The sequence below is a fragment of the Pseudomonas sp. Sample_16 genome, assembly GCF_004307665.1.
GTDB lineage: Bacteria > Pseudomonadota > Gammaproteobacteria > Pseudomonadales > Pseudomonadaceae > Aquipseudomonas.
Genome location: NZ_RCOB01000029.1, coordinates 115,344 through 171,439, shown reverse-complemented (window position 1 = coordinate 171,439; position 56,096 = coordinate 115,344). Strand labels below are relative to the sequence as shown.

Genomic DNA, 56,096 nt, shown 5'->3' with positions numbered 1-56,096 from the left:
GGCCATACGCTCGGCGAGCTGGACATGCTGCTGCGTGACCGCGACGGTGTGCATCACCTGGAACTGGCGATCAAGCTGTATCTGGGCCCTCAATCAGGTGATGGATGCGACACCGCGCAATGGCTTGGCCCCGGCTGTCACGATCGACTGGACCGCAAGCTGGCGCACCTGAGCCAGCATCAACTGCCGATATCCGCACGTCCCGAGAGCCGCGAAGTGCTGGCAGCGCTGGATATCCGCCAGTTCACCGCGCATTTGTGGCTGGGCGGCTATTTGCTCTATCCATGGCCGGGGCACGCGGCAGCACCGAGCGGTGCACATCCACAACATTTGCGCGGTCGTTGGTTGCATCAAAAGGATTGGCAGGATTTTGTCGAGCAAAGTCCGCCGGGGCGCTGGCAACCCCTGCCCCGCCACGCTTGGCTGGCGCCGGCGCACTACTCGGCGGAACACACCTGGAACGTCGAGCAATTGAACGCCTGGCTGTGCGACCTCGACCCGCTGGCGCCGGCACAATTGCTGGTGCGATTGACCGAAAATGCCCATGGCGACTGGGAAGAAGCCGAGCGATTGTTCCTCGTGTCGGACCTTTGGCCGAATGTGCCCGGCCAAGGCTGATCCGAATCTTGTGCGAACTTTTGAACCAGCCTTTCAACAATCTAAATGGACAACCGCAAAGCCAGCGCCGCCAACGTCACCAACAACACCGGCACCGTCAGCACGATCCCGACCTTGAAGTAATACCCCCAGCCGATCCGGATGTTTTTGCGTTCCAGCACATGCAGCCAAAGCAAGGTTGCCAGACTGCCTATCGGGGTGATTTTCGGCCCCAGGTCACTGCCGATGACGTTGGCGTAGATCATCGCTTCCTTGACCACCCCGCTCGCCTGGCTGGCATCGATGGATAGCAGTCCGATCAACACCGTCGGCAAATTGTTCATGATCGAGGACAACAACGCGGTCAACACCCCCGTACCCATTGCCGCGCCCCAGACACCGTACTCGGCAAAGCCATTGAGCCAGCCCGCCAGATAGCCTGTGAGTCCGGCGTTGCGCAGGCCGTAGACCACCAGATACATGCCAAGCGAGAAAATCACGATGTGCCAAGGCGCTTCCTTCAGCACTTTGCGCGTGGAAATCTTGTGACCACGGGCGGCAATCGCCCACAGCAAGGCCGCGCACACGGCCGAAATGGCACTGATGGGAATGCCCAGCGGTTCCAGCGCGAAGCAGCCGAGCAGCAGAATCACCAGCACCGCCCAGCCGGCGTAGAACGTCGCCTTGTCATGGATCGCCGACGCCGGATGTTCCAATTGCTCAGGGTCATAGTTTTTGGGGATGTCGCGGCGGAAAAACCACATCAATACCGCCAAGGTGGCCGCGACACTGACCAGGTTGACCGGGATCATCACCGCCGCGTACCGGTTGAAACCGATGTTGAAGAAGTCAGCGGAAACGATGTTCACCAGGTTCGACACCACCAGCGGCAGGCTGGCCGTATCGGCAATGAAGCCGGCGCCCATGACGAACGCCAGCGTCGCCGCCGGAGAAAAACGCAATGCCAACAGCATGGAAATCACAATGGGCGTGAGGATCAGCGCCGCGCCGTCATTGGCGAACAACGCCGACACCAATGCCCCGAGCAACACCATGTAGGCAAACAACTGGCGCCCACTACCCCTTCCCCAACGGGCCACATGCAGCGCTGCCCAGGCAAAAAATCCGGCCTCGTCCAGCAACAAACTGATGATGATCAGTGCGACAAAGGTTCCGGTGGCGTTCCAGATGATTTGCCACACCAATGGAATGTCGCTCAGGTGCACAACGCCGAACATCAAAGCCAGCACCGCCCCCAGCACCGCGCTCCAACCGACGCCGAGCCCTTTGGGTTGCCAGATCACCAGTGTGATCGTCAGCAGGAAAATCAGTGACGCTACAAGCATGCGCAGCTGCCTTTAAAGAATGGAGAAATAATCAGCAGCAACGAACCGGTCGGTCTGTCATCGCCTGCAGACGTGCCACATCGGCGGCAAGCCAATCAGCATTGGCCGCCAACGCTTCTTGCAGCATCGTGGCGACCCAAGGTGCAAGTTGCGGGTTCAATCGGTAATAAACCCATTGCCCCTGCCGTCGATCCGTCAGCAAGCCATTGCTGCGCAATTGCGCCAGGTGACGGGAAATTTTCGGTTGGCTGAGGTCAAGCGCAGCCGTCAGCTCGCATACGCACAGTTCGCCTTCACGAGCGATCAGCAAGGCAACACGACTGCGAGTGTCATCGGCCAAGGCCTTGAAAACATCGACGGGACTGCGGAAGTCGGACATGAAAACACGCCTCTGTGCGAACGAGGCGTGAATATATGGAATTTCGAATATTCAGTAAAGCACTGCCTGGAAAAGCACATCCGGCACTCCGTCACCCGGAGCGCCAGAAGCGGCAATCACAGCTTTTTGTGTTGCTCGACCCACTGCCCATAGGCATTGATGAAACTCTGCAGGAACGGCTTGACCGACTCCGACAGTTTGCCGGCCTCATCAAACGCCGAGCCAGCGCCGCCCAGATAGGCCTCGGGTTGCTGCATCAGCGGCACATTGAGAAACACCATGGACTGGCGCAGGTGATGATTGGCGCCGAAACCGCCAATCGCGCCCGGCGAGGCGCTGATCACCGCGCCTGGTTTGCCGCTCCAGGCACTCTTGCCATACGGGCGCGAACCCACGTCGATCGCATTTTTCATCGGGGCCGGCACAGAACGGTTGTATTCAGGAGTAACGAACAACACCGCGTCGGATGAGCTCACTTGTTGTCGGAAAGTGCTGTAGGCTGCCGGCGGTGTATCAACATCGATATCCTCGTTGTAAAGCGGTAGATCGCCAATTTCAACGATAGTGAGCTTCAGATTCGCCGGCGCCAGATCGGCCAGGGCGAGCGCGATCTTGCGGTTGATCGATGCTTTGCGCAGGCTGCCGACGATAACGGCGACGTTATAGACACTACTCATGGAAGATTCTCGATTGTCCGTGGGGGAGCCTGTAGTTATAGATGATCGGACGATGTTTCAACCAGTAAACACAGGTATATCTGCGTCCTGATTATTTTTTTCGAGCAGGAAAACTTACCGTGCTCGACGGCGGTCTACAAAGCCGTCAATCAAGTGTTTTATCTCCAGAGGTTCTAAGCAGATGGCAGCAGTACTCGTCGGTCAGTTCCATGCAAGAGACGCGGAAGGCCGTATTTATTCGGTACACGAGTTTCAGGAGTCCACCCCGTCCGCAGACGGTTCCGGGCCTGCAACCACGTACAAACTGGCCATTGGCGATCGGGTCAACAAAGTTGATGACAATGAGTTCATGCTGGTGCAAACGGGCGTCACTCTCACCCGTGAGCCGGCAACCTGCGTCGCGTCATAACTCGATGTTATGAGCAGAAGTCATATGCGCGGACTTGGGTTAGGATTCAGTGACTGACTCCTCACCTGCTGAACATGGACTTCACGCATGCGCTTACGCCATATCGAAGTGATCCAGGCGCTCCTTCAGACCGGTCACACAGGCACCGCCGCCGAATGGTTGCAGTTGCCGGTGGCCGAGGTCGAAGGTATTTTGCGCGACGCAGAGGGCCAGTTGGGTTTCATGCTGTTCTCCAGCGTGCGCGGGCGGTTGCAGGCTACGCGCGAAGCACGGGAGCTCCAGGTAGAAATTGCCCGCGTCTACGATGCGCTTGAACCGGTGCAACGCCTGGCCAATAGCCTCAAACAATACCTGGCACCGCCGTTACGCATCATCTGCACCCCGCCCCTCGCCCAACAATTGTTGCCACAAAGCATCGCGGCCTTGCGCCGACGCCTGCCCGACGCACCTTGCACCCTCCTGAGCCAGCCCACCCGGGACATCGTCAAAAGCCTTTTGCTGCGCGAAAGCGACCTGGGCCTGAGCCTGCATGACCCGGATCGCGCAGAAATCGATTGCCAGGTGATTGCCCAAGGCAAGCTGCAATTGCTGGCTCCCCATGGCTGGCTGCAACCGAAGCAAAAGTACATCTCCCTGCAAGACCTGGCTGGCCAGGCGATGGTCGGTCTCGAAGGCCATGACCCGCTGAGCCCCGCTCTGGAAAACAAACTGCATGGCTTGCGTCCGGCACCGGTGATCCAGACCCGGGTTCAGACCCACCAGATGATGCGCAGCATGGTCGAGGCCGGTGAAGGCCTGGCCATTGTCGACCCCTTTACCGCCCTCGGTGCCAAATCGGCCGGGCTCGATGTATGCCCACTGGCACCTGCCGTACCGATCAGCGTCTACGCATTGACCTTGAAGAACGGCGAGCCATCCCCCGCCGTCCAGACCTTGTTGACCATCATTACGGAACAAGCCGCGGCGATGCTGACGAACTGATCGGGTTTTCCAGCGGGTTATCGAACAATCGATACCAGAACAGCGCGACCTCGGCAGTATTGGGGTCAATGCCGCGATAGCGCAGGTGGTCGATGCCGCCAATCACATAGCCACAACGCTCGTACAAGCGGCAGGCACCGAGGTTGTTGTTCTGGGTTTCGAGCATGATGCCCGGCAGTTTCTTCTTGCGACTCCAGAACTGCGCCACATCCAGCAACGCCTTGGCCACCCCATGGCGCCGCGCCGGAGCGTGCACCGCCAGTTCGTCGATATGGGCAAAACCGTTCCAATTGGTGCTGATCACCAAGTGCCCTACCGGCTCGTCATCCAGGAATGCCATGAAAATCGCACTGTCCGGTGCATCGCGAAAACTGCTGAATTCCTCGGGATCGATGCCATAGCATTTACGATAAGGGGTAATGGGGGTGACTCGCCATTGCTCGACCGGCTGCCCTATTTCAGGCGCTCCGTAGGCGGCAACCTCAAAACTGAAATCGCTGCCCCAGATGTAGGCAGCAAAACCTTCGTCGGCGACGCGCACCGACAGCCCTGGATGATTAGGATTCATGACCGGCTGCATACTGGGAAAGGTCCTCATTCCTTGATGCAATCGACGGTGTAGTGCCGCCCATTGCCCTCGTCTTCATGTTGCAATCCGTGCACATCTGCAACGAACCCCGGAAAATTGCTATCGAACGTGCGAGCAAACGCCAGGTAGTCAATGATTGAGCGGGTCGCTCCGGTAAAACGCTCCCCTGGCATGATCAACGGAATGCCCGGGGGATACGGCACCAGCATCACGGCAGCGATTCGCCCATCCAGCGCATCGATCGATACGGCTTCGACTTCGCCACGTACCAAATGATCATAGGCGTCAGCCGGCTTCATGGCGATTTCCGGCATGACCGTGTACATGCGCTTGAGGTGTTTGGCCGTGGCATTGCTGCGATAACAGGCATGCAACTGATCGCACAGGTCACGCAGCCCCATGCCCTGATAGCGCGTGACATGTTGCTGTGCCACGCACGGCAGACAGCTGGCCAGACTGACGTTGGCGTCATAGCTGCGCTTGAACTCCAGCAATTCGGTGAGCAACGTGCTCCATTTGCCCTTGGTGATACCCATGGAAAACAGCACCAGGAACGAATACAACCCGGTCTTTTCCACCACCAGCCCACGCTCCCAAAGGAATTTGCTGACAACCGCTGCGGGAATCCCACGTTCACTGAGCGCACCACCGGCGGTCAACCCCGGCATCACCAGGGTGACCTTGATCGGATCGAGCAACACGTAATCGTCGGTCACGCCGCCAAAGCCGTGCCAGTCAGCGTCCGGTTGCAGCAACCAGTCTTCGGTGACCACGCGGTTGATGCCTTCAGCCGAAGGTGGCTGCCAGATGGAAAACCACCAGTCATCCGCCGCGATGTGTTGACGCAAGTTGGCCAGGGCGCGGCGAAAGCTCAAGGCCTCATCGAACATCTCCTGTAACAGCGAACGACCGGCCGGCCCCTCCATCATGGCCGAAGCGACATCGAGCGAGGCGATGATGCCGTATTGCGGCGAGGTCGAGATGTGCATCATGAACGCTTCGTTGAAACGGTCTCGGTCCAGTTGCCTGGCACCGCCGTCCTGCACGTGAATCATCGACGCCTGGCTGAACGCCGCCAGCAGCTTGTGGGTGGAATGGGTCGTGAACACTAACGGGCTGTCCTGTCCACGGGAGGTGCCCATGCCATAACGCCCGCTGAAAAACTCATGAAACGCCGCGTAGGCATACCAGGCTTCGTCGAAGTGCAATACCTCGACGCTGTTGCCCAGTTGCTGCTTGATCAGCTCGGCGTTGTAGCAGAGGCCGTCGTACGTCGAGTTGGTGACTACCGCGAGCTTGACCTTGGGCGCCCGGCCCTTGGACAACGGGCTGGCGTCGATCTTGGCCTGAATCGCTTCGGGACTGAATTCGCTCAAGGGAATCGGACCGATGATCCCCAGTTCGTTACGCTCCGGGCACAGGTACAACGGGATGGCGCCAGTCATGATGATCGAATGCAACACCGATTTATGGCAATTGCGGTCCACCAACACCAGGTCATCGCGGGCGACCATCGAATGCCAGACGATCTTGTTGGCGGTGGACGTGCCATTGATGACGAAGAACGTATGATCGGCGCCAAAATTGCGCGCCGCCCGGGCCTCGGCTTCGGCCAGTGGGCCAGTGTGGTCCAGTAAAGAGCCAAGTTCTGGCACCGACACCGACAGATCCGAGCGCAGGGTGTTTTCCCCAAAAAACTGATGAAACGCCTGCCCCACCGGACTCTTGTGGTACGCCACGCCACCACCGTGTCCGGGGGTGTGCCACGAATAGTTGGAATCGGCGGTGTGTTGCACCAAGGCTTTGAAGAACGGCGGCAGCAACCCATCCAGATATTTGCGTGCGGCCCGCGCCACTTGCCTTGCGAGAAACGGCACCGTGTCTTCGAACAGATAGAGAATGCCGCGCAACTGATTCAGCTCGGCCATCGCGTCGGCGGGTGCGTTTTCCAGAGTCACTTGCTCGCCGAGGGCGAAAATCGGTAGATCGGGCGCACGCACTCGCGCCAATCCGATCAGTTCGGCCATATTCTGTAACAAATGCGAGTGAGCGCTGGCGTCCTCCGCCGCGATCAACATGCATGAGAGGCCGTGATGGGTGGATGCGACCAAGCGTCCTTCGGTGTAGTCCATCGCCGAAACGATACTGAAACCTTCCTGTTCCAGCTCCCGGGCGATTCCACGCACACGGTCGCCGGCAACGGTGTCGGCCTTTATGTCGCGATGGACGATCAGGACCGGGAATTTCAAATCTTTATACATGGGGCTCAGTGTCCTGAGGCGGCAGGCCAGAGCCTGCCAATCACCTCAGGGTAGAGGGTCGCAGCCGATGTGGCGAGTGCGTTGCACTGAAGCGGTACCGGCGCCGCACTATTTTGTAGCGAAAATTTTTTTTGTAGGGGCAAGGCTTGCCTGCGATAGCGATCTTTTAAACGCTATCGCGAGCAAGCTTCGCTCCTACAGATGACCGCAGATAGATGACCGTAGACAGATGAGCGCATGCAGATGAGCGCACATCAGGCCTGCGCTTGCGCCTCAGCCAATTGCAACCACAACGCCGGAGCGCCCGCGGATTTGCTGATGATTTCCAGGCGCGCTGCGTGCTGGGCCAATTCTTCTTCACTGGCGCGAATGATGCGGGCTGGCGTGCGACCAGCCGGCAAACGGCGGATCTCCGTGGCGGAGTTGTCAGCCCCCTCACCGGAACCATTGCCGTCGGAGGCATTGCCGGCCAGCGACAGGCTGGTCTGGCCGCCCGTCATGGTCAGGTAGACGTCAGCAAGAATTTCGGAGTCGAGCAAGGCGCCGTGAAGTTCACGACCGGAGTTGTCGACGCCATAGCGTTTGCACAGGGCATCGAGGCTGTTGCGCTGCCCGGGGTGACGTTCCCGGGCCATCATCAGCGTATCGAGGATCGTACAGTGCTGCGTGATGTCCGCACGATCGTGCTGGCCCATCAGAGCGAATTCGTTGTTGATGAAGCCAACGTCGAACGCCGCGTTATGGATGATCAGCTGCGCGCCCTTGATGAACTCAAAGAATTCTTCGGCCACTTCAGCGAAACGCGGTTTGCCTACCAAAAATTCGTTGGTGATGCCGTGGACGCCAATGGCGCCCTCGTCACTTTCGCGGTCTGGTTGCAGGTAAACGTGAAAATGCCGGCCGGTCAGGCGCCGACCGATCAACTCGACACAACCAATTTCGATAATCCGGTGGCCGTCGGTCACCGGCATGCCGGTGGTTTCGGTATCGAGTACAACGGATCTGGTGGCCATCAGTGCTCAGCTCTCAATCGGTCAATCGTGCAAAAGCGGCGATGTTAACACGCTCGCTGGGGTCTTTGATTGATCGTTCCCACGCTCTGCGTGGGAATGCCTCAAGGGACGCTCCGCGTTCCAATGGGACGCAGAGCGTCCCGGGCTGCATTCCCACGCAGAGCATGGGAACGATCAGCAGGCACACATTCAGTCTTGTTTGTAACCGCGCACTTCATCCACGCCGCGGTTGGCCAGTTGGTCAGCGCGCTCGTTGCCGTGATGGCCAATGTGCCCGCGCACCCACTTCCAGGTGACGTTGTGACGGTTGACCTGTTCGTCGAGCAGTTTCCACAGGTCGGCATTCTTCACGGGTTCTTTCGCTGCAGTTTTCCAGCCGCGTTTTTTCCAGTTGGCCATCCACTCGTTGATGCCTTTCATGACGTACTGGGAGTCGGTCACCAGCAGCACATCGCATGAACGCTTGAGTTCTTCCAGGCCGCGAATCGCGCCCATCAACTCCATGCGATTGTTGGTGGTGTTGGCTTCGCCTCCCCAGAGTTCCTTTTCAACGCCCTTGCACACCAGCAACGCACCCCAGCCGCCAGGGCCAGGGTTGCCTTTGCAGGCGCCATCGGTGAAGAGTTCTACGCTATCGCTCATGCAATCTATCCAGAAAATGCGGTGGCTCGCCGATCGTTGATCGACAACGCCCGAGACCGGGGCAACCCGGTCGGAAAATGATATGAGGTATTACGGCTCGATATTGCGACGATTGACCTTGGCCATCGGCAGCGGAATCAACTTGCCCATTGTTTCGCGGCGTTCCTGACGCAGCGGCCGCAGGCCTACGACGATCTTGCGCGCCACCAATAAATAGAAGCCGCCGCCAGACAACTGCCAGTCGCCGGCCTTGCGTTCCCAGCCAGCCAGACGGGTCTGCCAGGCAGGTGAAGCCAGCGGCGGACGATAGCACCCGAAGCGGCGTTTCTCCAGCGCGAAGCCCAGCAGGTTCAACCAGTCAGCCACCCGTGACGGAGAAATGCAGCGAGCCTTGCCCAACCCGTCATGGGCAAACACATGACGCAAGCCCCAACTGCTCCAGGGATTGATACCGATGATCAACAGGTGCCCGCCAGGCCGCACACTGCTCGCGGCTTCACGCAGCAACCCATGGGGCGACAGGCAGAAATCCAGCCCGTGCTGCAACACCACCACATCGGCCGCATGTTCACTGAGTGGCCAGGCCTGCTCTTCGCAGACGATCTCGACACCCGGCAAGGGCGCACCCAAGCGCACATTGCGCTGCACCTGAGGTGCAGAAGGCGGCGTCTGCGCCGAGGGGCCGTAATGCACCAGGTAGCCACCGAAGAAGCGCCCGAGTTCGTCTTCGAGCATGCGCCGTTCTTCGTCCAGCAAAAATTGCCCGATGGGGCCGGACAGCCATTCACGGGCCGTGCTGATCAGCGCCAGCCAGTCAGGATCAGCTTGAGCGAACGCTTTATCGGTCATTGCATTCTCCAACGCGCCAGGAAGTTCTAAGATGCGCCATTGTTTCCAGCTTGGCGAATCCGACGATGATACAGATCACTGCCCTGCCCGCCTTCACCGACAACTACATATGGTTGTTACAAGACACTGCCACCCGCCACTGCGCGGTGGTCGATCCAGGGGACGCAGCCCCGGTGCAAGCCTGGCTCGCGGCCAATCCGGGTTGGGCCTTGACTGATATTCTGATCACTCACCATCATCATGACCATGTCGGCGGCGTCGAGCAGCTGAAGAAAGCGACGGACGCGAAGGTCTATGGTCCGGCCAGCGAAAAAATCCCGGCGCGGGACGTCGCGCTGAAGAACGACGACCGGATTACCGTACTGGGCCATGATTTTGATGTCATCGCCGTACCCGGTCATACCCTGGGCCACATTGCCTATTATCACAGCGGTCTGCTGTTCTGTGGCGATACCCTGTTCGCTGCCGGTTGCGGGCGATTGTTCGAAGGCACGCCGCAACAGATGTACGCCTCGCTGTCGCGTCTGGCCGCCCTACCCGAGGACACCCGCGTCTACTGCACCCACGAATACACCCTGAGCAATCTGCGCTTCGCCGCTGCTGTCGAACCGGGCAATCCAGACACCCTTGAACGCCTGGCTAGCGTCACTCGACAACGAGAAGCCGGGGTCATCACACTGCCTTCCACGGTGGCCCTGGAAAAGCGCACTAATCCGTTTTTGCGCACCGGCGAAACATCCGTTAAAGAAAAAGCGGACGAACGGACCGGCACCGATAACTCTCGGCCCGATATGGTTTTTGCTGCGCTCAGGGCGTGGAAAGACACGTTCTAAACAGCTTGCACGATGGTCCAAAAACGCTGAATGGTTGACCGCAGGGGGTCCGCTTTCTAGAATCGCCCGACATTTTTGCCCGGAACTTACTTCCAGCCAATGTCGTCATCCATACGTAAGTCCATCAATTCAGACGCATTGACCCGCTTGGCTCAAGCCATAGCGGTGGCTGTGTCCGCCACGTTGGCGGGCTGTTCCAGCCACGCTCCGCAGCCTGAAGCGACACATACGCCGAACGTGGCGGCCCGCGCCAAGCAGAAGCCCATCTGGCTCAGCGAAAAGCCGAGCCCGCAGATCCCGCAGGACGTCTGGGAGCGCATGCGCCAGGGCTTTCAGTTGCAGGACAACGTCGGCGTGAACCCGCGCATCGAACAACAGCGCCTGTGGTTCGCCAGCAATCCGTCCTTCCTCGAAAACGCCGGGGAACGCGGCAGCCTCTATATTCACTACATCGTCGAACGCCTGGAAGAACGCAACATGCCGCTGGAACTGGCGCTGCTGCCGGTGATTGAAAGCGCCTACAACCCGATGGCCTATTCCCGCGCCAATGCGGTGGGCCTGTGGCAATTCATCCCGTCCACCGGGCGTTACTTCAATCTGCGCCAGACCCGTTTCTATGATGGCCGTCGCGACATCACCGCTTCGACCACCGCCGCGATGGATTACCTGACCCGCCTGCACGACATGTTCAACGGCGACTGGCTGTTGGCGCTGGCCGCCTACAATGCCGGTGAAGGCACGGTCAGCCGTGCCATCGAGCGCAATGAAAAGCTCGGCCTGCCAACCGACTACTGGAACCTGCCGCTGCCGGCAGAAACCCAGGCCTATGTGCCGAAGCTGCTGGCCCTGTCGCAAGTGGTGCTGGCACCGGAAGCCTACGGGGTGAACCTCAACCCGATCGCCAACGAACCGTACTTCCAGGTCGTCGAAATCAACCAGCGCATGGACCTTTCCAAGGTCGCCGCAGTGGCCAACATCGACGAAGACGAACTGTTCCAGCTCAACCCGGCCTTCAAGCAACGCACCACCATCGACGGCCCGCAGCATTTGCTGGTGCCGACGTCCAAGGCGCAATTGCTGACCACCAGCCTGCAGACGATGCGTCCGGAAGAGCTGATCAGCAAGAAACCGCTCAAACCGGTCTTCGAAGGCTCGGACAGCACGGCAGTGGCCAGCGCCAAACGCAGTTACCGGGTCAAGCGCGGCGACAATCTGGGCTCCATCGCCAAGGCCAACAACGTCGACGTCAAGGACCTTCAACGCTGGAACAAACTGTCCGGCAAGAACCTCAAGCCCGGCCAGACCCTGGTCATGCAGGACACCAGCAAGCGCAGCGCCGGGCGCATCAACACCGTCGTCGCGGCCAATGCCAAGACCAAAAGCCCGGACAAAAAACCGCAGTCGAAGTACAAGGTTCAGCAAGGCGATTCGCTGTACATCGTGGCCAAGCGCTTCAATGTTGAAATGCAGCACCTCAAGCGCTGGAACCCACGTGTCGGCCAAGCATTGAAGCCAGGTCAGATGCTGACGGTTTCCAATCCGCACTAAAAAACGAGCCCCTGATTATCAGGGGCTTTTTTATCTTTGCAGCATCGAAAGGCTTTGTGGCGAGGGAGCTCGCCCCCGTTGGGCTGCGCAGCAGCCCCAAACCCTGATCCCTGGATACTTCTGACATACCGCGTGCACTGGATTTACGACGGCTTCGCCGCCGAGCGGGAGCAAGCTCCCTCGCCACGGGATTGGCGCAGGCAGAACTGTCTTGCCAGTAATTAAGAGCGCATTAACCCCCCGTCTTTTTCCTGTCCATACAAGCTGTTACTGTACGGGCCACAAAGCCCAAGCCGCTGGATCGGATTTCTTATTTGAAGCGTCCCCTGCTCCCGCTCCTGATCAGCCTGGCCTTGAGCTCCACCGCAAGCGCGACGATCAGCGAAAGCCATGGTTATGCGCAGTTCGGCACGCTCAAGTATCCGGCCCGATTCACCCACTTCGACTGGGTCAACCCGCAAGCGCCCAAGGGCGGTACGTTGCGGGTAATGGCGTTTGGCACGTTTGATACGCTCAACCCTTACACTTTCAAAGGCACCAGCCCGGTCGCCACGCCGAACTTCCTTCAATACGGCATCAACGAGTTGAACGAACCGCTGATGGTCGGCACCGGCCAGTACGCACCGTCCGGCGACGAGCCCACCTCAAGCTATGGCCTGATCGCGCAATCGGTCGAGTACAGTGAAGACCGCAGCTGGGTGGTGTTCAACCTGCGTCCGCAAGCACGCTTCCACGATGGCACGCCCATCACCGCCTATGACGTAGCGTTCTCCTACCGCTTGCTGCTCAAGGAAGGTCACCCGCAATACCGCACCAATCTTCAGGAAGTATTGCGGGTCGACATCCTCAATCCTCAGCGCATTCGCTTCGTATTCAAGCGCGCCGGCAATCCATTGCTGATCCTGCGCCTTGGCGAGTTGCCCGTGCTGCCGCAGCATTACTGGAAAAACCGCGACTTCAAGGCCACGACCTTCGAACCACCGCTGGGCAGCGGGCCGTATCGCGTCACCTCGGTGACGCCGGGGCGACAAATCGTTTTCGAACGGGTCAAGGACTATTGGGGCAAGGACCTGCCGGTCAACCGCGGCAAGTACAATGTCGACCGTATGGAAGTCGAATTCTATCGCGACAGCGACGTGGCGTTCGAAGCGTTCAAGGCCGGCGAGTTCGACATCTATATCGAACACCAGGCCAAGAATTGGGCCACTGGGTACAACTTTCCGGCAATCCGTCGTGGCGAAGTGATCAAGGCACAGATTGCGCACCAGATCCCCACCCAGACCCAAGGCTTGTTCATGAACAGCCGGCGCCCGACGTTTGCTGAACCCCGGGTTCGGGAAGCGCTGGGTCTGATGTTCGACTTCGAATGGACCAACCGCACGCTGTTCAGCGACGCTTACAAACGCGCCACGAGCTACTACCCCAACAGCGAGTTTTCCGCCACCGGCCTGCCGGTCGGCCATGAATGGCTAATGCTCAAGCCGTACCGCGAGCAACTGCCCGCCCGATTGCTCAGCGAACCGTTCAGCCTGCCGCAGACCCAGGGTCGCGGCATTCCCCGGGAAACCATGCGCAAGGCCCTGAGCCTGCTCGCCGAAGCCGGCTGGAAGCTCAATGGTCAGCGCTTGCAGAACGCCGCCGGGCAGCCGCTGCGCCTGGAGATCCTGCTGGTCAACCCGAACCTGGAACGCATTCTCCAGCCTTACGTCGAAAATCTCGCCAGCATCGGCATTGATGCGCGCTTGCGCACGGTGGATCGCGCCCAATACAAACAGCGCCTCGACCAGTTCGACTTCGACATGATTCTGATGACCCTCAACCAGACCCTCAGCCCCGGCCTGGAACAGTGGCAGTACTTCCATTCCAGCCAGGTCGCGGTCAAGGGCAGCAAGAACTACGCCGGTATCGCCAACCCGGTGATCGATCATCTGCTCGAGCAATTGCTCGCGGCCAAGAGCCGCGACGAACAAGTCGCCGCCGGCAAAGCCCTCGACCGGGTGCTGCTGTGGCAGCACTACATCATTCCCAACTGGTACCTCAATTATCACCGCCTGGCGTACCGCAACCGGTTCGCCTTCGTCACCACGCCGCCCTACACCCTGGGCTTGAGCGCGTGGTGGCTGAAATCTTCGGAGAAAGATCGATGAAAGCCATCAGCGCCCTGCTCTTGCAGGCCAGCGCCCTGTTGTTCGCCGGGCTGGCCAGCGCCGCCCCGCAACATGCCCTGACCCTGTACAACGAACCGCCGAAATACCCGGCCGATTTCAAACACTTTGACTACGTCAATCCGGATGCTCCCAAGGGCGGCAAATTTCGCCAGGCCGGGTTCGGCGGCTTTGACAGCCTCAACCCGTTCATCAGCAAAGGCGTGTCGGCCAACGACATCGACCTGATCTACGACACCCTGGCCAAGCAGAGCCTTGACGAGCCCTTCACCGAGTACGGCCTGATCGCGGCCAGGATAGAGAAGGCTCCGGACAACGACTGGGTGCGCTTCTATCTGCGGCCCGAAGCGCGCTTCCACGACGGCCATCCGGTGCGTGCCGAAGACGTCGTGTTCAGCTTCCAGACGCTGATCAAGGATGGCGCGCCGATGTACCGCGGCTACTACAACGACGTCGCCGATGTGGTTGCCGAAGACCCGCTGACCGTGCTGTTCAAATTCAAGCACAGCAACAATCGCGAACTGCCATTGATCCTCGGCCAGTTGCCGGTGCTGCCCAAGCATTGGTGGGCCACCCGCGACTTCAACAAAGGCAACCTCGAAGTGCCGCTGGGCAGCGGTCCGTACAAAGTCAGCGAGGTGAAGGCCGGACGTTCGGTGCGCTATGAGCGGGTCAAGGATTATTGGGGCAAGGACCTGCCGGTGAATCGCGGCTTCTACAATTTCGATGTCATGACCACCGACTATTACCGTGACAACACCGTGGCGCTCGAAGCGCTCAAGGCCGGGCAGTTCGATTACTGGCTGGAAATGACCGCGAAGAACTGGGCCAACGCCTACAACATTGCGGCTGTCACCGAGGGTCGCTTGATCAAGGAACAGATCCCCAACGGCAACCCCACCGGCATGCAAGGCTTCGTCTTCAACTTGCGCCGACCGGTGTTCCAGGACGTGCGTGTGCGCCAGGCCCTGACGCTGTTGCTGGACTTCGAATGGACCAACAAGCAACTGTTCAACGGGGCCTACGCGCGTACTCGCAGTTATTTCGAGAACTCGGAAATGGCCGCCACCGGCCTGCCGGACGCTGATCAACTGGCGATCCTCGATCCGTTTCGCGGCAAGATTCCCGAGCAGGTGTTCAGTGAAGCGTTCCAGAACCCTGTCACCGACGGCAGCGGCATGATCCGCACCCAGCAACGCAAGGCCTATCAACTGCTGCAAGAAGCCGGCTGGCGCATCGTCGATGACAAAATGGTCGACGCCAGCGGCAAACCGGTGAGCATTGAATTCCTGTTGGCACAGACCGAGTTCGAACGGGTTTTGCTGCCGTTCAAACGCAACCTCAGCGACCTGGGCATCGAGCTGGTGATTCGCCGGGTCGACGTCTCACAGTACGTCAACCGCGTGCGCTCGCGGGATTTCGACATGGTCGTCGGCAGCTTCCCGCAGTCCAACTCGCCGGGCAACGAACAGCGTGAGTTCTGGATGACCGCAGCTGCCGACAAACCTGGCAGCCGCAACTCCATGGGCCTGAAAGATCCAGTGGTGGATCAGTTGGTGGAGCAATTGATCAACGCCGATTCGCGCAAAAGCCTGGTGGCCCATGCCCGGGCACTGGACCGAGTGCTGCAATGGGGCTATTACGTCATTCCCAACTGGCACATCAAAACCTGGCGCGTGGCGTACTGGAATCACATTGGTCACCCGAAGGTCTCGCCCAAATACGACATCGGCATCAATACCTGGTGGATCAAGCCCGATGCCAAACCGGCCATAGAAATCGAAACCAAATTGCAAGCCGACCCTGCAGGCATGGAGTAATCAGATGCTGGCGTATATTTTTCGGCGACTGCTGCTGATCATTCCGACCCTGTTCGGCATTTTGCTGATCAACTTCGTGATCATCCAGGCCGCCCCCGGCGGGCCGGTGGAACAGATGATCGCCAAGCTCGAAGGCTTCGAAGGCGCTACCAGCCGTATTGCCGGCGGCGGTGCCGAGGTGTCGGTGGCCGGGTCTGCCTATCGCGGTGCCCAGGGCCTGGACCCGGCGCTGATCAAGGAAATCGAGCACATGTACGGCTTCGACAAATCGGCGCCGGAACGCTTGTGGATCATGGTCAAGAACTACGCATCACTGGATTTCGGCGACAGCTTTTTCCGCGATGCCAAGGTCATCGACCTGATCAAGGAAAAGCTGCCAGTGTCGATCTCGCTGGGACTGTGGAGCACGCTGATCATGTACCTGGTGTCGATCCCCCTGGGGATCGCCAAAGCCACGCGACATGGCAGCCACTTCGATGTCTGGACCAGTTCGCTGATCATTGTCGGCTATGCGATTCCGGCGTTCCTGTTCGCCATCCTGCTGATCGTGGTGTTTGCTGGCGGCAGTTATCTGGATTGGTTCCCTTTGCGTGGTCTGACCTCGAACAACTTTGATGAACTGAGCACGGGCGGCAAGATTCTTGACTACTTCTGGCACTTGGCGCTTCCCGTGACCGCGCTGGTGATCGGCAACTTCGCGACCATGACCCTGCTGACCAAAAACAGCTTTCTCGACGAAATCAACAAGCAGTATGTGGTGACCGCCAAAGCCAAGGGCCTGACCCGACACCGCGTGCTCTACGGCCACGTATTCCGCAACGCCATGCTGTTGGTGATCGCCGGATTCCCGTCGGCATTCATCGGGATTTTCTTCACTGGCTCGCTGCTGGTCGAAGTGATCTTCTCCCTCGACGGCCTCGGCCTGATGAGTTTCGAAGCAGCGATCAACCGCGATTACCCGGTGGTGTTCGGCACGCTGTTCATCTTCACCCTGCTGGGGCTGGTGGTGAAACTGATCGGTGACCTCACCTATACCTTTGTCGATCCGCGCATCGACTTCGAAAGCCGGGAGCATTGAGATGAACCTGTCCCCTCTCAACCGCCGCCGCTTCGAACTGTTCAAGGCCAACAAGCGCGGATGGTGGTCGCTGTGGCTGTTCCTGATCCTGTTCGGCGCCAGCCTGGGCGCCGAGCTGATCGCCAACGACAAGCCGCTGGTGGTGCATTACGACAACGGTTGGTACTTCCCGGCACTCAAGCGGTACCCGGAGACCACCTTCGGCGGCGAATTCCCGCTGGAAGCCAACTACAAGAGCCCGTATATCCGCGAGCTGCTCAAGGCCAAGGACGCCTGGGTGTTATGGGCGCCGATCCCGTTCAGCTACCAGAGCATCAACTACGACCTGAAAGTCCCGGCACCGGCACCGCCCTCGGCGGACAACCTGCTGGGCACCGACGACCAGGGCCGCGATGTACTGGCACGAGTGATCTACGGGTTCCGCGTCTCGGTGCTGTTCGCCCTGACACTGACACTGCTGAGTTCGATCATCGGCGTGGTCGCCGGGGCGTTGCAGGGGTTTTACGGCGGCTGGGTCGATCTGGCCGGACAGCGGTTCCTGGAGATCTGGTCCGGGTTGCCGGTGCTGTATCTGCTGATCATCCTCGCCAGTTTCGTCCAGCCCAACTTCTGGTGGCTGCTGGGGATCATGCTGCTGTTTTCCTGGATGAGCCTTGTGGACGTGGTGCGCGCCGAGTTCCTGCGTGGGCGTAACCTGGAATACGTGCGTGCGGCGCGGGCGCTGGGCATGCAGAATGGCGCGATCATGTTTCGCCATATCCTGCCCAATGCCATGGTTTCGACCATGACCTTCATGCCGTTCATCCTGACCGGCGCCATCGGTACGCTGACCGCCCTGGATTTCCTCGGGTTCGGCTTGCCGGCCGGCAGTCCGTCGCTGGGCGAGTTGGTGGCCCAGGGGAAATCCAACCTGCAGGCGCCGTGGCTGGGCATGAGCGCGTTTGCGGTGCTGGCGTTGATGTTGAGTTTGCTGGTGTTTATCGGCGAGTCCGCTCGCGATGCCTTCGACCCGAGGAAGTGAAATGAATCAGGACAATCTGATCGAAGTGCGCGACCTCGCCGTCGAATTCGTTGTCGGTGACAACAGTCAGCGTGTGGTTGAAGGCGTCAGTTTCGACATCAAGCGTGGCGAAACCCTGGCTTTGGTCGGTGAAAGCGGCTCCGGCAAGTCAGTGACTGCGCACTCGATCCTGCGCCTGCTGCCCTACCCGCTCGCCCGGCATCCGTCCGGCACCATCGAGTATGCCGGCCAGAACTTGCTGGACCTGAAGGAAAAAACCATTCGCCACATCCGCGGCAACCGGATCGCAATGATCTTCCAGGAGCCGATGACCTCGCTCAACCCGCTGCACTCGATCGAGAAGCAGATCAACGAGGTGCTGGGCATCCACAAGGGCCTGACCGGCAAGATCGCGACCCGGCGTACCCTGGAGTTGCTGGAGATGGTTGGCATTCCCGAGCCGCACAAGCGCCTCAAAGCCCTGCCCCATGAGTTGTCCGGTGGCCAACGCCAGCGAGTGATGATCGCCATGGCGCTGGCCAACGAGCCGGAGCTACTGATCGCCGACGAACCGACCACCGCGCTGGACGTGACCGTTCAGCTGAAAATCCTCGAGTTGCTCAAGGAATTGCAGGCACGCCTGGGCATGGCATTGCTGCTGATCAGCCATGATTTGAACCTTGTGAAAAGAATTGCGCACCGCGTATGTGTCATGCAGCGCGGTTGCATCGTCGAACAGGCATCGTGCGAAGAGTTGTTCCGCGCGCCGCAGCATCCGTACACTCGGATTTTGCTGGCAGCGGAGCCGAGCGGGACGCCGGCAACCAATGAAATAGGCCCGCCGATGCTCACGGTCGAGGACTTGAAGGTCTGGTTCCCGATCAAGAAAGGCCTGCTCAAGCGCACGGTGGATTACGTAAAAGCGGTGGACGGGATCAATTTCAGCCTGCCCCAGGGCCAGACCCTGGGGATTGTGGGGGAAAGCGGGTCCGGCAAGTCGACGTTGGGGCTGGCGATTTTGCGGTTGATCGGCAGTACAGGCGCGATCCGTTTTGAAGGCAAACAGCTAGACTGCCTGACGCAGCAACAAGTCAGGCCGCTGCGTCGAGAGATGCAGGTGGTGTTCCAGGACCCGTTTGGCAGCCTGAGCCCACGAATGTGCGTGAGCCAGATCGTTGGCGAAGGCTTGCGGATCCACAAGATCGGCACCGAAGCCGAACAGGAACAAGCGATTATTGCGGCACTCAAGGAGGTAGGCCTGGATCCGGAAACCCGGAACCGCTACCCCCACGAATTTTCCGGTGGGCAACGGCAGAGAATCGCCATTGCCCGGGCATTGGTGCTAAAACCGGCGTTGATTTTGCTGGACGAGCCGACTTCGGCCCTCGACCGCACCGTACAGCGCCAAGTGGTGGAGCTTTTGCGCTCACTGCAAAGCAAGTACAACCTGACGTATCTGTTTATCAGCCATGACCTGGCTGTCGTCAAAGCGCTGAGCCACCAACTGATGGTGGTCAAGCATGGCCAAGTGGTCGAACAGGGAGACGCGCAAAGCATTTTTGCCGCCCCCCAACATCCGTATACACAGCAGTTGCTGGAAGCCGCTTTTTTGGCACCAGCCACTGCGCAATAACCTGAAAAGAGGAGCAACACATGGGTTTTCTCGCCGGTAAGCGCGTACTGATCGTCGGTGTCGCCAGCAAGCTGTCCATCGCATCCGGCATCGCTGCCGCCATGCATCGCGAGGGCGCTGAGCTTGCCTTCACTTATCAGAACGACAAACTCAAGGGTCGTGTCGAAGAGTTCGCACAAGGCTGGGGTTCGAGCCCGGAGCTGTGCTTCCCGTGCGACGTGGCCAGCGATGCCGAAATCGCCAAGGTCTTCGAAGAGCTGAGCAAGAAGTGGGACGGCCTGGACTGCATCGTGCACTCCGTCGGCTTCGCCCCGGGCGACCAACTGGACGGCGACTTCACCGAAGCCACTACCCGTGAAGGTTTCCGCATCGCTCACGACATCAGCGCCTACAGCTTCGTGGCCCTGGCCAAGGCCGGTCGCGAAATGATGAAAGGCCGCAACGGCAGCCTGTTGACCCTGTCGTACCTGGGTGCCGAGCGCACCATGCCGAACTACAACGTGATGGGCATGGCCAAGGCTTCCCTGGAAGCCGGTGTGCGTTACCTGGCCGGTTCCCTGGGCCCGGACGGCACCCGCGTCAACTGCGTATCGGCGGGCCCGATCCGCACCCTCGCCGCTTCCGGCATCAAGAACTTCCGCAAGATGCTGGCTGCCAACGAAGCGCAAACCCCGCTGCGTCGCAACGTCACCATCGAAGAAGTCGGCAACGCCGGCGCCTTCCTGTGCTCCGACCTGGCGTCGGGCATCAGCGGTGAAATCATGTACGTCGACGGCGGCTTCAACACCACCGCGATGGGCAACATCGAAGAGTGATCTTCGCTTAGCGCCAAAAAAACCCGCCTGTTTCGGCGGGTTTTTTATTGGCTGTGATGTTCAGGAAACAACGCAACCCCCTGTAGGAGCGAGCCTGCTCGCGATGGACGTCAACGATAACGCGCCTTGCCTGAAGAGCTCGTCACAACAACTATCGTCTTTAAATCGATATACACATGGCTAAACTCAACTCAACTTCCCATGACCGAGACTAGCCCGATGCAACTATCCCCCTTTCACTTGGCCATTCCCGTTTACGACTTGGCCGCCGCGCGGCACTTTTATGGTGCGGTATTTGGCCTGGAAGAAGGTCGCTCAAGCGATCATTGGGTCGATTTCAACTTTTTCGGCCACCAACTGGTGATACACCTGGCACCGAAAAATGCCTCACAAGAAGCCGCTCATACCAATGCCGTTGACGGGCATGAGGTACCGGTGCCGCATTTCGGTGTGGTGTTGGGGATGGCGGAATGGGAGGCGCTGGCTGAGCGTTTGCAGTCCCTGGGTACGCGATTCGTGATTGAGCCGGGGATTCGCTTTCAAGGGTTGGTGGGTGAGCAGGCGACGATGTTTTTGTTCGATCCATGCGGGAATGCGCTGGAATTCAAAGCGTTCAAGGATATCGGGCAGTTATTTGCCAAATAAGCGCTGACTGTAAAGGCCTCATCGCGAGCAGGCTCGCTCCCACAGGGAATTTGTGAACACCGCTGATCAAACTGTGGGAGCGAGCCTGCTCGCGATGAGGCCAGCCAATTCAGCACAAAACTAGCGGCCCAATACCGCTTCAGCCTCAGCCAAAAGCTCTTCCACCGAGCCATGCACGGTGGGGTCGAATTCGATCTGCCCGATGCTGAACCTGATGTCATAGCCACGATGCACCGTGGCGTTGCGCTCATCGAGCATTTCCTCAAGCCGCGCCTTGATCGCCGCGGGATCCACGCTGCCGGAACCGGTCAACAACGCGACAAAGGTTGCGCCTTCCAGTCGGCCGATCACATCGTTTTCCCTGAAGCCGATGCGCAACACATCGGCAAAGGTTTTCAAGGCATCGTCGCCCTCGGCATGCCCGAACAGGTAGTTGATACGCTTGAAATCATCGAGGTTGAAGAACAGCAGCGTCGCTGGCCGTTCCAGTTGAGCGCAGGCATCCAGCCCCATTTGGGCCAAGGCCAGAAAGCCATGGCGATTAGACAACAGCGTCAGCTCATCCATGCTAGCCATCTGCACGCCCGTCAGCTCCTGTTCAGCCTTGCGGGCCAGGTCGCGCAACATTTCGCGCTCCTGTGCGGGCGTGCGCAGAGGGTCTGCGCAGACGCTTTTCTTGTGTGGCTTGCCTGAAATCAGCATCACATACTCCATTGGCGGGTATGTTCTTTAGAGCCCTGGATATCGGGTTTGACTCCCTGTTTACCAGCCGTTGGTCAGCTACCCGTCACCGGGCACGGTCCACCGGCCTCCGTCCAGAGCTTGAATTGCGCGACGAAAACATCGTGCGCTACCGGCACCGGGGCGCGATTGCCGCCAGGATTCCAGCCCCATAGCACCAGCTTGTCTTCGCTGACATGTTTGAGCAGCGCGGCGAAATCACGGTCGCCATTGCTCCCGCGGTCTTTGATCATGGCGCACAGCTTGTCAGGTGGCAGGCCGATCCAGGCCATCTTGTGCGCCGCTGGCGGCAGACTCCAGTGCGGCGCTCCCGGTGGTGCGTTGGGACCGTAACTGGCCGGGGGATTGGCTTCGGCATGGCAGCTGGCGCAAGGCAACCCGGCCGCCCCCTTGCCGTCCAGGCCTCGCACCACATTCATCGCGTGGGGTGTTCCGGCATCGAATTGCAACGGCGCATCGCCGGGAATGTGGCAGTTCTGGCAACGCGGGCTCTGGAAGACTTGTTGCACGGTGTCGAAGGCCTTCAATGCCGCCTTGTCCTCGGCAAATAGCTCCGTCGCATAAACAAAAAGACCCAGCAACAACACCGAGCCGAGCAACCAATGGTGTCGTTTCATCTCACACCCCCGACAGTTGCAGCGGCAATTCCCGCAGGCGTTGCCCAGTCAAGGCAAAAACCGCATTGGCCACTGCCGGTGCGGTAGGCGGTACGCCGACTTCGCCGATCCCTCCAGGCTTGTCGCTGCTGGGCACGATGTGCACTTCCACTATCGGCATCTCGTTGAGCCGCAGCACTTGATAATCATGGAAATTGGACTGCACCACCTGACCCTCATTGAACGTCAGATGGCTGTGCAGGGTGAAACCCAGGCCAAAGGCAATGCCTGACTCCATCTGCGCGGCGATGCTTTGCGGGTTGACCGCGATCCCGCAATCCACTGCGCATACCACGCGATGCACGCGGATTGCCAGGTTGTCCTGGGACACCTCGGCGACCTGCGCCACGTAACTGCCGAAGGATTCATGCACCGCCACGCCCAGGGCATGACCGTCCGGCAGTGGCGCTTTCCAGTTGGCCTTTTCTACGGCCAGGTTCAAGACACCCAGATGACGCGGGTGCTCCTTGAGCAGTGTCCGTCGATATTCCACCGGGTCCTTGCCCGCCGCATCGGCCAATTCATCGATCAATGATTCCATGACGAAAGCCGTATGCGTGTGCCCCACCGAACGCAACCACAACACGCTGATGCCGGTTTGTGGCGAATGAAGATCCACCTGATGATCGGCCATTCCCGCGAGGTAAGGACTGTCCGCCACGCCTTCGACCGAGGTTTTGTCGATGCCATCCTTGACCATGCTCGCTTCGAGCGAAGTGCCGGCCATGATCGACTGCCCGACCAATACGTGCTTCCACGCCACCGGCAGCCCATCGGCACCCAACCCGACCTGTGCCTGGTGCAGGAACGCTGAGCGGTAATAACCGCCACGAATATCGTCCTCCCGCGCCCACACGGTTTTGACCGGTCCACCCGCCGCTTTCGCCACGTGCACCGCTTCGGCGACAAAATCCGAGGTCGGGTTGGCCCGTCGGCCGAAACCGCCCCCAAGGAATTCGGTGTGGATTTCGACTTGCTCGGGTTTAAGACCGGTGATTTTCCCGGCGATCATCTGGTCCAGGGTCTGGAATTGCGTGCCCGTCCAGATCTCGCATTTATCCTGGGTGATCTTTACGGTGCAGTTGAGCGGTTCCATCGGCGCGTGGGCCAGGTAAGGCACGCTGTACTCGACCTCAAGCTTCTTTGCAGCCTTGGCCAACGCAGCCTGGGCATCCCCTGCCTTGCTGGCGGGCAAGCCTGGGGTGGCGGCGAGTTTGCGAAAGTTTTCCAGCAGCTTCTGACTGTCGAGACCGGCATTCGGCCCCAGGTCCCAATCGACGTGCAGGGCATCGCGACCGAGCTTCGCCGCCCAGTAATGATCGGCAATCACCGCCACGCCCGTCGGCACCTGCACCACTTTGTGCACGCCCGGTATCGCCAACGCCTCTGCACCTTCGAAGGATTTGACTTTGCCACCGAACACCGGCGATCGGGCGACCATGGCAGTCAGCAAACCGTCGAACTGCACGTCCATGCCGAACTTCGCCCGACCGGTGATTTTTTCCGGGGTGTCCAGGCGTTTGGTGGGTTTGCCAATCAGCTTCCAGTCCTTGGCTTCCTTGAGCTTGATCGACGCCGGGTCCGGCACAGGCAACTTGCCGGCATCATCCGCCAACTCGCCGTACGTGGCGCGCTGGTCGCCGGCAATGACCACGCCGGATTCGGTACGAATCTGCGAAGGCGGCACATTGAAACGCTTGGCCGCGGCATCGATCAGCATCAACCGCGCCGCCGCGCCGGCCTGGCGATACCGGTCGAATTCCATCCAGGTCGAGGTGGAACCGCCGGTGATCTGCATCCCGCCGAACCCGGCCATGCCGTAATCGGCAGCCGAGGCTGGCGAATGCTCGACCTTGATTTTCGACCAGTCGGCGTCCAGCTCTTCGGCGATCAACATGGTCAGGCCGGTCCAGACCCCCTGACCCATTTCCGAATGGCCGAGCAGTACAGTAACGCTGTTGTCATTGCCGATCCGCAGGAATGCATTGGGCGCGAACACATTGCCCTGATTCTCCGCCGCCCCGGCAAAACGGTGGGTACCGGGGATGACGAACGCCACCACCAGTCCCCCACCCAGCACGGCAGTGCCCTTGAGAAAACCGCGACGTGAAAGCGGATTGAGACTGTCCATAATCACCTCAACCCAATTCGGCAGCGCGTTTGACTGCGGCGCGGATCCGCGGGTAAGTGCCGCAGCGGCAGATATTGCCCGACAGCGCCTGATCAATGTCGCTATCGGTCGGCTTCGGGATCTTCGCCAACAACGCCGCGGCCGACATGATCTGCCCTGACTGGCAGTAACCGCACTGCACCACATCGAGTTCGGCCCAGGCTTGTTGCACCGGGTGCGAACCGTCGAGGGAGAGCCCTTCGATCGTGAGGATTTTTTGCCCGTGAGCCACTGCGGTGGCCGGCGTGATGCAGGAACGCAGCGGCGTGCCGTCGACGTGCACGGTGCAGGCACCGCACTGGGCCATGCCGCAGCCAAACTTGGTCCCGGTCAGGTGAGCAACATCACGCAAGACCCAGAGCAGCGGCATATCCGCGGGGACATCCAGTTCCTGGTCCTTGCCATTGATATTCAGGGTCAGCATTTGCGAAGGTCCTCAGACTCACGGTGTTCTGAAGGGGCGTCGCTGCGGTGATCTGATCCCTGTGCGCCGCCTCGGGTTATCCCTACAGCTAAGCGCAAAATGACTTGATGGCCGGGGTGTATCGACCACCGGTCACCGATGGTGAGTTTTGTGGTGCCTGTAGGCCGCCATCGCTGGCAAGCCAGCTCCCACAGTGATCCCGGTCATACACGGGATTGAGGCGCTAGAGGTCCCTGTGGGAGCGGGCTTGCCCGCGATGGACGTTAACGATGACGCGCACTGTCTGAATGATCGCGTTGGCCGGACGTTTTTCGCGAGCATGCGGTGGGTCAACCGACTCAATTTTCGCAAGCTCTAAACCCTTGGCCCCATCAAAACCCCGGTATAGCGCAACAAAAACACCGCAAACGCCAAACACCACAACAACGCCGAAAGCCCGAGTCCCAACCCGGAAAACGGCACCAGCACTACCCGCGACAAACCCGCCAGCAGAATCAGCACAAACCCCATCACCACAACCCTGGAAGGCTGCAACGCCCGCCCGGTATGCCCCAGACTGACCCGGGCAATCATTGCCAAAATCAACCCACCCGCACCACCGACCGCCAGCGAATGAGTGGCCAGACTCTGTTGCGCCATCAACCCGAGGTGCCACAGCGCCATGGCAAAAACCGCTACCACCAACCAGACGTAAGACAGATACAACGACCACAACAGCGGTACCCGCCACAGGCCTCGATCATGCCAGCGCCACAGACGAAACGAATGCAATAACGCCATCAGCGCAAACACCGCCGCCAGCCACAGCCTGGGCACGTCCTGCAAACCCACCAGGAATGTCAGCGCGACCAGCAAACCACTCACCAACAAGACCCGGGTCGGCCATGGATTGGCTGCCGGTAAAGCCGGCCGATTCAATCCACGCTGAATGAAGAACGGGATGACTCGACCGCCAATCACACTCATCAACGCACCGATCAGCCACAACGCCGCCAGCACTCCACGCCGCTGCAGATCGAGCTCTTCGATCCAGAGGCCCCAAAGTGTCATGGCCTGACACCCGGCCAGCAACGTCACCATCAACAAAACCGGATAATTGTCGCGCTTGCCGGCAGCCACCAGATCACGGCCCAGCACCCAGGCCAACAAGGGCAAAAACGGAAGCTGCGACAACAGCAAAACAGCAGGCGACACCGGCAGGACCCAGGCAAGACGCGCCAGCAGCCACACCAGCATCAGTGCGATCAATGGCCACCCGTTGAGCCCCGGCCGACCTGTCCAGTTCGGTACGGCTGTCAGCAAGAAGCCGGCGATGATCGCCACGGCGAACCCGAACGGCATTTCATGCCGATGCCAGGCAAGCATGCCGCCCACCGGTTGCGCGCCAGGCAATCGACCGTACAACCACAAGGCCCAGATCGCCACCGCCAACGCAGCGAACGCCGCGCCCGCCAGAAAGAATGGACGAAACCCGAGACTGAAAATCGGCGCAGCCGCCAGTTTGCGCATCAAACCATCACCTTCGAGAAAGGCCTGTACAACTGGTGCTGGGACAGCAGGCGCATGACATAGCCGATTTTCAGCAGCGTCGGCCCAACGATAGTCATCGCGTGCAGCGACACCAGCGCCAGGATCGACAGATGGCCTTCATAGAGATAAGCGCCGTAGATGCCTGCCATTAGCATCGCCAGGCCAGTCACGAGCACGCGACTGGAAAGCTGCAGAACATTCTGAGGATTGCTGAAGAAATGGAACATTTTCCGTACTCCTATAGCAGTTCAGTTGTACTGGAGAGGTATCAAGTCCCGTGCCAGAAATTCAGCCGTTGATAATCAATCACTTAACAAAACCGAGTCAAAACGACTCAGCCCAATAATTGTCTTTACGACTCATTGAATAGTCATATTGACTTCAACCCAACAACATCTGCTTGCACACTTGTCGATCTACGGCACCACCCTAGAGGCCGCGGCTGGCTACGCTGAAAGTCCAGCATGCAAAAACCTGCCAAGGAGACCCGCCATGCTCCACGTACAAAAACTCACGCCGTGCCTGTGGTTCGACGGCCAGGCTGAAGAGGCTGCGAAGTTCTATTGCGCGATCTTCGATCACTCAAAAATCACCGCCATCACGCACTACGGCAAGGCCGGACAAGAAATCCATGGTCACCCCGAAGGCTCCGTGCTGACGGTCAGCTTCGAACTCGACGGACAGACGTTCACCGGACTCAACGGTGGCCCTGAGTTCAAGTTCAACGAGGCGATCTCTTTTCAAGTCAACTGCCAGACCCAGGAAGAGGTCGACCATTTCTGGGGGCGGCTGTCTGCGGGTGGACCGGTCGAGGCCCAGCAATGCGGTTGGCTCAAAGACAAGTACGGTGTGTCGTGGCAGATCGTGCCCGTGGCGATGATGGAGATGCTCAAAGACCCGGACACGAACAAATCCCAACGGGCCATGGACGCGATGATGCAGATGAAAAAGCTCGATATCGCCACGCTGAAACGAGCCTTTGACGGTGAGAGCTAATACACTCCGAGGCGAACCTGCCAAGGATTGACCATGAAGCTCTCAAAGCCCAAGGATACCGACAAGGCTCCGCGCTTCTGGCGTGATGACGCCCTGCCCTTCATCGAAGCACGCGCCATCGCCGACGGACGCGAGGTCTGCTACACCCGGCATTCCCACGAGCACTTTTCCATCGGTGCGATCACTGCCGGGCGCAGCACCTATGTCCACGAGCACTCGCAGCTCGAGGTCAACGCCGGTACCGTGGTGTTGATGAACCCAGGCGATGTGCATGCCTGCAATCCGATCGATGACGAGCCCTGGTCGTACTTGATGCTGTATGTCGAGACGGCATGGCTGACCGACTTGCAGCATCAGTTGGGGTTCAGCGATGACCTGGCGTTTCGCCGCTTTGCGATCACCCATACCGCTGACGCCGATCTGTTTGCGGGTCTGCTGGGCTTTTATGAGGTGCTGGTCGATCAGCAACAGGACGTGCTGCGCAAGCACAGTGCTGCGGTGGAGTTTTTCAGCGATGTGCAACAGCGACTCAATCCCGTCGATCAGCCATTGCGCGAACCGAATTTCAAACTGGAACGCGCCGCCGAATTCATCCGCGAACATTGCACGCAAATGCTCAAGCTCGAAGACATTTGCGCAGCGGCGCAGCTGTCACCGTCCTACCTGATCCGCGCGTTCAGGCAGCACTATGGCATGACGCCCCATGCTTTCCTGGTCAACCGGCGCATCCAGTTCGCCCGCGATCAGTTGCGTAACGGCAAACTGATCGCCGAGGTAGCGCTGGAAGCCGGTTTTGCCGATCAGGCGCATTTTCAGCGGGCGTTCAAGCAGCATCTGGCAGCGACGCCAGGTCAGTATCGCGGTTGATCAAGGGAGCAGCAGGTACACCGCACTCACCGCCAGCAGCAACGCCATGCTCCGGTTGAACCAGCGCATGTTTGCCGGATTGTTCAGATAGCCGCGCAAGAATGTCCCGGCATAAGCCCAGCAGCCGACCGACACATAGCAGATCACCAGATAGATTGCCGCGAATTGCCACACCAACCGCGCCTCGCCATCGGCAACGAACGCGCCCATGCCCGCTACGCAGGCCAGCCACGCCTTCGGGTTGAGCCATTGCATGACCGCGCCGTAGAGCATCGACGGCGCGCGACCTGAATCATTCGCCTCCAGCTGCCCATCGTCGGCCGCCAGTTTGAAGGCCATGTACAACAGGAATGCCACACCGGCCCACTGCACCACTTGGGTCATGGCAGGCCAAAGCTGCAGCAACTGGTGCAAGCCCAACCCCATCAACACCAACAGCAATACGAATCCCAGGGTCGCCCCGGCCACGTGCCGTTGGCTGGCCTTGAAACCGAAGCGCGCCCCGGAACTCAAGGCCACGATATTCACCGGCCCCGGGGTGATCGAAGCGGCCAACGCAAATGCCGCCATGGACATGATCAAACTCATCGCACACCTACTTTCAGTCAAATGAACCAGGCGCCACGGTAAAGCGCCCGGTGGTGCGCGTATTGAACAAAACTACCCTCAGATCAACCGTCAGGCGAAGTAGCCAACCACCCTCTTCACTTTGATCAATGCCTGACGCAGGGAATCCATGTCTACCGAACCCAGCGCCAGGCGAATGGCGTGAGGTACATGTGGGGTGATTGCGAAGGGCTCGGCAGGCGACACCGACACTTGTTCGCGCATCAGCGCCATGGCGATCCGGTCGGCCCGGGCGTCTTCGGACAACGGCAGCCAGACGAAATACGAAGACGGATGGCTGACCATGCTCAGGCCCGCCAGGACCTCGCGGGCAATGGCCTGCCGGGCCTGCGCATCCGCACGTTTTTGTGCTTCCAGTTGGTACACCGTGCCGTCATCCAGCCAGGCCGTGGCGATAGCCGTCACCACCCCCGGCGTGTTCCAGGTCGTCGCCATCACGGTGCGTTCAAATCCCGCGATCCAGTGAGTGGGGGCTGCGATAAAACCGACGCGCAATCCGGTGGCAATGTTCTTCGATAAACCGCTAACGTACGCGGTTCTTTCCGGCGCCATTTCAGCCAACGGTGGTGGCGGGTTCTCGGCGAGAAATGCGTAGGCCGCGTCCTCGATGATCATCAGGTCATGCTGACGCGCAATCGCTACAAGTCGCTCACGCTGCTCGGCGTCCATCACCCAACCCAGCGGATTGTGCAAGGTTGGCATCGAGTACACCGCCCGCACCGGACGACTGCGGCACAGTTTGTCCAGGGCTGACAGATCCGGTCCCTTGTCCGTGACAGGAATGGGCAAAACCTCCAGGTGCAGCGTTTCGGCCAAGGTCTTGAACCCGGGATAGGTCAACGCATCAGCGGCAATCACATCGCCGGGTTTGAGCAACGTCATCATCACCACGGCCAATCCATGCTGGGCACCACTGACGATCAGTATCTGTTCGGCCGGTACGTTCACTCCGCGCTCACCCAGGTGGCGTGCAACCGAGGCCCGCTCGTGCAAGCGCCCGGCGTGGGGCTGATAACGCAACAACGACTCCAGGTCCCCGGACAATGCCAGTTGACGCAATGCCTGGCGCAACAGGTCGGCCTGGCCCGGCAGCGATGGATAGTTGAAGTTCAGGTCGATCATCCCCGCCGCTACCACGGATTGCGAAATGCCCTGGCCCGGCGGCAGCGATGTCTCCCGGACAAAGGTCCCGCGCCCGGTTTCACCACTGACCAGCCCCATGCCTTCAAGCTCGGCATACACCCGGCTGGCGGTGACCAGCGCCAGGCCATGCTCGGTGGCGAGTTGGCGGTGGGTCGGCAGCCGTGTACCCGGCGGCAAACGCCCCGCGCGAATGTCGGCGGCAAAGCTGTCAACCAGGGTTTTATAGCGGGATTTCGGCATGAGGCGATGTATCCATGACAATTTTTTGATTGTATCGATTGCCAACCCTACCATGACTTTCGTGCAATCAAACAATGAGTGAGAGCGAACATGGAAAGGACTTCGAACCTGCAAAACCGTACGCTGGACAGCAATGCCAGCGGCTGGATCAATGGCCTGATCGGCGTGGTGATTTTCAGCGGCTCACTGCCGGCAACGCGGGTGGCGGTGCTGGAATTCGATCCGGTGTTCCTCACCGTGGCCCGCGCCACCCTCGCCGCACTTCTGGCGCTGTGCCTGCTGCTGTTGTTCAAGGAACAACGCCCCGCACGCCATCAGCTGGTGCCGCTGATCATCGTGGCTCTGGGCGTCGTGGTGGGTTTTCCGCTGTTGACCGCGCTGGCACTGCAATACGTGACATCGGCGCATTCCATTGTGTTTGTCGGCCTGCTGCCTCTCGCCACCGCGGTGTTCGGCGTGTTGCGCGGTGGCGAACGGCCACGGCCAGTGTTCTGGTTGTTCTCGGTGCTCGGCAGTCTGCTGGTGGTTGGTTTTGCCGCGTCACAAGGCCTGAGCGCTTCACCTCAAGGCGACATCCTGATGTTGTTGGCGATCCTCGCCTGTGGCCTTGGGTATGCCGAAGGCGCCAAGCTGTCCCGCACGCTGGGTGGTTGGCAGGTGATTTGCTGGGCGCTGGTGCTCGCACTGCCGGTCATGGCGGCACTGGCCTGGTGGCGGATGCCGGCGTCGTTCAGCGGCATCAGCACACCGGCCTGGTTCAGCCTGGCTTACGTGTCGCTGTTCAGCATGCTGATTGGCTTCGTTTTCTGGTATCGCGGCCTCGCCCAGGGCGGGATTGCCGCTGTCGGTCAACTGCAATTGCTGCAGCCGTTCTTTGGCCTGGCGCTGGCGGCAACCCTGCTGCATGAACACGTCAGCATCGGCATGCTTGGGGTAACGGTCGCGGTGATCCTGTGTGTCGCCGGGGCCAAGAAATTCGCCCGATGATGTTCGGCCAATTTGCCGGTGACTGTACGGGTCCGAGGTTGCGGCAGCTGTGATAAAAATACCGCTCTCGCAACTGGAACCTGTCCCATGGACCTCGCCACCCTTAGCCTCTTTCTCCCGGCCTGCTTCGCCCTGAACATGGCGCCCGGCCCGAACAACTTGCTGTCGGTCAGCAATTCGACCCGTTATGGCTACCGCACCGCTTGCCTGGCCGGGATCGGGCGCTTGCTGGCATTCGCCGCAATGATTGCCCTCGCCTCGGCGGGCCTGGCGGTGGTGTTGCAAACCTCCGAGCTGTTGTTCTACGGGATCAAGATTCTCGGCGCAGCGTATCTGTTCTATCTCGCCTGGCAGCTGTGGCGAGCAGATCCTGGGGCAGAAAGCCTGGTAACCGGTGCGCCGGTCGGCATGCTGGCACTGGCACGACAGGAATTCCTGGTGGCGGCGGGCAACCCCAAAGCGATCCTGATCTTCACGGCATTCCTGCCGCAGTTTGTCGATTCGACCCGCGCCATCACGCCGCAATTTGCCGTGCTGGGCGCGTTGTTCCTGATGCTCGAATGGGTTGCTATCGCGGCCTATGCCTACATGGGTCTGCACATGCGCCGCTGGTTTGCCAAACCGTCGGGCAAACGGATGTTCAATCGCTGCTGCGCCGGTCTGTTGTCGGCGGCGGCCTCAGTTTTACTGCTGGCACGCCGCACCTGAGGAACGGGTGTGCGCGCAATTCTCTGTCGATTTTGCGGTGGAGGCTGTCGATGTCGCGCACTATGCTGGGCTCATGAACCTACAAAGCACGCTACTTCCGCCCCATGCCGAGATGGTCCGCGCCATGCTCGAACGCGACACCGCCTACGAGGGGGTGTTCTTTACTGCGGTCAAGACAACCGGGATTTTCTGTCGCCCCAGTTGCACGGCGCGCAAACCTAAACCGGAAAACGTCGAGTTTTTCGCCCACGCCGATGAATGCTTGTCGGCGGGCTACCGCGCCTGCCTGCGGTGCAAGCCGCTGGACGCTGCCGCCATAGCGCCGGACTGGGTGCAGAACCTGCTCAAGTCGGTGGACGCCGACCCCGAGCAGCGCTGGACCGACGCCCAACTGCTGGCCGAAGGGATCGAGCCGCTGAAGCTGCGTCGCTGGTTCAAACAGCACTTCGGCATGACCTTCCACTCCTGGTTGCGCACCCGGCGCCTGGGCATGGCATTGGGTGGAATCAAACAGGGCGATTCCATCGACAGCGCCGCGTTCGACTCCGGCTACGAATCACTGAGCGGCTTTCGCGATGCCTTTCAAAAGTCGTTTCACATCACCCCGGGACGCGCTTCCAACAGCGAGCCCTTGTTGTTCACGCGCCTGACGACCCCGCTGGGGCCGATGATCGCCATGGCCGAACGTCGTGGCCTGGTATTGCTGGAGTTTCTCGACCGTCCGGCGCTGACCCGGGAAGTCGAGCAATTGCAGCGCCGGTATGGCTACGCCGTGGCGCCGGGGCACAACGGGCATTTGCAGCAGATCGAACAGGAACTGGCGCAGTACTTCGCCGGCCAACTGACGCAATTCAACGTTGCGCTGCACCTGCCCGGGAGCGAGTTCAGTCGGCAGGTCTGGGCTGAGCTGGCACTCATTCCCTACGGCAAGACCACCACTTACGGCGCCATCGCGGCCAGGCTGGGCAAGCCCGGCGCCAGTCGTGCGGTCGGCCTGGCCAATGGACAAAACCGTCTTTCGATTATAGTGCCTTGCCATCGGGTAATCGGGGCGGACGGCTCATTGACCGGCTATGGTGGCGGACAACCGCGCAAGGCGTTTTTGCTCAGACTCGAAAGCGCCGCCGACCAGATCACCCGGCAATTGGCTTTCTGATCGCAAGCCGTGTTCGTCAGTACGCAAGGATGATTGATGCCCGCCCCCTATATGCCCGCCACGCAGTTCCTCGCGTCCATCGACGACGACTGGCGGCGCCATGTCGCCGCCGTCGGCCCGTGCCGGCATCAACCCCACGCCGCCCGTGATCCCTACGAATCGCTGGTGCGGGCGATTGCCTACCAGCAACTGCACGCCAGGGCCGGTGATGCGATTGTCGGGCGGTTGCTGGCGTTGTTTCCCGGGCAGGCATTTCCTCGCCCTGAGCAGTTGCTCCTCACAGATTTTGAGCAAATGCGCAGTTGCGGCTTTTCCGCCAGCAAGATCGCGACCATCCAGGGCATCGCCCAAGCGGCACTGGATGGCGTGGTGCCGGATTACACCACGGCGCTGGCCATGGATGATGAAGCGTTGATCGAACGCCTGATCACCCTGCGCGGCGTGGGTCGCTGGACCGTTGAAATGCTGCTGATTTACAGCCTGGATCGACCGGATATCCTGCCGGCTGACGATTTCGGGGTCCGCGAGGGTTATCGCCGACTCAAAGGTCTGGACGTACAGCCGACGCGCAAACAGATGATCGAGATCGGACTGGCGTGGAGCCCTTATCGGACGGTCGCTGCGTGGTATTTGTGGCGGGTGACGGGCAAATAGAGAAACTGCTCGCGACAGGCGCTACGATTCTGGTACCGGTCTAGGCTCAAGGGATAAACCCATGGCCTGCCGGAGGTCGCCATGCAACTCGAAGGTTCCTGTCATTGCGGTGCGGTGTCGTTCAGCCTGACCAGCGCCCACCCTTACCCTTATCAACGTTGCTACTGTTCGATCTGCCGCAAGACCCAGGGCGGTGGCGGCTATTCGATCAATATCGCCGGTGACGCCAACAGCCTGAAAGTGCGCGGGCGCAAGAACATCGCGATTTACCATGCGCTGCTCAAGGGCGACGGCGAAAAACGGGCGCACCGCAGCACTGCCGAGCGCCATTTTTGTTCGGTTTGCGGCTCGGGATTGTGGCTGTTCAGCCCTGAATGGCCGGAACTGATTCACCCGTTTGCGTCAGCCATCGACACACCGCTGCCGGTGCCGCCGGTGCATACGCATTTAATGCTCAGTTCAAAAGCGTCCTGGGTCGAGGCAGAGGTCGAACCGGGTGACAAACAGTTTGATGTTTATCCCGAAGAGTCGATTGCCCAATGGCATGAACGGTTGGGGTTGAGTGGCTGAGTGTCAGCGGTGCGATCTTTTGATTATGCGGCTACCGGCACGCCGCTGTGGAACCGGAACTCCACATCCGCCGACTCGATAAGCGCCTGCTCGGCGGCGCGAACCCTGTCGATCACCTGGGCAATGTCCTTGGCATCCCCGTACTGGTAAGCCAGTTTCAGATATCCCTGGAAGTGCCGGGCTTCGCTTTTGAGCAAGCCGAAATAGAACTTGCCCAGTTCTTCGTCCAGATGCGGCACCAGCGCCTCGAAACGCTCGCAACTGCGGGCTTCGATGAACGCGCCGACCACCAGCGTATCGACCAGTTTCACCGGTTCGTGACTGCGCACTACTTTGCGCAGGCCCGACGCGTAGCGCCCGGCGGACAGCTGACGCAGTTCGATCTTGCGCTTTTTCATCAAACGCATGACTTGCTCGTGATGCACCAGCTCTTCACGGGCAAGCCGTGACATCATATTGATCAGATCGACGTGGGAGTGATATTTGGCAATCAGGCTCAGCGCGGTGCTGGCAGCCTTGAACTCGCAATTCTTGTGGTCGATCAGCAAGGTTTCCTGATCGGCCAGTGCGGCCTGGACCCAGCCGTCAGGGGTGCGACAGCCAAGGAACTCGTGAATTTCGGGAAGTATCATGTGGCCCACGGGATAAAAGGTTCAAAACGAAGGGCGCCGATTATACCGGCCTGTCGGCAGACCACCAGACACCGACCGTTGATATGCATCAAGTCGCTGAATGCCGGGCAGCAACTATAGTTGTGCAACGCCATGCTTATTCATTTTCAGGAGATCCCGATCATGCAAGCCATTCGCAGCATTCTGGTGGTCATCGAGCCCGAACATTCGGAAAGCCTGGCACTCAAACGAGCCAAGTTGATTGCCGGGGTAACGCAGGCGCATTTGCACCTGTTGGTGTGCGACCCCAAGCATGATCACAGCGGCATGCTGGGGGTGCTCAAGGCCGCATTGTTGGAGGACGGCTACAGCGTCACCACCGAACAGGCCTGGAATCAGAGCCTGCACGAAACCATCGTCGATGTGCAGCAGGCCGAAGGTTGTGGCCTGGTGATCAAGCAGCATTTCCCTGACAGCGCACTGAAAAAGGCGCTGCTGACCCCCGCAGACTGGAAATTGCTGCGCCACTGCCCTACTCCGGTGCTGCTGGTGAAGACTTCAGGTTCGTGGAAGGACAAGGTGATTCTGGCGGCCGTCGACGTCGGCAACACCGACCCCGAACACCGTCACCTGCACAACACCATCATCGATTACGGCTATGACATCGCCAGCCTGGCCAAAGCGCATCTGCACGTCATCAGCGCCCATCCCTCGCCGATGCTGTCGGCGTCCGATCCGACGTTGCAGCTCAGCGAAACCATCGAGGCGCGCTATCGCGAGCAATGCAGGGCGTTCCAGGCGGAGTTCGACATCGACAACGATCACCTGCACATCGCCGAAGGGCCGGCGGATGTGTTGATTCCGTTCATGGTGCACAAGCTGCAGGCGGCCGTGACGGTGATTGGCACGGTGGCGCGTACCGGGTTATCGGGGACGCTGATCGGCAATACCGCGGAAGTGGTGCTGGATGCGGTGGAAAGCGATGTGCTGGTGCTCAAGCCTCAAGAGGTCGAGGATCACCTGGAAGAGATTGCAGCAAAGCATTGAGAGGTGTCGCGTCGGTTAGATCTTCTTCGCGGGCAAGCCTCGCTCCTACAGGTCCGCGAGTGCCCTTGTAGGAGCGAGGCTTGCCCGCGAAGCTTTCTCAACCGCCAAACGCGTCCTTGAGGAAACCCGGGGCGATATAGCGCTGATAATGCGCCTCGGACAGCAGGAAAAACTCCCGGTCAATCGCATCGCGCAATTCCGGCAGGTTCCAGTCGCGGAACTCCGGCAGCAACACCATGCCATAGGCTTCCAGGTTGTTGATGACCCGTGCGCCCCGCGCGATCAACTGGTAAGCCCAGCAATATTCCGACTGATGGGGCACAAAGCGGATCTTGCGTTGTTCCAGCTGGGTTCGTAGCATCGCCGGGTCGAAAATCTCCACCTTGGCAGCCATTACCTGGGACAAAAGCTGCTCCAGACGCAACCACACCGCGCGCTTTTCTTCCTCGTTGTAACCGTTCCAGTGAATCACTTCATGGTGGAACCGCTTGCAGCCACGGCACACCAGGTCACCGTAGACAGTGGAGCAAAGGCCGACGCAGGGCGTCTTGATGGTCTGATTGGGCATAGGTAGGTAAAACGCGAAAAAGCAAAACAGGCCGGCATGTTAGCCCTTTGTCCGATATTCATCACCCCTCAAAGTTGAAGGGTCAGGGGCAACGGACCTTTGCCGGGCGTCACCACCAAAGTCCAATAAACCCTGACTTACCTTTAATTTTTTTTTGCCGTAGAATCAGCCTGCCTTTTTAGGCGCCAATGTCCGTTAGAAGCTGTTTTCAAAGCGTCACGAGCACAGTCGTTCCTTCAGAGCGGTGTTGGCGAGGGGTTTTTCCAGCGGGGAAAAGCCCAACGCCAACCCTCATCAGCTCCCGTTCTGCAGGCGTAAAACTTTGAAAGCAGCTTCTGTAAGGAATTGTCGGTAATTCTGGCTAAGTGGCTCACAACGCCATGCAGCGCATGAGTACGGCAATTTCGGGATGAGCGTCCCGGACACCCATTTGGGACCACTGATGAGGGTAATAACTGTGCTTGAAGCCTACCGCAAACATATCGAAGAGCGCGCAGCACTGGGTATCGTTCCCCAGCCGCTTAACGCCGAACAAACTGCAGGCCTGGTCGAGCTGCTGAAAAATCCCCCGGCTGGCGAAGAAGCATTCCTCGTTGACCTGATCACCAATCGCGTTCCGCCTGGCGTGGACGAAGCCGCCTATGTCAAGGCCGGTTTCCTGTCTGCCATCGCCAAGGGCGAAGCCAAATCCCCCCTGATCGACAAGAAGCGCGCTGTAGAACTGCTCGGCACCATGCAGGGCGGCTACAACATCGTGACCCTGGTCAACCTGCTGGACGACGCCGAACTGGCGCCAGTAGCCGCCGAAGAACTCAAGCACACCCTGCTGATGTTCGATGCCTTCCACGACGTCGCGGAAAAAGCCAAGAACGGCAACGTTCACGCCAAAGGCGTACTGCAGTCCTGGGCTGATGGCGAGTGGTTCAAGAACCGCCCGACCCTGGCCGACAAGATCAGCCTGCGCGTGTTCAAGGTCACTGGCGAAACCAACACCGACGACCTCTCCCCTGCTCCCGATGCCTGGTCCCGCCCGGACATCCCGCTGCACGCCCTGGCCATGCTGAAAATGGCTCGCGACGGCATCGTGCCTGACGCACAAGGCGTCACCGGCCCAATGAAGCAGATCGAAGAAATGCGCAATGCCGGCTTCCCTATCGCCTACGTCGGTGACGTGGTCGGTACCGGTTCTTCGCGTAAATCGGCCACCAACTCCGTTCTGTGGTTCTTCGGCGACGACGTTCCGTACGTGCCGAACAAGCGTGCCGGCGGTTTCTGCTTCGGCAGCAAGATCGCTCCGATCTTCTACAACACCATGGAAGATGCCGGCGCACTGCCAATCGAATTCGACGTTTCCAACATGCACATGGGCGACGTGATCGACCTGTACCCGCATGCTGGCAAAGTCTGCAAGCACGGCACCGACGAAGTCCTGACCACCTTCGAAATGAAGACTCCGGTGCTGTTGGACGAAGTCCGCGCCGGCGGCCGTATTCCGCTGATCATCGGCCGTGGCCTGACCGAGAAGGCTCGCGCCGAACTGGGCCTGCCACCTTCGGACCTGTTCAAGAAGCCCGAAGCACCGGCTGAAAGCACCAAGGGCTATACCCTGGCGCAGAAAATGGTCGGCAAGGCTTGCGGCGTGACCGGTATCCGTCCGGGCACCTACTGCGAACCGAAGATGACCACTGTAGGTTCCCAGGACACCACCGGTCCAATGACCCGTGACGAACTGAAAGATCTCGCGTGCCTGGGCTTCTCGACCGATCTGGTGATGCAGTCCTTCTGCCACACCGCGGCCTATCCAAAGCCGATCGACGTGACTACCCATCACACCCTGCCCGACTTCATCATGACCCGCGGCGGCGTTTCCCTGCGTCCGGGCGACGGTATCATCCACTCGTGGCTGAACCGCATGCTGCTGCCGGACACCGTGGGTACCGGTGGCGACTCCCACACCCGTTTCCCGATCGGCATCTCGTTCCCTGCCGGCTCCGGTCTGGTTGCGTTCGCCGCGGCCACCGGCGTCATGCCGCTGGACATGCCAGAGTCGATCCTGGTGCGCTTCAAGGGCAAGCTGCAACCGGGCGTCACCCTGCGTGACCTGGTTCACGCCATCCCTTACTACGCCATCCAGAAAGGTCTGCTGACTGTCGAGAAGAAAGGCAAGAAAAACGCCTTCTCCGGCCGAATCCTGGAAATCGAAGGTCTGGAAACCCTGACCGTCGAGCAGGCATTCGAACTGTCCGACGCCTCGGCCGAACGTTCGGCTGCCGGTTGCACCATCAAGCTGTCGAAAGAGTCGATCACCGAGTACCTGCAGTCCAACATCACCCTGCTGCGCTGGATGATCGGCGAAGGCTACGGCGATGCGCGTACCCTGGAACGTCGCGCTCAAGCGATGGAAGCCTGGCTGGCCAACCCTGAGCTGCTGGAAGCGGACAAAGACGCCGAATACGCTGAAGTCATCGAGATCGACCTGGCTGACGTCAAGGAGCCTGTACTCTGCGCGCCGAACGACCCGGACGACGCCCGTCTGCTCTCCAGCGTTGCTGGCGAGAAGATCGACGAAGTGTTCATCGGTTCGTGCATGACCAACATCGGTCACTTCCGCGCCGCCGGCAAGCTGCTGGATCAGGTCAAGGGTCAGCTGCCAACTCGTCTGTGGCTGTCGCCGCCGACCAAGATGGACGCTCACCAGCTGACCGAAGAAGGCTACTACGGCATCTACGGCAAAGCCGGCGCTCGTATGGAAATGCCAGGCTGCTCGCTGTGCATGGGTAACCAGGCACGTGTAGAGCCGAACTCGACTGTCGTATCGACTTCGACCCGTAACTTCCCGAACCGTCTGGGTGACGGCGCGAACGTCTACCTGGCTTCGGCCGAACTGGCGTCCGTGGCTTCCATCCTGGGTCGCCTGCCGACCGTCGAGGAGTACATGGAATACGCTGGCAAGATCGACAGCATGGCGGCCGATGTCTACCGCTACCTGTCCTTCGACCAGATCGCCGAGTTCCGTGAAGCGGCTGCGAACGCCAACATCCCGGTCGTTCAAGCCTAACGGTGTAACGCAATGAAAAACGCCGCCCATCGTGAGATGAGCGGCGTTTTTTTATGCCTGAAGAAATGTGGGGTTTCACTGTGATCGTTCCCACGCTCCGCGTGGGAATGCAACCCAGGACGCTCCGCGTCCCTTTCGAGAGCTGGAACGCGGAGCGTCCCTTGAGGCATTCCCACGCAGAGCGTGGGAACGATCAAAAACTGTTCTTCGCGGGCAAGCCTCGCTCCTACGCAGGATGTGTCAGGCGGTCAGGGAGTAGATCAACGCCGTAATCGCCACCAGGCCCACCGCCGTCACGAAGACGTTGGAAGCCTGCCCGCGATAACGCGCCATGGCCGGCACCTTGCGGATAGCGTACATCGGCATCAGGAACAGGATCGCCGCGATGACCGGGCCGCCCAAGGTTTCGATCATGCCGAGAATACTCGGGTTGAGCGTCGCTACGATCCAGCACACCACCAGCATGAACGCCGCGGTCATGCGGTCCAGGGACTTGGCAGACGGCCGCTTGCCACTCTTGACGATCAGGCCTTTGAGGCCTTCGCTGGCGCCGATGTAATGGCCCAGGAACGACTTGGAAATGGCCACGAAAGCAATCAACGGCGCCGCGAAGGCGATGGTCGGGTTGCTGAAGTGGTTGGCCAGGTACGACAGAATGGACAGGTTCTGCGCCTTGGCTTCAGCCAGTTGCGCTGGCGACAGCGTCAGTACGCAACTGAAGACGAAGAACAGCACCATCACCACCATCAACAGATGGGCGCGGGACAGGATCTGCGAACTGCGCTCCTCGGCGTGTTCGCCATAACGGCGCTTCTGGTCAACGGCGAACGCCGAGATGATCGGCGAGTGGTTGAACGAGAACACCATCACCGGAATCGCCAGCCACAAGGTGTGCAACAGCGCGGATGGCGCAGGCACTTGGCTGGCGGTGGCGAGAATACCGCCGTTCCAGTGCGGAACCAGGTACACCGCCAGAAACAGCAGCGCAACGATGAACGGATAGACCATCAGGCTCATGGCCTTGACGATCATCTGCTCGCCGCAGCGCACCACCGCCAGCAGGCCGAGGATCAGCACCAGCGACAATACCGCGCGCGGTGGCGGCGTGATGTGCAATTGATGCTCAAGGAAACTGCCCACGGTGTTGGTCAGCGCCACGCTGTAAATCAGCAGGATCGGGAAGATGGCGAAGAAGTACAACAGCGTGATCAACGCGCCGGCCTTGATACCGAAATGCTCTTCCACCACTTCGGTGATGTCGGCGCCTTCGCGACCGGACAGCACGAAACGGGTCAGGCCACGGTGTGCATAGAACGTCATCGGGAACGCCAGCAGCGCCAGGATCAGCAACGGCCAGAAGCCGCCCAGACCTGCGTTGATCGGCAAAAACAGGGTGCCTGCACCAATCGCTGTGCCAAACAGGCCCAGCATCCACGTGGTGTCTTGGCGATTCCAGCTCGACAGCGTCGCAGGGGTCGTTTCTACATAGCGTTTGTTGACGCTATTGGCCTGATCATTCATCCGGTGGGATCTCCACATTCCGGTCACTTGCCACCCGGCCAGAACGCGTCGGAATACCCGACAGGCAGCGCTCTGACCGAAACAGGGGCGCGATTGTCCGGGATTAGTGAACAGAAGCAAAGACTTAGGTGAGGAACGGTGGTGCCAAGTCGAAGAGAGTGGTCGACGCACCCCCTGTAGGAGCTGAGCTTGCTCGCGATGGCAATGTAACTACTGACATCAATGTTGAATGTGATTGCGCCGTCGCGAGCAAGCTTGGCTCCTACAAGTTGATTCGCAGTATCACCACTGCATTTCACCCCCAGACGACGAACCGACCTTGATAAAGGTCTATCGTCATGTATTTTGAATACACCTGTATCCTTTCTGGAGTCTGCCCATGCCACTGGTTCGCGTCGACATCAAAAAACAGCAGGATCCCACTTACGCCAAACGTATCGGGCAGTTGATCTACGCCGCTTTGCGCAGCGCCATCGACGTGCCGGAAAACGATAACTTCCAGATCCTCAACGAACACGATGAGCAACATTTCATTTTCGACCCGCAGTACCTGGGCATCCAGCGCACCGATAACCTGGTGATCATCCAGATCACCCTGAGTGAAGGGCGAACGCTGGAGAAGAAGAAACTGCTCTATAAAACCATCGTCGATGGCCTCAATGCACAACTGGCGGTGCGCCCGGAAGATGTTTTCATTAATCTGGTGGAAGTGAAGAAAGAGAACTGGTCGTTCGGCAATGGCCTTGCCCAATACGCCCTCTGATTTTCAAACCTGCTAATGGTGAGTGCCTGATGCCCCGAGTTTCCCGCAAGCAAGCCGACCTCAACCGCGAAATCATTGTCGAGGCCGCCACACGGCTGTTTCGCGAGCGCGGCCTGCATGGCATCAGCGTGGTCGATGTAATGGCGGCCGCCGGCCTGACCCATGGTGGGTTCTACGGGCACTTCGAATCCAAGGAAGCACTGGCCAGGGAGGCCAGCGAGCGGGCATTCAAACAAGTAGGAGCGCGCTGGCGGGAACGGGCCGCCTCCGGCGAAGACAAAGCCTCGGCGCGCCGGGCTTTGATTGAACCCTACCTGTCCGTCCAAAGCCGCGATAACCCGGGCGACAGCTGCCCCGTGGTGGCCTTCGCCGCGGACATCTGCCATGAGAGTGCTGAAAGCGGCTTGCGCGAGCCGTTCATGGACGGCCTTAACAGGCTGCTCGACGCCTTCAGCCAGCTGATGGAATCGGCTGATCCCGGCGAAAACCGCAAGCAAGCGCTGGTGCAGTATTCGATGATGGTCGGCGCCCTGACACTCGCCCGCGCTACCCGTGGCGAAGCCCTTTCTGATGAAATCCTCGAAGCGACGTGCAGTTTTCTGACCGCAGCGAAGCCCGATACGCCTCCTGCCGCGTGAAATCTCACGACAACACCCTCGCAGGCTTCCCAAGGTCCTACACTCATCAACGCGGCTGCGCGGACGGGCAGCTTTGGTCATTGCCAAATCGCTCCGCAGCCAGCAATCTCAAGTGACGTTCGAGCCCGATTCTGCGATGCACACAGGAGCCAAGCATGCCCGCAACCGTTCTGGTACTGGTTGAAACCATTAATGATTACCTGCCCATCCTCGAACATCAGGGCTTTCACCTGATCCTCGCCCCGACCCCGGCCGAACGCGCCGCCGCCATTGCCCGACACGGCGGCCAGATCGACGCAGTGCTGACCCGCGGCCCACTCGGTCTGTATGCCGACGAAATAGCCGCCCTGCCCTCGCTCAAGATCATCTGTGTGATCGGTGCCGGCTACGAACATGTCGACCTGCAGGCAGCGGCCAACCGTTGCATCACCGTGACCAACGGTGCCGGCGTCAATGCCTCATCAGTGGCTGATCACGCGATGGCCTTGCTGTTGTCGCTGGTGCGCGATGTTCCGCGCTGCGACGCTGCCGTGCGCCGGGGAGAATGGCCAAAGATCATGCGCCCTTCCCTGGCCGGCAAACGCCTGGGCATTCTCGGCCTGGGCGCCGTCGGCATGGCCATCGCCAAACGCGCCAATGCCGGCTTCGACATGAGCGTGTGCTACCACAACCGCCAGCATCGCAGCGACGTGCCCTACACATTCTGCTCGACGCCCAGCGAACTGGCACGGGCCTCGGACTTTCTGATCGTCGCCGCGCCCGGCGGGCTTGGCACCCAGCACCTGGTCAACAGGCAAGTGCTCGATGCACTCGGGCCTAATGGCTTCCTCGTCAACATCGCGCGGGCAAGCGTGATTGTCACCGCGGACCTGATTACCGCACTCGAACAGCGGCGGATCGCCGGTGCCGCGCTGGATGTCTTCGATAACGAACCTCAGGTTCCGGATGCGTTGAAAAATCTCAACAACGTGATCCTCACGCCCCACGTTGCAGGCCTCTCGCCCGAGGCGACCCAGGGTACGGTGGAGCTGGTGGGCAAGAACCTGCAGGCGTTTTTCTCCGGGCAACCGGTGCTGACGCCCATCGAGCTACCCCTGCCGACCGCCATCCAGCACGCTCACTAAGGCTCCGCTGGCGAAGGCAAATCCTCAACCCCCCGCAGCGTACGACGGGAGTTGCGCCAGGTAAGGCCATGGATAGATCCCCCGTTCGTGGCCGTCGCTGAACACCAGTTGCAAGCCATAGCCCTGAGCGTTCAACCCGAGCACCTGAACACGGGCGTCGACCAGCGGCGGTGTGCCCTGCAAGCGAAACGCGCGACATTGCGAACACGGGCATTGGCGGCGCAACAACGCGTAATCCAGCCACTGCTCGTGGCCGTCGGGCCAGCTCAGATGCAGTTGCTGTTTGCTCCGGGAATTGGCAACGGCCAGCGGGCTCATTGCAATTGACTCAGGGCAATGCGCACCGCTTTGCGCACTTCCGGGTCGCCGTCGTCTTGCGCAGCCAGCAAGGGGGCGATTGCACCGCCTTCACTCAGCTCACCCAGCGCCAGTGCAGCCTCCTTGCGCAGATTGCTGATGCGATGGCCCAGGGTTTCGATCAACGCGTCCAGCGCCGGTGCATAACGCAACCGACCGAGACTGCGGGTGGCACGCAGCCGCACTTGCCAGTAATCGTCAGTCAAGGCCTCGACCAGTGCCGCTCCTGCATCGACGTGTCCAATCTTGCCCAGCGTCGTCGCGGCTTCCTCGCGAACTTGCCAGGCCTGGTCCAGCAGAGCCTGGCGCAAGGCTGGCAACACTTGCGCATCGCAGGCCAGGCCGAGAGCGCCCGTGGCGGCGCGGCGGACTTCCGTGTCCGGGTCGTCGCTGGCCAATTTCGCCAGGGCCGGCAAGGCATCGAGCTGTTTGAGCCAGCCAAGCACGCCGACCGCTTCGCGACGAACGCCGGCGTCTTCATCGTTCAAGGCACCTGAAGCAGCCGCAGCGGCATCGGGAAAGCGCAATTCGCGCAAAGCCCTGAACGCGGCGATGCGCACGCTGATGTCCGCATGCGCGGTCCACGGCAGTATCACCCGGCCCGCCGCCTCGCTCTTGAGCAGGCTGAGGCTTTGCGCGGCGGCAGCCTGCACCGCCGAGGATGGATCGGTCAGGGCCTGGCACAACGCTTCGACCACAAGCTCGTCCTCCCAGGCTTCAAGCAATCGCGCGGCTTCGGCACGAACCTCTGCGGTCGGGTCTTGTGCCAGACGATTGACCAGCCACAGCAAACCGTCCGGTTCTTCGAGGTCAGCCAGATCGATCAAGGCAATTCTGCGCACGCCAGGATCTTCATCCGTCAGGCGCGGTTGCAGGGCGAGAATGTCGTCGTTATCGGTTACGTCAAATAGTGAGGTCATAAGGCAAATCGCGGCAGTTTGTTTTCAGGAGGCAATCCGAGAGGGTTCAGGCGCGGTAGCTGCCGACCGTCTTCGTGACGCAGGAGTTCGAGGCAATGACGCTTCAAGCGGGAAAATTCGGGGCTGGTCACCAGCTCGGTGGTCCGTGGCCGTGGAAATTCCAGGCGCAGGTCTTCGATGATGCGACCGGGACGCGTGCTCATGACCAGCAAGCGATCAGCCAGGAACAACGCTTCGTCGATGTCGTGGGTGACAAACACAACCGTGGTGCGGATCCGTGTCCAGATGTCGAGCAGCAGTTCCTGCATGTTCAATCGGGTCAAGGCATCGAGGGCACCGAAGGGTTCGTCCATCAGCAGCAGGCGCGGACGATTGACCAGCACCCGAGCGATCTCCACCCGCTGCTGCATACCGCCAGACAGTTGATCCGGCCAGCGATCGGCGAAACCTTCAAGGCCGACCAAGGCGAGGATTTCATCGGCCGCCCGCTGCCGCTCCGCTTTGCCGACGCCGCGCATTTTCAGGCCGAAAGCAACGTTGTCTCGCACTGTTCGCCATGGAAACAGGGTGTGCTGCTGGAACACCATGCCGCGCTGGGGTGATGGTCCGCAGACTTTGGCACCATCGACGTTGAGCGTGCCGGTCCGCGGTTGCAGGTGACCTGCCAGCGCGCCGAGCAACGTCGATTTGCCGCAACCGGACGGCCCGAGAATGCACACGAACTGACCCGGTTCGATCTGACACTCCAGACCCTGCACGGCTTCGAAGGCCGCCTTGCCCTCGCCGAGGCTGATCGACAAGTCACGTATATCGATCCGCCCTTCAGGATGTTGAAAAACGCTCATGAGGCTTTTCCTCGTGGTCGATGCCAAGGCGTGAACAACCCGCCCAGGCGCTTTATCAGCAGGCTGCTGCCCATGCCGAGCACGCCGATCAGCAACATGCCGACGACGATGTCGGGGTAGTTCTGAATGGTGTAGGACTCCCAGGTGTAATAACCGATGCCGTACTGGCCGGAGATCATTTCTGCGGTCACCAGGCAGAACCATGAAGTGCCCATGCCGATGGCCAGGCCGGTGATGATGCTGGGCGCGGCGCCCGGCAAAATCACCTCCAGCAAAATCGCCCGGCGCCCTGCCCCAAGGCTTTTCGCCGAGGCAATCAGCCGTGGGTCGACACCTTCCACGCCGTGCACGGTGTTGAGCAGGATCGGGAACAAGGCACCGGTGAACGTGATGAACACCATCGACAGTTCAGACGACGGAAACATCAGGATTGCCAGCGGAATCCACGCCACCGCCGGGATTGGCCGCAGCACTTCCAGCGGTGGCAAGAGCAAATCCTCAGCCCATTTCGAGCGGCCGATGGACAGCCCCAGAGCAACGCCGACGATCAACGCTGCGCAGTAACCGGCGAAGACCCGGCTGAGGCTGCTGCTCAAGTGACGAGCGAGCTTGCCGGAATCACCCAGCCCCAGCGCCGCCTCAACAACCGCCCCCGGGGTCGGCACGTTGGCGAAGGTTACCAGGCCGAGATTCCAGTGGTGGCTGGCGGCGAGTTGCCAGAAAAGCAGGCAAAACAACAGCGAGGCGACTCGGGGGAGCCAGCGTAAACAGGGTCCGTACACAATATTCCCTCTCACTTTAAAACCTGTGGGAGCTGGCTTGCCAGCGATTGCAGAGTGTCAGTCGACATCGGTATCGGCTGGTCTGGCCCCATCGCGGGCAAGCCCGCTCCCACAGGGGATTGCGGCGTTTTTGGGTTAGCGAACAGCCACAGCCTGCGCGGTGGCATCGGTGAAATCGAAAACCTTGCCGCCTTGGGCGCTGGCGAACTGCTGGGCCTGGCCTTTGAGCAGGAACGCGCTGAGGCGCCCGTTGGCATCGCTGGCGAACCACGCCTGATCCGCCAGCAACTTGATCCCGCTGTCGCTGGCCTGGGCATACACCGCGCGGATGTTTTTGCCTTCCTGCTTGAGGCTGGCCAATGCACTGAACGCCGCTTGCGCCGAGGCGTACTGGCGGACTTTCGGCTCACCGCGCACCCAGATTTCCGCCACGTGGCTGAAGTCGGTGATGGCTTTGCCGGTGGACGCATCCGTTGCAGTGAGCGGCGCCTGCGCGTAGTTCGCCAGTTGCGCGGTGTAGTCGAGGTTCGAGGCCTTGAAGGCGGCGCGGATGTACTGATCGTCAATGAAGGTGTTCAGATCCAGACCGCGATCGGCTTTCTTCAACAGTTTGAGCGTATCGATGGCCGTGCCCACCGCCTGGCGGTACTCCGGTTTCCAGCTCAGGTCGCGGGTTTGCACGCCCAGAGGGCCGTGGAACAGGTAATTCACCTCGGCATCGACGCCAGTGACCTTGGCGATCAGCTCGCTGTATTTCTCGGGCTCAGCGGCGAGCAACTGATTGGCCTCGATGCTGGCGCGCAGATAAGCGACGACAATTTCCGGGTACTTTTTCGCATAGCTCTGGTCGACCAGCGCGCCATGGAAGGTCGGCGCTCCGGCCTGGGAACCGTCGTAGATCTTGCGCGCGAAACCGCGGCTCGGGAACAGTTCTGCGAACGGTACGAAGTCGGCATGGGCGTCGATCTTGCCCGCCTGCAACGCAGAGCCGGCGACTTCCGGCGGCTGGGCGATGATGTTCACGTCCTTGAGCGGGTCCCAGCCCTGGGCGGCCACGGCGCGCAGCAACATGCCATGGGCGGTGGAGGCGAACGGCACCGAAATGGTCTTGCCCTTGAGCTCCGCCAACGACTGCACGCCCGATGCACTCGGCACCACGATGCCGTTGCCACTGCCTTTGGTGCTGCCTGACAACACACTGATGAACAGGCTGTGCTTGCCCGCTGCTTCAAACGCCACGCCGTTGAATGAGCCCGGGAAATCGGCCATCGCGCCGAAGTCGAGTTTGCCGGCGACCATCTCATTGGTCAGCGGCGCGCCGCTGGTGAAATTCTTCCACTGCACCTCGTATTTGGCATCCTTGTATGGGCCGTCGTGGGGCAAGTATTTGTCCAGCAGGCCGAGTTCGCGGATCAACAGACCACCGGCGGCGCAGTTGATGGTGGTGTCCTGAGTACCGATGGCAATGCGGATGGTTTCGGCCGAGGCCGACAAGGTGAATGACGCCAGTACCAGACCGGCCAACGCTGCACGCAACATCATGAGTGTTTCCCCTCGAATCATTTATTGGATGTTCGTCTCCGCCACGATCTGGGCGTGGTGGGAAACGAGGGGTGTTGTGGATCAGGCGTCCGGTGGTTGCCGGATGGCTTTGGGTTGTCTGTGGCGGACGCATCGCTGGCAAGCCAGCTCCCACAAAGTTCTCTATTGCCAGCGAAATCTGTGTCCCACTGCAAAGCCCTGTGGAGCGGGCTTGTCGGGTCGACGCATCGCAGCGATGGCGTTCTTTCAGTCAGCGCAATAAGTAAGGGATATCCACTTTCACCGCCCCGGTCGGGCAGTCCTTTTCACAGGGCATGCAGTACCAGCATTCATCGAACGCCATGTAGGCCTTTTGGGTGGCCGGGTTGATTGCCAGAAGGTCCATCGGGCAAACGTCAACGCACACGGTGCAACCTTTGTGGGCGATGCAAAGCTCTTCATCGACCGTGACCGGCGCGTTGGAGCGGAAGAAAATTTCCTGGGGTTGATAGGCCATTTTTCGAACTCTCTCATAGGGACGGCGTCACGCCGCATCGGCACCGACCCGCAACCGGTCGTAGGCCTGCATTTCTTCGGCACCCAGCGGGATGATGTAAGGCTCGACGGCTTTCTTGAAACTGGTCATCCGACCGTCATCGCCCTTTTTCAAGTGGCAATGGCAAAACCAGTCGCTGTCGTTGCGCTGCGGGTGATCGACCCGATAGTGGTAAAGCCCCCAGCGACTTTCGGCACGAAACAGCGAAGCCCTTGCAGCCATTTCCGCGCAGTCGCGGATCATGCTGACTTCCATGGCGCGCATCAGTTCGTGGGCGTTGTGGGCCTTGATCTGGTCGAGGTCGCGCTGGATATCGCTGAAGCGTTGCAAGCCGATCTGCATCTTCTTGGTCACTTTCGGCGGCTGCAGGTAATCGTTGACGAAGCGCCGCAGCTTGTACTCGACCTGAGCCGGTGGCAGTCCATGCTCACGATCCAACGGCGCGTAGACCCGTTGTTTTTCGCTTTCGATCTGCCGGGCATCCAGCACAGAGAACTCGCGATCAGCGACGAAATCCGCCGCGTTGTTGCCGGCAAACCAGCCGTAGGTGAACGCGCCGAGCATGTAATTGTGCGGCACGGCGGCCATGTCACCGGCCGAGTACAAGCCCTTGACCGACGTCTCGGCCTTTTCGTTGACCCACACCCCGGACGCCGAATGCCCACTGCAGAAGCCGATCTCGGAAATGTGCATTTCGACCATCTGCGTGCGGTAGTCGGTGCCGCGATTGGCGTGGAACTGTCCACGACTCGGGCGCTCGTTGCTGTGCAGGATCTCTTCGATGTTCTGGATGGTTTCCTCGGCCAGGTGATCGAGTTTGAGGAACACCGGCCCATTGCCGCTTTCGAGCTCCTGGTGGAACTCCCACATCATCTGCCCGCTCCAGTAGTCGCACTCGATAAAGCGTTCGCCCTTGTTGTTGGCGGTGTAGCCCCCCAGCGGACCGGTGACGTAGGCGCAGGCCGGGCCGTTGTAATCCTTGATCAGCGGGTTGATCTGGAAGCACTCCAGGTTCGCCAGTTCAGCCCCGGCGTGGTAGGCCATCGAGTAGCCGTCGCCGGCATTGGTCGGGTTTTCGTAGGTGCCCATCAGGTAGCCCGAGGACGGCAATCCCAGGCGCCCGGCGGCACCGCAGGCGAGGATCACCGCCTTGGCCTTGATCACATGAAAATCAGCGGTGCGGCAATCAAACCCCATCACGCCGTTGACCGCGCCCTCTTCGTCCTTGAGCAACCGGGTGCACACCAGGCGATTGGTGATGCTCACCCGCGCCCGTTTCAACTGGCGATACAGGACCTTTTTGATGTCATGACCTTCCGGCATCGGCAACACGTAGGCGCCCATGTGATGGACTTTTTTCACCGCATAGTCGCCGGTTTCGTCTTTCTCGAACTTCACCCCCCAGCGGTCCAGTTGCTCGATGGTTTCGAAGCTGTGGGTGGCGTAGGCGTACACCGCCGCCTGGTTGACGATGCCATCGTTGGCAATGGTGATTTCCTTGGTGTACTGCTCCGCTGTCGAGTGGCCGGGAATGATCGCGTTGTTCAGACCATCCATGCCCATGCTGATCGCGCCGCTACGCTTGACGTTGGCCTTGTCGACCAACAATACCCGCAGATCACGGTTGCGTTCCTTGGCCTTGATCGCCGCCATTGGGCCGGCGGTGCCGCCGCCGATGACGACGATGTCGTATTCCTGTTCGAGGGTCTTGCGACTCATGCCTGCTCCCCTTTTTGCCGGTCGATCCGCAGGCGGTACTGGAACGCATCGCCACGGTAATAAAGGTGTTCAAAGTCCACGGGGCGCCCCTGGGCATCGTGGGTCAGGCGCTCGATGCGCATGATCGGCGAGCCAGGTTCGACGTTCAGCGCCTGGGTCAAGTCGCTGTCGGCCAGCACCGCATCGATCGCCAGGTCGGCGTGCCCGAGGGCCACGCCGCAGTCGTTTTCGAGAATCAGGAAAATGTCGCGGGTCACCAGATCCGCCTTCTCCAGGCGCTCACCGATGGCTTTGGGCAAGTAGGTGATTTCCAGCGAAATCGGCTCACGGTTGATCAGCCGAACGCGCTTGATCTGCGCCACGGTCTCGCCTTCGGCGACCTGCAATCGCTCAGCCACCAATTTATCGGCGGCGATGAACTTGAAGCTGCGCAGGCGGTTGATCACCTCGTAGCCGCGACCGGTCATGGACTCGGCCAGGCCTTGCAGAGTGCTGACGTTCTGGAAGGTTTTCGGCTTGGCAACGAAGGTGCCCTTGCCGTGGATCTTGAAGATCAACCCTTCCTTCTGCAGATCACCGAGGGCCTGGCGCACGGTAATTCGGCTGACTTTGAACAGCGTGCCGAGTTCGCTTTCCGACGGCATCTGGCTGTCTTGCGGGTATTCACCGTCAAGAATGCGGGCGCGCAGTACGTCACGCAGTTGGGTGTGCAGCGGAATACTGCTGTTGGAAAGAGGGCTGAGAGATAGAACGTTATCGGTCATCAAGATCACTTGTTATAACGAGTTATGACATGATCTTAGAGAGTCGCCGTTCCTCTTGAGAAATACTGTTTACGCATAAGGTTAGAAGTGCACTGGCGCAGGGCATTGTGGCGCCCTGTCCCAGCGCACCACGTCGATCATGCCCTGCGAGGATCAGCCGATGTGCAGGGCACGCAAGTCCAGTCGGCCGTCTTGCATTGGCGGGCACCAGTAGTAGCCCCCGGTGATCGGTCGGCTGATGCGGTACAGACCATCAGTAATGCCGTCTTCCAGGCCGCTCATGCGACGCAATTGAACTTCGAAAGCGTCGAGGGAAAAACCGAAGGCAAGGAACATCAGGCCAGCACGTTCATCTTCAATCCATGGCATCGAGCGACGGACCACGAACGCTTCGGGGGCGAAGCTTTCCTGAGCGGTGCGTTTGACGTGGGCAGAGATCGGCGCGTCATCGAGCTCTTCGTTATCGCTCAAGCGGCGACCCATGATGTCGTCCGTTTCATGGGACGCCATTGCGTGAAAACGCTTGAGGTCATGCTGCCATTGCTGGATCGCGGCGAAACTGCCGCCCACCGTCCCTTCAGGGCCGTCGTTTACCAATGCGGCAGCCGCAGCGGCCTCGTCGCGAGGGTTTTCCGTGCCGTCTTCGTAGCCGGTCAGGTCATGGCCGTCACGGTGACGAAAGCCTTCAGTCACCTGCACCAGACGCAGAGCTGGTGCCAGCGCGGCTTCAAAGGCGTTGCTGCGATTGAGCAATTCGCCACGGTCAGTACCGTGCAGCCAGCACCACAGCGCCTGCTGCGTCGACGGGTTGTCGACACCGACACCGGTCAACGCAGGAAACGCTCGCAGGCCCTGGATGTGGCCATTCAGCGCCTTGACCAGCGACTCACCAAAACCCACCACTGCCGATTTGCCATCCACCAGTTGCAGCAGCTTATCCAGCGCCGCCGGCAATTGTGCGGCGGATTCCAGGGCGAAGAACATATGACGGGCGAGAGGTGGAACGGGGGTGGCGAGAATGCCCGGCTGGTAATGACTCATATGAACTCCTTGATAAAGATCGCGAAGTTTAACCGCAGCACCGGCCGTTGTGTGCTCCGAGGTCAAAAGTTGCATTTCTAGATCCGGCCAAAGCGGTCTACGCTTGAGGCACAAGAACCCGATCCCAGCCCCTCTATTCTGCCCATCAGCGCTCGATTGTCTTAAAAAACCAGCTCATTAAGGCGTATAACCTTTGCAGCGATTTCCGAACGGCAAGCCATCAGCATTGGCTGACATCTCACACGGGGTAGCGACATGAGCACAGCAGATCTCCTCGGCAACCTGTTTCCCGAGGCCGGCAGCATCCCGGAAAAATACCGTCTCGACGGTCCGACCGAGCAGCGCGAATACCTGGTCGACGGTGTCCTGAAAACCTGGCCCGGTGCCCTCGCCCAGGTCCGCAGCCCGGTGTACCTGAGCGCGGCCAATGGCGACGAACAAGTGATCCTCGGCAGCACGCCACTGTTGGACGCCGACACCGCTTTGACCGCTCTGGACGCCGCCGTCCGTGCCTATGATCGCGGCCAGGGCCTGTGGCCGACGATGCGGGTGGCCGAACGCATCCAGCACGTTGAAGGCTTTCTTGCGCGGATGCGGGAGCAACGCGACGCCGTGGTCAAATTGCTGATGTGGGAAATCGGCAAGAATCTCAAGGACTCGGAAAAAGAGTTCGACCGCACCTGCGACTACATCGTCGACACGATCAACGCACTCAAGGAACTCGACCGCCGCTCCAGCCGCTTCGAGCTGGAACAGGACACCCTCGGCCAGATCCGCCGCGTCCCGCTGGGCATGGCATTGTGCATGGGGCCTTACAACTATCCGTTGAACGAAACCTTCACCACGTTGATTCCGGCGCTGATCATGGGTAATACCGTGGTGTTCAAACCGGCGAAACTCGGCGTGCTATTGATTCGCCCGTTGCTCGAAGCCTTTCGCGACAGCTTCCCCGCCGGGGTGATCAACGTGATCTATGGCAGCGGTCGGGAAACCGTCAGTGCGCTGATGGCCAGCGGCAAGATAGATATCTTCGCCTTCATCGGTACCAACAAAGCCGCCAGCGACCTGAAAAAACTCCATCCAAAACCCCACCGCTTGCGTGCGGCACTGGGGCTGGATGCAAAGAACCCCGGCATCGTCCTGCCGGAAGTGGACCTGGACAACGCGGTCAACGAAGCAGTTACCGGCTCCCTGTCGTTCAACGGCCAGCGCTGCACCGCGTTGAAAATCCTGTTTGTCCACGAGGATGTGGTCGATGCTTTTATCGAGAAATTCAACGCCAAACTCGCCACCCTCAAACCCGGCATGCCTTGGGAAAGCGGTGTAGCCCTGACGCCTTTACCGGAGTCAGGCAAGGTCGACTATCTGCATTCGCTGGTGGCCGACGCCGTCAACAAAGGCGCTAAGGTGGTCAACCCCAATGGTGGCGCAGCCCGGGCGTCTTTTTTCTACCCCGCCGTGCTGTACCCGGTGACACCGCAGATGCGCGTTTACCAGGAAGAACAGTTCGGCCCGGTCGTACCCATCGTGCCCTATCGACATCTGGATACCGTGATCGATTACGTCCTGGAATCGGACTTTGGCCAACAGTTGAGTATCTTCGGCACCAACCCGGTGGCCGTTGGCCGTTTGGTAGACACCTTTGCCAACCAGGTCGGGCGCATCAACCTCAATGCCCAGTGCCAGCGCGGCCCGGACACTTACCCGTTCAACGGGCGCAAGAACTCCGCCGAAGGCACCTTGTCGGTACATGACGCTTTGCGGGTGTTTTCGATCCGCACACTGGTGGCCACCAAATTCCAGGAGACCAACAAAGACCTGATCAGCGAGATCATCAGTGGTCGCAGTTCGAGCTTTTTGACCACCGACTACATCTTCTAAGTAGGCTGAGTCTTACTGCCAGCGCTGATGCAACACCAAGGCAACATCGGCATAAAGCCGCTGCGCCTTGACGCAGTGCACCAGCGACTGGCGAAGACCGCACCGCGCTGGACATCTGAGCTCTCGTTACGGCGTAACGGCCCGACGAATTTTCAGGCTCCAACCCTGCTGCATACCCGCAGCCGCCAGCAGAATCGCGGCAACCCCGACCCATTGCAGCAACTCCAGGCGATGACCGAAGGCAAACCAGTCGACGAAGATCGCCGCGATCGGATAGATGAATGACAACGCGCCAGTCAATGCGGTCGGCAGTTTCTGAATAGCGCCGTACAACAGCACGTACATCACACCCGTGTGCACAATACCCAACGTCACCAGGCTGGACCACGCGCTCGTTGTCTGCGGCATGGCCGAAAAGTGCGCAAACGGCGCAAGTAGCAGTACACCGGTACTCACTTGAATCAGGGCAATCAGATGCGGTGGCGTGCCCGTCAGGCGTTTGATGATCAATGCGGCAATCGCGTAAAGAAATGCCGCACCCAGTGCCAGCGCAATGCCCAGCAGGTATTCGTTGCCACTCTCGCCCTGCCCTCCATGGGCGCTGACAATCGCCAACATCCCGAGGAACGACACGCCCAGCCATGCAAGCTTTTGCAAGGTGATCTTCTCGTTGAGAAAAATCGCGGCAAGCCCCACCAACATGAACGGCTGAACGTTATAGACCGCTGTGCCGATGGCAATCGAAGCACGGGAATAGGAGGCAAACAACAACACCCAGTTGCCGACAATCGCCACACCACTGAGCACGGCCAACAGGAAAGTGGTACGAGTCAAAATGCCGGGGCGCAGGAAGCCGAATGCCGCGCAAATCAGCAGCAAGGTCCCGGCACCAAACAGGCAGCGCCAGAACACCACATCCAGTACCGGTTGCCCTGAAACCAGCACAAACCAGCCAATGGTGCCGGAGATGAGCATGGCAGCGGTCATTTCAAATGAGCCGCGACGTATTGAGTTGTCCATCATTAGACTCCTGTGTTGATGGGCAAATTATGCCGATGAGCCGAAGCGCTTCTCCAGCGCAAAAAGAAGGCTAAAATCCAAATCTGCCTTTAATGCGAAGGCGATCTTGTAAAACTGCCTAATAGAGGTTTCGCCATGACCGATGACATCGACCAGGTGCTGATCACGGCTTTGATGGAAGACTCACGACGTTCGCTCAAGGCCTTGGCGCAAATCAGCGGGCTGTCCTCGCCCAGCGTTGCCGAGCGCCTGCGTCGTCTGGAAGAACGAGGTGTGCTCAAGGGCTACACCGTGGAAATCGACCCGAAATGCTTCGGCTATCAACTCCAGGCCATCGTGCGCATTCGCCCGCTGCCGGGCCAGTTGCATGAAGTGGAACGGCAGATCATGGCCATCCCCGAGTTCACCGAATGCGATAAAGTCACCGGTGACGACTGCTTCATCGCCCGCCTGCACGTCCGTTCGATGGAGCAATTGGATACCCTGCTCGACCGACTCAATACCCACGCAGAAACCAACACCGCCATCGTCAAGAAAACCCCGGTAAAACGCCGTTTGCCGCCGATGGCGTAGGTCATTTCACCCAATCGCAGACAATAAAAAACCCGCCG

At 59.8% G+C, this 56,096-nt stretch carries 55 protein-coding genes (1 of these 55 only partly in view); 26 read left to right on the top strand and 29 right to left on the bottom strand.

What is annotated here, in order from left to right:
• On the top strand, window positions 1-618 hold the 3' portion of the coding sequence (locus tag D8U69_RS04645) for a DUF1853 family protein (protein WP_130905674.1). 333 nt of this gene lie to the left of the window's left edge; the window shows 618 of its 951 coding nt (coding positions 334-951); its start codon lies off the left edge, out of view; it ends in the stop codon at window positions 616-618.
• A gap of 41 nt (window positions 619-659) precedes the next feature.
• On the opposite strand, the gene D8U69_RS04640 is transcribed toward D8U69_RS04645, so the two are convergent.
• The 3 genes from D8U69_RS04640 to D8U69_RS04630 form a co-directional block, all read right to left on the bottom strand.
• Window positions 660-1,943: an arsenic transporter gene (locus D8U69_RS04640; RefSeq protein WP_056855548.1), complete on the bottom strand. Its 1,284-nt coding sequence runs from the start codon at window positions 1,941-1,943 to the stop codon at window positions 660-662.
• A 31-nt stretch (window positions 1,944-1,974) separates the two neighbouring features.
• The gene (locus tag D8U69_RS04635) at window positions 1,975-2,322 is read right to left on the bottom strand and encodes a metalloregulator ArsR/SmtB family transcription factor (RefSeq protein ID WP_130906779.1); all 348 of its coding nucleotides are present in this window, start codon (window positions 2,320-2,322) and stop codon (window positions 1,975-1,977) included.
• Window positions 2,323-2,438: 116 nt separating this feature from the next.
• Complete coding sequence (locus D8U69_RS04630) at window positions 2,439-2,999, bottom strand: NADPH-dependent FMN reductase (protein ID WP_056855550.1); 561 nt, start codon at window positions 2,997-2,999, stop codon at window positions 2,439-2,441.
• Between the two features lie 181 nt (window positions 3,000-3,180).
• On the opposite strand from D8U69_RS04630, the gene D8U69_RS04625 reads away from it, so the two are divergent.
• Window positions 3,181-3,408, top strand: a complete 228-nt coding sequence (locus tag D8U69_RS04625; RefSeq protein WP_056855551.1) for a hypothetical protein — start codon at window positions 3,181-3,183, stop codon at window positions 3,406-3,408.
• Between the two features lie 87 nt (window positions 3,409-3,495).
• Window positions 3,496-4,389 carry a LysR substrate-binding domain-containing protein gene (locus tag D8U69_RS04620; RefSeq protein WP_056855552.1) on the top strand — a complete coding sequence of 298 codons (894 nt, stop codon included), beginning with the start codon at window positions 3,496-3,498 and terminating at the stop codon, window positions 4,387-4,389.
• On the opposite strand, the gene D8U69_RS04615 is transcribed toward D8U69_RS04620, so the two are convergent.
• From D8U69_RS04615 to D8U69_RS04595, 5 genes are all read right to left on the bottom strand, one after another.
• A complete protein-coding gene (locus D8U69_RS04615) occupies window positions 4,355-4,969 on the bottom strand; it encodes a GNAT family N-acetyltransferase (RefSeq protein WP_056855553.1) in 615 nt (204 codons plus the stop codon). The genes D8U69_RS04620 and D8U69_RS04615 overlap by 35 nt on opposite strands.
• Before the next feature lie 14 nt (window positions 4,970-4,983).
• Window positions 4,984-7,239 (bottom strand): arginine/lysine/ornithine decarboxylase, encoded by a 2,256-nt coding sequence (locus D8U69_RS04610; RefSeq protein WP_130906778.1) that lies wholly within the window; start codon window positions 7,237-7,239, stop codon window positions 4,984-4,986.
• 254 nt (window positions 7,240-7,493) lie between these two features.
• Window positions 7,494-8,252 carry a DNA polymerase III subunit epsilon gene (gene dnaQ, locus D8U69_RS04605; protein ID WP_056855555.1) on the bottom strand — a complete coding sequence of 253 codons (759 nt, stop codon included), beginning with the start codon at window positions 8,250-8,252 and terminating at the stop codon, window positions 7,494-7,496.
• Between the two features lie 189 nt (window positions 8,253-8,441).
• A complete protein-coding gene (gene rnhA, locus D8U69_RS04600) occupies window positions 8,442-8,894 on the bottom strand; it encodes a ribonuclease HI (RefSeq protein WP_056855556.1) in 453 nt (150 codons plus the stop codon).
• A gap of 90 nt (window positions 8,895-8,984) precedes the next feature.
• Window positions 8,985-9,743, bottom strand: a complete 759-nt coding sequence (locus tag D8U69_RS04595; RefSeq protein WP_130905678.1) for a methyltransferase domain-containing protein — start codon at window positions 9,741-9,743, stop codon at window positions 8,985-8,987.
• Window positions 9,744-9,808: 65 nt separating this feature from the next.
• Here D8U69_RS04595 and gloB point away from each other — a divergent pair, with 65 nt between their 5' ends.
• From gloB to D8U69_RS04550, 9 genes are all read left to right on the top strand, one after another.
• Window positions 9,809-10,576, top strand: a complete 768-nt coding sequence (gene gloB / locus D8U69_RS04590; RefSeq protein ID WP_130905679.1) for a hydroxyacylglutathione hydrolase — start codon at window positions 9,809-9,811, stop codon at window positions 10,574-10,576.
• Window positions 10,577-10,675: 99 nt separating this feature from the next.
• Entirely contained in the window at window positions 10,676-12,124 is a 1,449-nt protein-coding gene (locus D8U69_RS04585; RefSeq protein ID WP_056855559.1) for a transglycosylase SLT domain-containing protein, read from the top strand.
• 314 nt (window positions 12,125-12,438) lie between these two features.
• Window positions 12,439-14,271 (top strand): extracellular solute-binding protein, encoded by a 1,833-nt coding sequence (locus D8U69_RS04580; protein ID WP_130906777.1) that lies wholly within the window; start codon window positions 12,439-12,441, stop codon window positions 14,269-14,271.
• Window positions 14,268-16,109, top strand: a complete 1,842-nt coding sequence (locus tag D8U69_RS04575) for an extracellular solute-binding protein (protein WP_130906776.1) — start codon at window positions 14,268-14,270, stop codon at window positions 16,107-16,109. The genes D8U69_RS04580 and D8U69_RS04575 overlap by 4 nt, the downstream gene beginning before the upstream one ends.
• A gap of 4 nt (window positions 16,110-16,113) precedes the next feature.
• Entirely contained in the window at window positions 16,114-17,187 is a 1,074-nt protein-coding gene (locus D8U69_RS04570; RefSeq protein WP_056855562.1) for a microcin C ABC transporter permease YejB, read from the top strand.
• 1 nt (window position 17,188) lies between these two features.
• Window positions 17,189-18,208, top strand: coding sequence for an ABC transporter permease (locus D8U69_RS04565; RefSeq protein WP_056855563.1), 1,020 nt, complete (start codon window positions 17,189-17,191; stop codon window positions 18,206-18,208).
• Between the two features lies 1 nt (window position 18,209).
• Window positions 18,210-19,820: an ABC transporter ATP-binding protein gene (locus D8U69_RS04560; protein ID WP_056855564.1), complete on the top strand. Its 1,611-nt coding sequence runs from the start codon at window positions 18,210-18,212 to the stop codon at window positions 19,818-19,820.
• 20 nt (window positions 19,821-19,840) lie between these two features.
• Window positions 19,841-20,635, top strand: a complete 795-nt coding sequence (gene fabI / locus D8U69_RS04555) for an enoyl-ACP reductase FabI (RefSeq protein WP_007937760.1) — start codon at window positions 19,841-19,843, stop codon at window positions 20,633-20,635.
• A gap of 219 nt (window positions 20,636-20,854) precedes the next feature.
• Window positions 20,855-21,280, top strand: a complete 426-nt coding sequence (locus D8U69_RS04550; RefSeq protein ID WP_130906796.1) for a VOC family protein — start codon at window positions 20,855-20,857, stop codon at window positions 21,278-21,280.
• A 120-nt stretch (window positions 21,281-21,400) separates the two neighbouring features.
• Here D8U69_RS04550 and D8U69_RS04545 read toward each other — a convergent pair whose 3' ends face one another.
• From D8U69_RS04545 to D8U69_RS04520, 6 genes are all read right to left on the bottom strand, one after another.
• Window positions 21,401-21,982, bottom strand: coding sequence for a GGDEF domain-containing protein (locus D8U69_RS04545; RefSeq protein WP_130906775.1), 582 nt, complete (start codon window positions 21,980-21,982; stop codon window positions 21,401-21,403).
• A gap of 74 nt (window positions 21,983-22,056) precedes the next feature.
• On the bottom strand, window positions 22,057-22,638 hold the full coding sequence (locus tag D8U69_RS04540) for a hypothetical protein (protein ID WP_130906774.1): 582 nt from the start codon (window positions 22,636-22,638) through the stop codon (window positions 22,057-22,059).
• Between the two features lies 1 nt (window position 22,639).
• Window positions 22,640-24,808: a xanthine dehydrogenase family protein molybdopterin-binding subunit gene (locus tag D8U69_RS04535; RefSeq protein ID WP_130906773.1), complete on the bottom strand. Its 2,169-nt coding sequence runs from the start codon at window positions 24,806-24,808 to the stop codon at window positions 22,640-22,642.
• A 7-nt stretch (window positions 24,809-24,815) separates the two neighbouring features.
• Window positions 24,816-25,271, bottom strand: coding sequence for a (2Fe-2S)-binding protein (locus tag D8U69_RS04530; RefSeq protein ID WP_056855569.1), 456 nt, complete (start codon window positions 25,269-25,271; stop codon window positions 24,816-24,818).
• Window positions 25,272-25,625: 354 nt separating this feature from the next.
• Complete coding sequence (locus D8U69_RS04525) at window positions 25,626-26,780, bottom strand: NnrS family protein (RefSeq protein ID WP_130906772.1); 1,155 nt, start codon at window positions 26,778-26,780, stop codon at window positions 25,626-25,628.
• Window positions 26,780-27,028 carry a hypothetical protein gene (locus D8U69_RS04520; protein ID WP_056855571.1) on the bottom strand — a complete coding sequence of 83 codons (249 nt, stop codon included), beginning with the start codon at window positions 27,026-27,028 and terminating at the stop codon, window positions 26,780-26,782. Before D8U69_RS04520 ends, D8U69_RS04525 begins: the two co-directional genes overlap by 1 nt.
• Before the next feature lie 265 nt (window positions 27,029-27,293).
• Here D8U69_RS04520 and D8U69_RS04515 point away from each other — a divergent pair, with 265 nt between their 5' ends.
• The gene (locus tag D8U69_RS04515) at window positions 27,294-27,797 is read left to right on the top strand and encodes a VOC family protein (RefSeq protein ID WP_130906771.1); all 504 of its coding nucleotides are present in this window, start codon (window positions 27,294-27,296) and stop codon (window positions 27,795-27,797) included.
• Window positions 27,798-27,830: 33 nt separating this feature from the next.
• Entirely contained in the window at window positions 27,831-28,664 is an 834-nt protein-coding gene (locus tag D8U69_RS04510) for an AraC family transcriptional regulator (protein WP_056855573.1), read from the top strand.
• On the opposite strand, the gene D8U69_RS04505 is transcribed toward D8U69_RS04510, so the two are convergent.
• The gene (locus D8U69_RS04505; RefSeq protein ID WP_130906770.1) at window positions 28,665-29,252 is read right to left on the bottom strand and encodes a LysE family translocator; all 588 of its coding nucleotides are present in this window, start codon (window positions 29,250-29,252) and stop codon (window positions 28,665-28,667) included.
• Window positions 29,253-29,342: 90 nt separating this feature from the next.
• Window positions 29,343-30,674 (bottom strand): PLP-dependent aminotransferase family protein, encoded by a 1,332-nt coding sequence (locus tag D8U69_RS04500; protein WP_130906769.1) that lies wholly within the window; start codon window positions 30,672-30,674, stop codon window positions 29,343-29,345.
• A 90-nt stretch (window positions 30,675-30,764) separates the two neighbouring features.
• On the opposite strand from D8U69_RS04500, the gene D8U69_RS04495 reads away from it, so the two are divergent.
• From D8U69_RS04495 to D8U69_RS04475, 5 genes are all read left to right on the top strand, one after another.
• Window positions 30,765-31,661 (top strand): DMT family transporter, encoded by an 897-nt coding sequence (locus tag D8U69_RS04495; protein ID WP_130906768.1) that lies wholly within the window; start codon window positions 30,765-30,767, stop codon window positions 31,659-31,661.
• An 87-nt stretch (window positions 31,662-31,748) separates the two neighbouring features.
• A complete protein-coding gene (locus tag D8U69_RS04490) occupies window positions 31,749-32,369 on the top strand; it encodes a LysE family translocator (protein ID WP_056855577.1) in 621 nt (206 codons plus the stop codon).
• Window positions 32,370-32,442: 73 nt separating this feature from the next.
• Window positions 32,443-33,525, top strand: coding sequence for a trifunctional transcriptional activator/DNA repair protein Ada/methylated-DNA--[protein]-cysteine S-methyltransferase (locus D8U69_RS04485; RefSeq protein ID WP_130906767.1), 1,083 nt, complete (start codon window positions 32,443-32,445; stop codon window positions 33,523-33,525).
• 36 nt (window positions 33,526-33,561) lie between these two features.
• Entirely contained in the window at window positions 33,562-34,179 is a 618-nt protein-coding gene (locus D8U69_RS04480; protein ID WP_130906766.1) for a DNA-3-methyladenine glycosylase, read from the top strand.
• Window positions 34,180-34,260: 81 nt separating this feature from the next.
• Window positions 34,261-34,749 (top strand): GFA family protein, encoded by a 489-nt coding sequence (locus D8U69_RS04475; RefSeq protein ID WP_056855579.1) that lies wholly within the window; start codon window positions 34,261-34,263, stop codon window positions 34,747-34,749.
• A gap of 23 nt (window positions 34,750-34,772) precedes the next feature.
• On the opposite strand, the gene miaE is transcribed toward D8U69_RS04475, so the two are convergent.
• Window positions 34,773-35,381, bottom strand: coding sequence for a tRNA isopentenyl-2-thiomethyl-A-37 hydroxylase MiaE (gene miaE, locus D8U69_RS04470; RefSeq protein WP_056855580.1), 609 nt, complete (start codon window positions 35,379-35,381; stop codon window positions 34,773-34,775).
• 162 nt (window positions 35,382-35,543) lie between these two features.
• Here miaE and D8U69_RS04465 point away from each other — a divergent pair, with 162 nt between their 5' ends.
• On the top strand, window positions 35,544-36,407 hold the full coding sequence (locus tag D8U69_RS04465) for a universal stress protein (RefSeq protein WP_056855581.1): 864 nt from the start codon (window positions 35,544-35,546) through the stop codon (window positions 36,405-36,407).
• Window positions 36,408-36,504: 97 nt separating this feature from the next.
• On the opposite strand, the gene D8U69_RS04460 is transcribed toward D8U69_RS04465, so the two are convergent.
• A complete protein-coding gene (locus D8U69_RS04460) occupies window positions 36,505-36,975 on the bottom strand; it encodes a DUF1289 domain-containing protein (RefSeq protein ID WP_130906765.1) in 471 nt (156 codons plus the stop codon).
• Between the two features lie 457 nt (window positions 36,976-37,432).
• Here D8U69_RS04460 and acnB point away from each other — a divergent pair, with 457 nt between their 5' ends.
• Window positions 37,433-40,033 (top strand): bifunctional aconitate hydratase 2/2-methylisocitrate dehydratase, encoded by a 2,601-nt coding sequence (acnB, locus tag D8U69_RS04455; protein ID WP_130906795.1) that lies wholly within the window; start codon window positions 37,433-37,435, stop codon window positions 40,031-40,033.
• A 240-nt stretch (window positions 40,034-40,273) separates the two neighbouring features.
• Here the strand turns inward: acnB and D8U69_RS04445 are convergent, their stop codons facing one another.
• Window positions 40,274-41,554 carry a serine/threonine transporter gene (locus D8U69_RS04445; protein WP_056854458.1) on the bottom strand — a complete coding sequence of 427 codons (1,281 nt, stop codon included), beginning with the start codon at window positions 41,552-41,554 and terminating at the stop codon, window positions 40,274-40,276.
• A 379-nt stretch (window positions 41,555-41,933) separates the two neighbouring features.
• Here D8U69_RS04445 and D8U69_RS04440 point away from each other — a divergent pair, with 379 nt between their 5' ends.
• The 3 genes from D8U69_RS04440 to D8U69_RS04430 all read left to right on the top strand — a co-directional run bounded on the left by D8U69_RS04440 (window position 41,934) and on the right by D8U69_RS04430 (window position 44,079).
• The gene (locus D8U69_RS04440) at window positions 41,934-42,317 is read left to right on the top strand and encodes a tautomerase family protein (protein ID WP_130905695.1); all 384 of its coding nucleotides are present in this window, start codon (window positions 41,934-41,936) and stop codon (window positions 42,315-42,317) included.
• 29 nt (window positions 42,318-42,346) lie between these two features.
• Window positions 42,347-42,955, top strand: a complete 609-nt coding sequence (locus D8U69_RS04435) for a TetR/AcrR family transcriptional regulator (RefSeq protein ID WP_056854456.1) — start codon at window positions 42,347-42,349, stop codon at window positions 42,953-42,955.
• A gap of 155 nt (window positions 42,956-43,110) precedes the next feature.
• Window positions 43,111-44,079 carry a 2-hydroxyacid dehydrogenase gene (locus tag D8U69_RS04430; RefSeq protein ID WP_056854455.1) on the top strand — a complete coding sequence of 323 codons (969 nt, stop codon included), beginning with the start codon at window positions 43,111-43,113 and terminating at the stop codon, window positions 44,077-44,079.
• Window positions 44,080-44,103: 24 nt separating this feature from the next.
• Here D8U69_RS04430 and D8U69_RS04425 read toward each other — a convergent pair whose 3' ends face one another.
• The 9 genes from D8U69_RS04425 to D8U69_RS04380 all read right to left on the bottom strand — a co-directional run bounded on the left by D8U69_RS04425 (window position 44,104) and on the right by D8U69_RS04380 (window position 52,584).
• Complete coding sequence (locus D8U69_RS04425) at window positions 44,104-44,397, bottom strand: DUF971 domain-containing protein (protein WP_130906763.1); 294 nt, start codon at window positions 44,395-44,397, stop codon at window positions 44,104-44,106.
• Window positions 44,394-45,356: a HEAT repeat domain-containing protein gene (locus D8U69_RS04420; RefSeq protein ID WP_130906762.1), complete on the bottom strand. Its 963-nt coding sequence runs from the start codon at window positions 45,354-45,356 to the stop codon at window positions 44,394-44,396. Before D8U69_RS04420 ends, D8U69_RS04425 begins: the two co-directional genes overlap by 4 nt.
• A complete protein-coding gene (locus tag D8U69_RS04415; protein WP_130906761.1) occupies window positions 45,353-46,201 on the bottom strand; it encodes an ABC transporter ATP-binding protein in 849 nt (282 codons plus the stop codon). The genes D8U69_RS04420 and D8U69_RS04415 overlap by 4 nt, the downstream gene beginning before the upstream one ends.
• Entirely contained in the window at window positions 46,198-46,983 is a 786-nt protein-coding gene (locus D8U69_RS04410; protein ID WP_056854451.1) for an ABC transporter permease, read from the bottom strand. The genes D8U69_RS04415 and D8U69_RS04410 overlap by 4 nt, the downstream gene beginning before the upstream one ends.
• Window positions 46,984-47,118: 135 nt before the next feature.
• Window positions 47,119-48,525: an ABC transporter substrate-binding protein gene (locus D8U69_RS04400; RefSeq protein WP_177434546.1), complete on the bottom strand. Its 1,407-nt coding sequence runs from the start codon at window positions 48,523-48,525 to the stop codon at window positions 47,119-47,121.
• A gap of 250 nt (window positions 48,526-48,775) precedes the next feature.
• Window positions 48,776-49,021 (bottom strand): ferredoxin family protein, encoded by a 246-nt coding sequence (locus D8U69_RS04395; RefSeq protein ID WP_056854450.1) that lies wholly within the window; start codon window positions 49,019-49,021, stop codon window positions 48,776-48,778.
• Between the two features lie 27 nt (window positions 49,022-49,048).
• Window positions 49,049-50,779 carry a fumarate reductase/succinate dehydrogenase flavoprotein subunit gene (locus D8U69_RS04390; RefSeq protein ID WP_130905701.1) on the bottom strand — a complete coding sequence of 577 codons (1,731 nt, stop codon included), beginning with the start codon at window positions 50,777-50,779 and terminating at the stop codon, window positions 49,049-49,051.
• Window positions 50,776-51,543, bottom strand: a complete 768-nt coding sequence (locus D8U69_RS04385; RefSeq protein ID WP_130905702.1) for a GntR family transcriptional regulator — start codon at window positions 51,541-51,543, stop codon at window positions 50,776-50,778. The genes D8U69_RS04390 and D8U69_RS04385 overlap by 4 nt, the downstream gene beginning before the upstream one ends.
• A 153-nt stretch (window positions 51,544-51,696) precedes the next feature.
• Complete coding sequence (locus tag D8U69_RS04380; RefSeq protein ID WP_130906760.1) at window positions 51,697-52,584, bottom strand: Dyp-type peroxidase; 888 nt, start codon at window positions 52,582-52,584, stop codon at window positions 51,697-51,699.
• A gap of 255 nt (window positions 52,585-52,839) precedes the next feature.
• On the opposite strand from D8U69_RS04380, the gene D8U69_RS04375 reads away from it, so the two are divergent.
• The gene (locus tag D8U69_RS04375) at window positions 52,840-54,465 is read left to right on the top strand and encodes an NADP-dependent glyceraldehyde-3-phosphate dehydrogenase (RefSeq protein ID WP_130906759.1); all 1,626 of its coding nucleotides are present in this window, start codon (window positions 52,840-52,842) and stop codon (window positions 54,463-54,465) included.
• A gap of 126 nt (window positions 54,466-54,591) precedes the next feature.
• On the opposite strand, the gene D8U69_RS04370 is transcribed toward D8U69_RS04375, so the two are convergent.
• Window positions 54,592-55,485: a DMT family transporter gene (locus tag D8U69_RS04370; protein WP_130905704.1), complete on the bottom strand. Its 894-nt coding sequence runs from the start codon at window positions 55,483-55,485 to the stop codon at window positions 54,592-54,594.
• Window positions 55,486-55,620: 135 nt separating this feature from the next.
• Between D8U69_RS04370 and D8U69_RS04365 the strand changes: the two genes are divergently transcribed.
• The gene (locus D8U69_RS04365; protein WP_056854444.1) at window positions 55,621-56,058 is read left to right on the top strand and encodes an Lrp/AsnC family transcriptional regulator; all 438 of its coding nucleotides are present in this window, start codon (window positions 55,621-55,623) and stop codon (window positions 56,056-56,058) included.
• Window positions 56,059-56,096 lie beyond the last annotated feature (38 nt).

What these genes read in the sequence shown, in the direction of transcription:
- D8U69_RS04495 (WP_130906768.1), top strand. Translation starts at nt 30,765, where the DNA reads ATGGAAAGGACTTCGAACCTGCAAAACCGTACGCTGGACAGCAATGCC.
- D8U69_RS04370 (WP_130905704.1), bottom strand. Translation starts at nt 55,485, where the DNA reads ATGGACAACTCAATACGTCGCGGCTCATTTGAAATGACCGCTGCCATG.
- gloB (WP_130905679.1), top strand. Translation starts at nt 9,809, where the DNA reads ATGATACAGATCACTGCCCTGCCCGCCTTCACCGACAACTACATATGG.
- D8U69_RS04510 (WP_056855573.1), top strand. Translation starts at nt 27,831, where the DNA reads ATGAAGCTCTCAAAGCCCAAGGATACCGACAAGGCTCCGCGCTTCTGG.
- D8U69_RS04625 (WP_056855551.1), top strand. Translation starts at nt 3,181, where the DNA reads ATGGCAGCAGTACTCGTCGGTCAGTTCCATGCAAGAGACGCGGAAGGC.
- D8U69_RS04570 (WP_056855562.1), top strand. Translation starts at nt 16,114, where the DNA reads ATGCTGGCGTATATTTTTCGGCGACTGCTGCTGATCATTCCGACCCTG.
- rnhA (WP_056855556.1), bottom strand. Translation starts at nt 8,894, where the DNA reads ATGAGCGATAGCGTAGAACTCTTCACCGATGGCGCCTGCAAAGGCAAC.
- D8U69_RS04490 (WP_056855577.1), top strand. Translation starts at nt 31,749, where the DNA reads ATGGACCTCGCCACCCTTAGCCTCTTTCTCCCGGCCTGCTTCGCCCTG.
- D8U69_RS04595 (WP_130905678.1), bottom strand. Translation starts at nt 9,743, where the DNA reads ATGACCGATAAAGCGTTCGCTCAAGCTGATCCTGACTGGCTGGCGCTG.
- D8U69_RS04550 (WP_130906796.1), top strand. Translation starts at nt 20,855, where the DNA reads ATGCAACTATCCCCCTTTCACTTGGCCATTCCCGTTTACGACTTGGCC.
- D8U69_RS04525 (WP_130906772.1), bottom strand. Translation starts at nt 26,780, where the DNA reads ATGCGCAAACTGGCGGCTGCGCCGATTTTCAGTCTCGGGTTTCGTCCA.
- D8U69_RS04380 (WP_130906760.1), bottom strand. Translation starts at nt 52,584, where the DNA reads ATGAGTCATTACCAGCCGGGCATTCTCGCCACCCCCGTTCCACCTCTC.
- D8U69_RS04635 (WP_130906779.1), bottom strand. Translation starts at nt 2,322, where the DNA reads ATGTCCGACTTCCGCAGTCCCGTCGATGTTTTCAAGGCCTTGGCCGAT.
- D8U69_RS04480 (WP_130906766.1), top strand. Translation starts at nt 33,562, where the DNA reads ATGCCCGCCCCCTATATGCCCGCCACGCAGTTCCTCGCGTCCATCGAC.
- D8U69_RS04375 (WP_130906759.1), top strand. Translation starts at nt 52,840, where the DNA reads ATGAGCACAGCAGATCTCCTCGGCAACCTGTTTCCCGAGGCCGGCAGC.
- D8U69_RS04435 (WP_056854456.1), top strand. Translation starts at nt 42,347, where the DNA reads ATGCCCCGAGTTTCCCGCAAGCAAGCCGACCTCAACCGCGAAATCATT.
- D8U69_RS04565 (WP_056855563.1), top strand. Translation starts at nt 17,189, where the DNA reads ATGAACCTGTCCCCTCTCAACCGCCGCCGCTTCGAACTGTTCAAGGCC.
- D8U69_RS04575 (WP_130906776.1), top strand. Translation starts at nt 14,268, where the DNA reads ATGAAAGCCATCAGCGCCCTGCTCTTGCAGGCCAGCGCCCTGTTGTTC.
- miaE (WP_056855580.1), bottom strand. Translation starts at nt 35,381, where the DNA reads ATGATACTTCCCGAAATTCACGAGTTCCTTGGCTGTCGCACCCCTGAC.
- D8U69_RS04500 (WP_130906769.1), bottom strand. Translation starts at nt 30,674, where the DNA reads ATGCCGAAATCCCGCTATAAAACCCTGGTTGACAGCTTTGCCGCCGAC.
- D8U69_RS04485 (WP_130906767.1), top strand. Translation starts at nt 32,443, where the DNA reads ATGAACCTACAAAGCACGCTACTTCCGCCCCATGCCGAGATGGTCCGC.
- D8U69_RS04530 (WP_056855569.1), bottom strand. Translation starts at nt 25,271, where the DNA reads ATGCTGACCCTGAATATCAATGGCAAGGACCAGGAACTGGATGTCCCC.
- D8U69_RS04585 (WP_056855559.1), top strand. Translation starts at nt 10,676, where the DNA reads ATGTCGTCATCCATACGTAAGTCCATCAATTCAGACGCATTGACCCGC.
- D8U69_RS04440 (WP_130905695.1), top strand. Translation starts at nt 41,934, where the DNA reads ATGCCACTGGTTCGCGTCGACATCAAAAAACAGCAGGATCCCACTTAC.
- D8U69_RS04540 (WP_130906774.1), bottom strand. Translation starts at nt 22,638, where the DNA reads ATGAAACGACACCATTGGTTGCTCGGCTCGGTGTTGTTGCTGGGTCTT.
- D8U69_RS04430 (WP_056854455.1), top strand. Translation starts at nt 43,111, where the DNA reads ATGCCCGCAACCGTTCTGGTACTGGTTGAAACCATTAATGATTACCTG.
- D8U69_RS04520 (WP_056855571.1), bottom strand. Translation starts at nt 27,028, where the DNA reads ATGTTCCATTTCTTCAGCAATCCTCAGAATGTTCTGCAGCTTTCCAGT.
- D8U69_RS04545 (WP_130906775.1), bottom strand. Translation starts at nt 21,982, where the DNA reads ATGCTGATTTCAGGCAAGCCACACAAGAAAAGCGTCTGCGCAGACCCT.
- D8U69_RS04505 (WP_130906770.1), bottom strand. Translation starts at nt 29,252, where the DNA reads ATGAGTTTGATCATGTCCATGGCGGCATTTGCGTTGGCCGCTTCGATC.
- fabI (WP_007937760.1), top strand. Translation starts at nt 19,841, where the DNA reads ATGGGTTTTCTCGCCGGTAAGCGCGTACTGATCGTCGGTGTCGCCAGC.
- D8U69_RS04515 (WP_130906771.1), top strand. Translation starts at nt 27,294, where the DNA reads ATGCTCCACGTACAAAAACTCACGCCGTGCCTGTGGTTCGACGGCCAG.
- D8U69_RS04620 (WP_056855552.1), top strand. Translation starts at nt 3,496, where the DNA reads ATGCGCTTACGCCATATCGAAGTGATCCAGGCGCTCCTTCAGACCGGT.
- D8U69_RS04475 (WP_056855579.1), top strand. Translation starts at nt 34,261, where the DNA reads ATGCAACTCGAAGGTTCCTGTCATTGCGGTGCGGTGTCGTTCAGCCTG.
- D8U69_RS04630 (WP_056855550.1), bottom strand. Translation starts at nt 2,999, where the DNA reads ATGAGTAGTGTCTATAACGTCGCCGTTATCGTCGGCAGCCTGCGCAAA.
- D8U69_RS04415 (WP_130906761.1), bottom strand. Translation starts at nt 46,201, where the DNA reads ATGAGCGTTTTTCAACATCCTGAAGGGCGGATCGATATACGTGACTTG.
- D8U69_RS04425 (WP_130906763.1), bottom strand. Translation starts at nt 44,397, where the DNA reads ATGAGCCCGCTGGCCGTTGCCAATTCCCGGAGCAAACAGCAACTGCAT.
- D8U69_RS04560 (WP_056855564.1), top strand. Translation starts at nt 18,210, where the DNA reads ATGAATCAGGACAATCTGATCGAAGTGCGCGACCTCGCCGTCGAATTC.
- D8U69_RS04400 (WP_177434546.1), bottom strand. Translation starts at nt 48,525, where the DNA reads ATGATGTTGCGTGCAGCGTTGGCCGGTCTGGTACTGGCGTCATTCACC.
- D8U69_RS04445 (WP_056854458.1), bottom strand. Translation starts at nt 41,554, where the DNA reads ATGAATGATCAGGCCAATAGCGTCAACAAACGCTATGTAGAAACGACC.
- D8U69_RS04395 (WP_056854450.1), bottom strand. Translation starts at nt 49,021, where the DNA reads ATGGCCTATCAACCCCAGGAAATTTTCTTCCGCTCCAACGCGCCGGTC.
- D8U69_RS04420 (WP_130906762.1), bottom strand. Translation starts at nt 45,356, where the DNA reads ATGACCTCACTATTTGACGTAACCGATAACGACGACATTCTCGCCCTG.
- D8U69_RS04465 (WP_056855581.1), top strand. Translation starts at nt 35,544, where the DNA reads ATGCAAGCCATTCGCAGCATTCTGGTGGTCATCGAGCCCGAACATTCG.
- D8U69_RS04460 (WP_130906765.1), bottom strand. Translation starts at nt 36,975, where the DNA reads ATGCCCAATCAGACCATCAAGACGCCCTGCGTCGGCCTTTGCTCCACT.
- D8U69_RS04365 (WP_056854444.1), top strand. Translation starts at nt 55,621, where the DNA reads ATGACCGATGACATCGACCAGGTGCTGATCACGGCTTTGATGGAAGAC.
- D8U69_RS04615 (WP_056855553.1), bottom strand. Translation starts at nt 4,969, where the DNA reads ATGCAGCCGGTCATGAATCCTAATCATCCAGGGCTGTCGGTGCGCGTC.
- D8U69_RS04385 (WP_130905702.1), bottom strand. Translation starts at nt 51,543, where the DNA reads ATGACCGATAACGTTCTATCTCTCAGCCCTCTTTCCAACAGCAGTATT.
- D8U69_RS04610 (WP_130906778.1), bottom strand. Translation starts at nt 7,239, where the DNA reads ATGTATAAAGATTTGAAATTCCCGGTCCTGATCGTCCATCGCGACATA.
- D8U69_RS04535 (WP_130906773.1), bottom strand. Translation starts at nt 24,808, where the DNA reads ATGGACAGTCTCAATCCGCTTTCACGTCGCGGTTTTCTCAAGGGCACT.
- D8U69_RS04640 (WP_056855548.1), bottom strand. Translation starts at nt 1,943, where the DNA reads ATGCTTGTAGCGTCACTGATTTTCCTGCTGACGATCACACTGGTGATC.
- dnaQ (WP_056855555.1), bottom strand. Translation starts at nt 8,252, where the DNA reads ATGGCCACCAGATCCGTTGTACTCGATACCGAAACCACCGGCATGCCG.
- D8U69_RS04390 (WP_130905701.1), bottom strand. Translation starts at nt 50,779, where the DNA reads ATGAGTCGCAAGACCCTCGAACAGGAATACGACATCGTCGTCATCGGC.